Source organism: Bradyrhizobium sp. ORS 111 (assembly GCF_045571485.1).
Classification (GTDB): domain Bacteria; phylum Pseudomonadota; class Alphaproteobacteria; order Rhizobiales; family Xanthobacteraceae; genus Bradyrhizobium.
In genome coordinates, this window is record NZ_CP120701.1 from 1 (window position 1) to 57,490 (window position 57,490).

Consider the following 57,490-nt stretch of genomic DNA (forward strand, 5'->3'; position numbering starts at 1 on the left):
ATGACAAACACGGAACAGGAACGCTGGTCGCGGGTGAAGGGGCGGTTGCGGACGAGCGTCGGCGAGGACGTCTATACGAGCTGGTTCGCGCGAATGGACCTGGAAGGCGTCCAGGAAGAGAGCGTGCACCTGTCGGTTCCGACCCGGTTCCTGAAGAGCTGGATTCAGGCGCACTACGCCGATCGCGTGCTGACCTGCTGGCAGGCCGAGATGCCCGAAGTGCATCGCATCGACCTCACCGTGCGCTCTGCGATCCGCGCCGCGGCGCCGGTCAAGGAGACGGTGGCGCCGGTCGAAGTGCGCCGTGTCGAACGCTCCGACGGCCGCCCCTCGCCCGAACTGCGCTCGGTTGCGACCGCGCCGGTGTCCGCAAACCATGACGCGCTCGGCGGCTCGCCGCTCGATCCGCGCCTGACCTTCGCAAGCTTCGTCGTCGGCCGCTCGAACACGCTGGCACACGCCGCCGCGCGGCAGGTCGCGGAGGGCCGCCGCGGCGATCCCGTGATGTTCAACCCGCTCTACATCCACGCCGGCGTCGGCCTCGGCAAAACCCATCTCTTGCAGGCGGTGACATGGGCCGGCAACTCGGGCAGCGAGCGCAAGGTGCTGTATCTCACCGCCGAGAAATTCATGTACGGCTTCGTCGCCGCCCTGAAGACGCAGACGGCGCTGGCCTTCAAGGAGGCGCTGCGCGGCATCGACGTGCTGGTGATCGACGACCTGCAATTCCTGCAGGGCAAGTCGACCCAGGCCGAGTTCTGTCACACGTTGAACGCGCTGATCGATGCCGGCCGCCAGGTGGTGATCGCGGCCGACCGTCCGCCGTCGGATCTCGAAAGCCTTGACGACCGCGTGCGCTCTCGGCTCGCCGGCGGCCTGGTGGTCGAGATGGCTTCGCTTGGCGAGGAGCTGCGCCTCGGCATTCTGAAGTCGCGCGTCGCGGCGGCCCGCGTGCACCATGCCAGCTTTGACGTGCCGGACGAAGTGCTCGACTATCTGGCGCGCACCATCACCCATAACGGTCGCGACCTCGAAGGCGCGATCAACCGCCTGCTGGCGCACTCCAAGCTCAATAACCAGCCGGTGACGCTGGAGATGGCCGAGCGGGAGGTGCGCGACCTGATCCGCCCGCAGGAACCGAAGCGGATCAAGATCGAGGACATCCAGCGCGTGGTCGCCCGGCAATACAATGTCAGCCGCTCCGACCTCCTGTCGTCCCGCCGCACCGCCAATGTGGTGCGTCCGCGCCAGGTCGCGATGTATCTGGCGAAGACGCTGACCCTGCGCTCGCTTCCCGAGATCGGCCGGCGCTTCGGCGGCCGCGATCACACCACGGTGCTGCACGCCGTGCGCAAGATCGAGGCACTGGTGGCCAAGGATACGGCGCTCTCCGAAGAGGTCGAATCGCTGAAGCGCCAGTTGCAGGAATAGGCCTGCGTCCGGAGCCTCGCCCTCCCGTCTCGCAGCGGCAGGCGAGGCTTTTGTGGCCCAAAACGTGGGGAACGGCCGCCGTTTCCCTTGCGTCGGCCCGCCATCCGCGCCACCTTGCGGTCCCCCCGTGGGTTTGATCAAATCCGATATTGATCCGGCTTTTCGGGTTTCCAATGCCGCGGTGCTGCCGTAAACGGCCGCCCGGCTTTTCCATCTGAGGGATCTGGCGGGTATTGCAATGAAGGTCACCGTCGAGCGCGCGCAACTCCTGAAATCGCTGGGTCACGTTCATCGCGTGGTCGAGCGCCGCAACACCATCCCGATCCTCGGCAACGTGCTGATCCGCGCCGAGGGCGCCAAGTTGTCCCTAAAGGCGACCGACCTCGATCTCGAAGTGACGGAAACGCTGGCCGCCGAGACCGGAACCGCCGGCTCGACCACCGTGCCCGCGCACATGTTCTACGACATTGTCCGCAAGCTGCCCGACGGCTCGCAGATCGTGCTGGAGGCCGACGGCGACCGCTCGGTGCTGGCGGTGCGCGCCGGGCGCTCGCGCTTCACGTTGCAGACGCTGCCCGAAAGCGATTTCCCCGATCTCGCCGCCGGCGACATGACGCACTCGTTCTCGCTGCCGGCCTCCGACATCAAGCGCCTGATCGACCGCACCCAGTTTGCGATCTCGACCGAGGAGACCCGCTACTACCTCAACGGCATTTATCTGCACTCGGCCGGCAGCGCCAAGGCCGCGACCCTGCGCGGCGTCGCCACCGATGGCCACCGTCTGGCGCAGATCGACCTCGCGCTGCCCAACGGCGCGGCCGGCATGCCCGGCGTCATCGTGCCCCGCAAGACCGTGGGCGAAGTGCAGCGGCTGATCGAGGACGGCGAGGCCGAGATCTCAATCCAACTGTCGCAGGGCAAGATCCGCTTCTCGCTCGGCAATGTGGTGCTGACCTCGAAGCTGATCGACGGCACCTTCCCGGACTACGGCCGCGTCATTCCGCAGAACAACGACAAGGAACTCGTCGTCGACAAGAAGGATTTCGAGGCCGCCGTCGACCGCGTCTCGACCATCTCCAGCGAGCGCGGTCGCGCGGTGAAGCTCGCGCTCTCTGCCGGCAAGCTGGTGCTCTCGGTCACTAACCCGGACTCCGGCAGTGCGACCGAAGAGCTCGAGGTTGAATACGCCTCCGACGCACTCGATATCGGCTTCAACTCGCGCTATCTGCTCGACATCGCCGCCCAGATCGAGGGCGAGGTGGCGGTGCTGAAGCTCGCCGACCCCGGCTCGCCGACCCTGGTGCAGGACCGCGACAACAAGGGCGCGCTCTACGTGCTGATGCCGATGCGGGTGTGATTCATCTCTCGTCGAGCGCAACTGCGCCCTCTCCCCTTGTGGGAGAGGGTGGCGCCGAAGGCGCCGGGTGAGGGGTTCGTGCCGCAGCCTCCGAGCCATCGAAAGACTGACGAGCGCCTCCGCGCTTTCGCGAGGAAGATGCGCCGCGAGCCGACGGACGCAGAAGCGAAGATGTGGCGGTTGCTTCGCGACCGGCGCTTGTCCCATCTGAAATTTCGCCGACAAATCCCGTTCGGGAACCACATTCTGGACTTTGCCTGCTTCGATAAGCGCCTCGTCATCGAGATCGACGGAAGTCAGCACGCTGCATCTGAAGGCGATGCAGTCCGCTCGATAGCCCTCGCAGCCGAAGGTTTTCGCGTTCTTCGCTACTGGAACAATGACGTCTTGCAAACGCCCGGCGCCGTATTGGAGGACATTCTCGCAAAGCTTGCCGAGCTGTGAGATACCCCTCACCCGTCGCCTTACTTCGTGAGGCGCCACCCTCTCCCACAAGGGGAGAGGGGAAGGAAGACCGATCTTCGACACATGACCCCGTCTCGCATTCATCGCCTGTCGCTGACGCATTTCCGCAATTACCGGGCGGCGACGCTGGCTGCGCGGGGCGACATGGTGGTGCTGGTCGGGCCGAACGGCGCCGGCAAGACCAATTGCCTGGAAGCGATCTCGCTCCTGTCGCCGGGCCGCGGCCTGCGCCGCGCCACGCTGGAGGACATCGCCGACAACCAGGGCAACGGCTCCTGGGCGGTGTCGGCGGAGGTCGAGGGCGCGCTTGGGCTCGCCACGCTCGGCACCGGGATCGATGCACCTGGCGGCGACGGCAGCTCCACCAGCCGGCGCTGCCGGATCGATCGCGAGCCGGTGAGTTCCGCGACCGCTTTCGGCGATCATCTGCGCATCGTGTGGCTGACACCGGCGATGGACGGCCTGTTCATGGGCGCGGCGTCCGAACGCCGGCGCTTCTTCGATCGCCTGGTGCTCGCGATCGATTCCGAACATTCCAGCCGTGTCTCGGCGCTGGAGCGCTCGCTGCGCTCGCGCAACCGGCTGCTCGAGGTGCGCAACTACGACGACCATTGGTGTGATGCGATCGAACGCGAGACCGCCGAACTTGCGGTCGCGGTTGCCGCATCGCGCGGCCAGACCGCGGCGAAGCTCGCCGTGATGTTGCGCGAGCGCGGGGCGGCGTCGAGCTTTCCCTCGGCCGAGATCGCGCTCGACGGCTGGATGGAGAATGCGCTGCTGCAGGAGCCTGCGACCGCGGTGGAGGACCGCTACCGCGAGATGCTGCGTGCCAACCGCCCGCGCGACGCCGCCGCCGGACGCACGCTCGACGGCCCGCATCTGACCGATCTGCAGGTGGTCTACGCGCCAAAGAACATGCCGGCGCGCGACGCCTCGACCGGCGAGCAGAAGGCGCTCTTGATCGGGCTGGTACTGGCGCACGCGACGATGGTCGCGGAGATGACCGGCATCGTGCCGTTGCTGCTGCTCGACGAGGTCGTCGCGCATCTCGATCCCAACCGGCGCAAGGCGCTGTTCGACGAGCTCGCCAAGCTCGGCGCGCAGGTCTGGATGACCGGCGCCGATCCGTTGGCGTTCGTCGACATCGGCCCGACCGGCGAGATCTTCGACGTCGAATCCGGCCGCGCCACCCGCCGCGGCTGACGCCTCGAATCGCCCTTCGCGGAGCACCGAAATCCGCCTCCGAATCGGGCTTTTCAGAGCCTTCGGAATCGGCTCTGAACGGGCTTGAAAGAGCATCAAAAAATCCTATTTATTCAGTAACTTGCAGATGGAGACTTTGCGCTAGGCGCAATGCTTCTTTCATGGCACAAATAGCGTAATCAGCGCCCCACATTGCGCCGCTGATTCGGGACATTCCTCGAAGGCCTCACATGACAGAACCTGCCCGGCAGACCCCTGCCGAATCTGAGCATCCCATTTCCGTCGAATACGGTGCGGAATCGATCCGGGTGCTGAAGGGGCTCGATGCCGTACGCAAGCGGCCCGGCATGTATATCGGCGACACCGATGACGGGTCCGGCCTGCATCACATGGTTTACGAGGTCGTCGACAACGCGATCGACGAGGCGCTGGCGGGCCATGCCAGCCGCGTCCTGGTCACCCTCAACGCCGACAATTCGGTGACCGTGTACGACGATGGCCGCGGCATCCCGGTCGACATCCACAAGGGCGAAGGCGTCTCGGCGGCCGAGGTCATCATGACCCAGCTCCATGCCGGCGGAAAGTTCGACCAAAATTCCTACAAGGTCTCCGGCGGTCTGCACGGCGTCGGTGTCTCCGTCGTCAACGCGCTGTCCAGCAAGCTCGCGCTGCGGATCTGGCGCGACGGCAAGGAACATTACATCGAGTTCGCCCACGGCGATGCCGTCGCACCGCTCCGCGTGGTCGGCGAAGCACCGGGCAAACGCGGCACCGAAGTCACATTCCTCGCCTCGGTCGAGACCTTCAAGAACATCGAATATGATTTCGCGACGCTCGAGCATCGCCTGCGCGAGCTCGCCTTCCTCAACTCCGGCGTCAACATCGTGCTCTCCGACATGCGCCACGCGGTCGAGAAGCGCGAGGAGATGCATTATTCGGGGGGCGTCGAGGAATTCGTCAAATACCTCGACCGCAACAAGAAGGCGATCGTGCCGGCGCCGATCATGGTGCGCTCGGAAGCCAACGGCATCGGTGTCGAGGCGGCGCTGTGGTGGAACGACAGCTACCACGAGAACGTGCTGTGCTTCACCAACAACATCCCGCAGCGTGACGGCGGCACCCATCTGGCCGGCTTCCGCGGCGCGCTGACGCGCCAGGTCAACGGCTATGCCGACGCCAATGCGAAGAAGGAAAAGATCGCGCTGACCGGCGACGATTGCCGCGAAGGCCTCACCGCGGTGCTGTCGGTGAAGGTGCCCGATCCGAAGTTCTCCTCGCAGACCAAGGACAAGCTGGTGTCCTCGGAGGTGCGACCGGTGGTCGAGAACGTCCTGAACGAGGCGCTCGCGGCCTGGTTCGAGGAGAATCCGAAGGAAGCCAAGGAAATCGTCGGCAAGGTGATCCAGGCCGCCGCCGCGCGCGAGGCCGCCCGCAAGGCGCGCGAATTGACGCGCAAGAGCCCGCTCAGTGTCTCCTCGCTGCCCGGCAAGCTCGCCGACTGCCAGGAAAAGGATCCGGCGAAATCCGAACTGTTCATCGTCGAGGGCGACTCGGCCGGCGGCAGCGCGAAGCAGGGCCGCAACCGCGAGTTCCAGGCGGTGCTGCCGCTGCGCGGCAAGATTCTCAATGTCGAGCGCGTCCGCCCCGACAAGATGCTGTCGAGCGAACAGATCGGCACGCTGATCACTGCGCTCGGCACCGGCATCAGCGACGATTTCTCGATCGACAAGCTGCGCTATCACAAGATTATCGTGATGACCGACGCCGACGTCGACGGCGCCCACATCCGCACGCTGCTGTTGACCTTCTTCTACCGGCAGATGCGCGACATCATCGACGGCGGCTATCTCTATATCGCGCAGCCGCCGCTCTATAAGGTCTCGCGCGGCAAGTCCGAGCAATACCTAAAGGACGAGCGTGCACTCGAGGACTATCTGATCTCGACCGGGCTCGACGAATGCGTGTTCAAGCCGGCCTCCGGTGACGACCGCTCTGGCCGCGACCTGTTGTCGCTGATTGAAGACGCTCGCGTCATCCGCTCGGTGCTGCGCAATCTGCATAGCCGATACAATCGCGCGGTGATCGAGCAAGCCGCAATCGCTGGCGTGCTGAACCCGAAGATCACCCGCGATATCGAGACCGCCAAATCGGCCGCCGACTACATCGCCAAGCGGCTGGACGCATTGGCTGAAGAAGTCGAGCGCGGCTGGATCGGTGACTTCATCGAAGGTCAGGGTTTCCAATTCGAGCGCACGATACGCGGCGTCAAGGAAGTGGCGATCATCGACGCCGCGTTCCTTGGCTCGGCGGATGCGCGAAAGCTCGACGAATATGCCAAGGAGCTGCAAGAGATTTATGTGCGTGCGGGCAAGCTCCGCCGCAAGGATACCGAGCAAGCCATCCACGGCCCGGTCGACCTGTTCGAGGCCGTGACCGACGCTGCGCGCAAGGGCGTGACGCTGCAACGCTATAAAGGTCTCGGCGAGATGAACCCGGACCAGCTCTGGGAAACCACGCTCGACGTCGAGGCGCGTTCGCTGCTGCAGGTGAAGGTCAAGGAGGTCGACGAGGCCGACGATATCTTCACCAAACTGATGGGCGACGTGGTAGAACCGCGCCGCGAGTTCATCCAGGACAATTCGCTCAGCGCCAACATCGACATCTGAGGGAGCCTGTTTCCGCGTGCCGCCAATTCAATACATTGTAGAGGGCGGCCGCCGGCTCTCCGGCACCATCGAGCCGTCCGGCAACAAGAACTCCGCGCTGCCGATCATCGCCGCGGCGCTGCTCACCGAGCACCCGGTCACGCTGACCAACGTTCCGCGGATCCGCGACACCGAAACGCTGGTCGAGCTGTGCCGGTCGGTTGGCGCCGCGGCCGAATGGACCGACCGCAATACGCTCCATATTCACGCCAAGGAGATCCGCGCCGCCGACCTCGATCCGGAGCTGTGCGCGAGCATCCGCGCCTCGATCCTGCTTGCAGGTCCCTTGCTCGCCCGCTGCGGCGAAGTGGCATTGCCGCCGCCGGGCGGCGACGTGATCGGCCGGCGACGTCTCGACACACATTTCCTCGCCTTCGAGCAGCTCGGCGCCTCCGTCACCGCGACGCACCGGCTCGAGTTCCGCGCCTCGCGCCTGAAGGGCGCCGATGTGTTCCTCGACGAACCCAGCGTCACTGCCACGGAGAACGCGCTGGTGGCCGCCGTGGCCGCCCGCGGCACCACCTATCTGCGCAACGCGGCCTCCGAGCCGCATGTGCAGGACCTCGCGCACTTCCTGGTCGCGCTTGGCGCCAAGATCGAGGGCATCGGCACCAACACCATCATCGTGCACGGGCCGGCGACGCTCGGCAGCGCCACCTACGCGATCCAGCCCGACCATATCGAGGTCGGATCGCTGATCGGGCTCGCCGCGGTGACGCGATCGCCGCTGCGGATCGCGCGCGCCGGCGTCGAGCATCTGCGCTCGATCCGGATGGGCTTCGAGCGGCTCGGCATCGTCTGCGGCGTCGAGGGCGACGATCTCATCGTGCCGTCCGGCCAGACCATGAAGATCCACGACGATTTCGGCGGTCATGTGCCGAAGCTCGAGGACCAGCCCTGGCCGGCGTTCCCGGCGGACCTGATGTCGATCGCGATCGTCACCGCGACCCAGTGCGACGGTGTCATCCTGATGCACGAGAAGATGTTCGAATCCCGAATGTTCTTCGTCGACATGCTGATCGCGATGGGTGGACGGATCGTGCTGTGCGACCCGCATCGCGCAATTGTCGCGGGTCCGAGCCGGCTGCGCGGCGCCCCGATCACTTCGCCCGACATCCGCGCTGGCATGGCGATGCTGCTCGCCGCGATCTGCGCCGAGGGGACATCGACCATCAACAACGCCGTCCAGATCGAGCGCGGCTATGAGCGGATCGAGGAGCGGCTGAACGCGCTCGGCGCCCGGATCAAGCGGATTCCCGCGCGATCGTGACCTGCTGCGGCAGCCTGGCCATCCTTTTGGCCCGCTTGCCGTGCTATGCGTTCCGCCATGACCTGCATCGACAAGATCGAACCGGTCGCGCCGCACGCGGCCGTCGCCGTCTCCAGGGCGGCACTTGCCGTCCCGCGCAACCCGCTTGCGGCCGAGTTCTCGGAAACGCTCAAGCTGGCGGTGCCGCTTGCGCTGACGCAGCTCGGCCAGATCGCGATGATGTCGACCGATCTCGCCTTCATCGGACGTCTGGGCAGCGAGGCCGTGGCGGCCGCCGCGCTGGCGCACACCGTGTTCTTTGTCAGCTTTACCTTCGGCATGGGGCTGGTCTCGGCGGTGTCCCCGCTGGCGGCGCAGGCGTTCGGGGCGCGTGATCCGCATGTGATGCGGCGCGCGCTGCGCGTCGGCATGTGGGCGGCGCTGTTCATGGCGCTGCCTCTGATGTTTCTGCCCTTCCACGGCGAGAGCATCCTGCTCGCGCTCGGCCAGGCGCCGGCGGCCGCGCATCTGGCCCAACAATATCTGTTCGGGCTCGCCTGGGGCATCCTGCCGGCGCTGTGGTTCATCGCGCTGCGCGGCTTCATGAGCGCGGTGAACCGGCCCGAGCCGGTGCTGTGGATCACACTGGCCGCGATCCCGGCCAACGCGCTGCTGGTCTACCTGTTGCTCTACGGCAAATGGGGCATGCCCGAATTCGGCCTGTTCGGCGCCGGGCTGGCCACGACCACCGTCAACCTCGGCATGTTCCTCGCCGGCGTGTGGTTCGCCGTGCGCCGCCGGCCGTTCCGGAAATACCATGTGTTCAGCCGCGTCTGGCGGATCGACTGGCCGCTGATGGGCAAGCTGGTGGCGATCGGCACCCCGATCTCGCTGTCGTTCCTGCTGGAATACGGCATGTTCGGCGCCGCCGGCCTCCTGATGGGGCTGATCAGCACCACGGCGCTTGCGGCACACCAGATCGCGCTGCAGATCGCCGCGATCCTGTTCATGGTCCCGTTCGGCGTCGGCATGGCGGCAACGGTGCGGGTCGGCCATGCGGTCGGCCGTCGCGATCCGGACGGATTGCGCCGCGCCGGCTATGTCGCGGTCGCGCTCAGCGGGACCTTCATGAGCGTCATGACGCTCGCGGTGATCCTGGCGCGCTTCGAAATCGCGACGATCTTTCTCGGCGAGGCCACCGACGCCACCGCCCAGCTCACCGCGATGCTGCTTCTGATCGGCGCGACCTTCTTCATCGCCGACGGCGTCCAGACCACCACCGCCGGTGCGCTGCGCGGCATGAACGATACCCAGGTGCCGCTCCTGTTCGCCACCGTCAGCTACTGGCTGGTCGGGTTCGCGTCGGCCTATGCCCTCGCCTTCTGGACCAAGCTCGGCGCTGCCGGCGTCTGGATCGGGCTCTCGCTCGGGACCGCTGTCTATGCGACCCTCCTGATCTTGCGTTTCCGCCTGCTGGCACGCAGACTGCTCAAATGAAAGTCGCCGAGGTCACGCCGAACGTGGACTCCGCCGCGCTGCTCGCGGGCGCGCAATTCATCGACGCGTTCCGGATCGCGACCACGCATCCTGATCTGGATGCGCGGCGCGCGGCCGAGGCGATGGTGACGCGGCACCCACGCTGGATCGAGCTGCTGATTGCTCTGCGCAACATCCTGGTCGCACCGCTTGGCCTGAAGACGTCGGGTGCGGCAGATGGCGTGGCACGGGACATGATCGGAATATTCCCGGTCGTGAGCGAGACGCCGGACCGGCTGGTCGCCGGGTTCAACGACAAGCACCTCGATTTCCGGCTCGTCGTCGACGTCGCAGCGGCAGGGGCTGCACGCAGCGTCACGGCAACCACGCTGGTGCTCACCCACAATTGGCTCGGGCGCACCTATCTCGCGGTGATCATGCCGTTCCACCGCCTGATCGTGCCGGCGATGTTGCGCAAGATCGGAACCTAACTCGAGACATCCCTCGGCCTCTGCTTCTCGTTCGGTTGGTGTCGACCTCCCGGCCTGGCGCCTGGAGGGCAAGGGCCTCACTTGCCGCGAGCCATGACACGCCGTCATTGCGCGATTCTCTCCTGGGTGTCCTCGCTTACGCACCAATTGCCATGGCAGCGCTTGAGGTCGGTCAGATTCTGTCGCATCTGCTCCAGCGAGAAGCCGAGCGCGAAAAACCGCTCCACGACGTCGACCGGCAGGCCGCGGATCATGCCATCCCGGCGCAGCGCGGCGACTGCGGCGCTGTAGGCCTGTAGCGCAGCCTCGACCGCCGCCATGTCGGCCGAGCCGCGGCCGGCGCGCAAGGAGGTCGCGACCGCTTTCATGTAGCTGACGATCGCGTCGCTCACATCCGCCAAGGGCCGCGCCAGCCGCGCCTGGATTTCCGCCGGTAGCGGCACAACGCTGGCGCGCCCGATCATCACGACGTCGTGCCGCAGCCGCTGCATCGTCCGTAGCAGCGGCCCGGTCTCCGGGCCCGACGACAGATGCATCGTGCGCTCGCGCTCGGCCTCCAGGCCGGTCGCCTGCAGATTGGTCACCGCAACGCCGATTCCGTCCTGGATCCGGTGCAATGCGTCATTGTCGAGACCGCGCGTCAAGCCTGCGAGCAGTTCGGCGAACGCCGCCGCGAGCAGCTCCAGCAGCTTCGATGCATTGACCCGGATCTGGCTCACCGCGCGCGACGGCAGCACCAGGAACGACACCGCAAGCCCGGTCAGCGCTCCGACCGTGACCTCGACGACGCGGTCGATCGCGGAGTCCAGCGGGTTAGATTGGTGCATGGTGGGAAGCAACAGCACGATCACGGCCGTTACCGTCGCCGAGTTCAGGCTCGGATTGAGAGAGGCGATGAAGGCGAGCGGCACGATCGCGAGCACCAGCAGCGCCAGCAGGCTGCCCTCGCCGCTATGGGGAATCAGCACCGCGATCGCGCCGCCATAGATGGCGCCGCCGATGGTGCCGAGCATGTAGTCGCGCGTCGCCTTCAGCGAGCGGCCGACACTCATCTGGGTGACGATCAGCGAGGTCAGCACCGCCCACAACGGCAGCAGGAGATGCAATGCAGCCGCGATCGCATAGGCCGCCACCCCGGCGGCCGCGATCCGCACCGCCAGCGCCAATTGCGTCTTGCGGGCCCAAAGCCGGTCGAACATGCGTTTTGCGAAGGTCCTCATGCACGGCGATCCGGAATCAATCCCAACGTTCGTGTTAAGTGACTTCGAGCATGGCTGCTGCCCTGGGGCTGCGAGGCGGCTTGAAAGGCCTGTTGGCCCCGCCTACCCTTGCGCCGCAAGATTGAGGAAACACGATGGCCCACGAAACCGCAACGCTCGCCGCCTATGTCGCCGACCTGAAATATTCCGACATCCCCGCGGAGGTGCTGGAGCGCGCCAAGGTGCTGACGCTGGATTTCCTGGGCAGCACCATCCGTGCCCGCCGCGATGCGGAATCGACGCCGTCGCTGATGAAGATGCTGGAAGCGCTGGCGCTCGACGGCAAGGGCGAGGCCACCGTGTTCGGCGACTCCAAGACCTGGACCCCGGCGGTCGCAGCGTTGCTCAACGGTGCGCTCGGCCATTCGCTCGACTTCGATGACACCCATGCCGATTCCTCGCTGCATCCGAGCGCGCCGGTGGTCCCGGCGGCATTCGCGGTCGGCGAGATGGTCGGCGCCTCCGGCCGCGACGTGCTGACCGCGATCGTCGCGGGCTATGAGGTGTGCTGCCGGCTCGGCAACGCACTCGACCCGACCTCGCATTATGCCAAGGGGTTTCACCCGACCGCGACCGCCGGCACCTATGGCGCTGCGGCGGCGGCCGCCAAGCTGTTTGGCCTGTCGAAGGAGCAGATCGTCTCGGCGTTCGGCGTGTCCGGCAGCCAGGCCGCGGGCTCGCTCCAGTTCCTGGTCAACGGTGCCTGGAACAAGCGCTACCAGGTCGGCGCCGCCGCGATGAACGGCGTGATCGCCGCGACGCTGGCGCGCAACGACTTCATCGGCTCGACCGACTCGGTCGAGGGCAAGCACGGCCTTTTGGTCGGCTACAGCGACAACGCCCATCCGGACAAGGCGGTCGCCGGCCTCGGCCGTACCTACGAGACCATGAAGATCGGCGTGAAGCCCTATCCGAGCTGCCGCTACACCCATGCCGCGATCGACGCGCTGATCGCGATGCGGCGCGAGCACAATCTGACGCCGGACCAGGTCAGGAAGGTCGAGATCGGCCTGCACCGCAACGGCATCACCCTGACCGGTGACGCCGCCACCAAGCGGCACCCGACCTCGATCGTCGGCGGCCAGTTCTCGATGTTCTTCACCGGGGCCATTGCGCTCGACCAGGGCAGCTTCGGCTGGGACGACTACGACCGGCTCGGCGACAAGGCGATCGACGCGCTCGCCGACAAGTTCGCCGTGGTGCAGGACGACCGCCTCGAGATCGGCCGCACCCACCCGTTCGGCGCCCGCGTCTCGATCACCACCGACGACGGCATCCATGAGCGCCTCTACGCCGATCCGTCCGGCGAGCCGACCTCGTTCCCCGACGCGCAGGCGATGCAGCAGAAGTTTTTGACGCTGGCCCGCCCGGTGCTCGACAAGCGCGCCGAGCAGCTCGCCGACGCGATCCTGACGCTGGAGCGGTTCGACCGCGTCGAGACGGCGACGCAGTTGGGAAGGCAGTAAGCGCAGCGACAGCCTCTCCGGTGTCGTCACCCGCGAAGGCGGGTGACCCAGTATTCCAGACCACGTTCGTGCTCGAACCGAGAGGGCGCGGCGTACTGGGTCGCCCGGTCAAGCCGGGCGATGACAAATGTGGTGAGGACACAGCTTCGCATTCCCGCGACACGACTTGTCCGAGTCTTGCATTTCGTTCCGCCCTCAACCCAACACTCGTGACGATCGCGAAGCGCCCCTCAACGCTACCCGCGGCGCCAGTGTTCGCGTGTCGTCACCCAGATATCGACGATCTCGTCTTCGAGCTCGCCCGGCCCCGCGTTCACGGCTCCAAGCCGCCGCGCCACGGCCTGCGAGGCCACGTTGACCGGATCGATGCAATGGATGATGCGGTCGATCGTGAAACTGGCGAACACCCAGTCGATCGCGGCGCGCGCCGCCTCCACGGCATAGCCCTGGCCGCGATACTCCCTGGCGATGCCCCAGCCGACCTCGAAGCCGGGCCAGCCCGGTGGATAGTAAGGGCCGACGCGGCCGATGTAGCGGGCGGAGGACTTTTCCTCGACCGCGAACATGCCGAAGCCGTGCAGCGCCCAGTGCCCGGCAATCACGGCCGCGTTGCGCCAGCCATTGGTTTCCGTCGTCACCGGCTTGTGGTTCGGTGTGATGAAGCGCGCCGTTTCGGGATCGGACAACATCCGCGTGTTCGCCGCGATGTCGGACGCGCGCCACGGCCGCAGGATCAGGCGCGCGGTCTCGATCACGGGACCATCGACCTGCAACAGCTTCACACCGGGCTTGAACAGGGAAACCATCGCTCACCCCAGTTTCCAACATTGCTCTCGCCGATATCGCACGTGACAAGCAAATAGACCATCGTGACCGCGCCGCGATCGGCGCGACGCGGCGATCAAATCCTGTTACGATCGCCGCACCAGAGAAGGAGTTTTTCCATGAGCTGGCTTCCCGACCTCGACCCTGTGCTCGGCGATCCCAAGACCTGCGACGCGCTGGATCTCGTCATCGTGCCGCGCACCCGCGATCTCGGCGACGGCTTTGCCGTGCGCCGCGCGTTGCCGCACGGCAAGCGACAGATGGTCGGGCCCTTCATCTTCTTCGATCATTTCGGGCCGGTGCAGTACCTCGCCGGCAAGGGCATGGACGTGCGGCCGCATCCGCATATCGGGCTCGCCACCGTCACCTACCTGTTCGACGGCAGCATCATGCATCGCGACAGCGAGGGCAATGTTCAGGAGATCCAACCCGGTGCGATGAACCTGATGACCGCCGGCCGCGGCATCGCGCATTCCGAGCGCACGCCGGACGTGCAGCGCCGCGACGGCCAGAAGATGCTGGGGCTGCAGAGCTGGATCGCGCTGCCAGAGGCTAAGGAGGAGATCGCGCCCTCGTTCCAGCATTATGCCGCCGGCGATCTGCCGATGATCTCGGAGCGCGACTTCAACGCGCGCATCATCGCCGGCTCGGCCTTCGGCATCACTTCGCCGGTCAGCATGGTCTCGCCGTGGTTCTACACCGAGGTGACGGCGAAGGCCGGCACATCGGTGCCGCTCGATCCCGATCATGAGGAGCGCGCGATCTACCTCGTCGACGGCGAGGTCGAGATCGCGAACGAGCGCTACGAGGGGCCGCGACTGCTGATCTTCCGGCCCGGCGACCGCATCACCGTGAAGACGCGGCAGCCGACCCGCATGATGTTTTTGGGCGGCGATGCGCTCGAAGGCCCACGCCACATCTGGTGGAATTTCGTTTCCTCCTCGAAGGAGCGGATCGAGCAGGCCAAACAGGACTGGAAAACCGGCCGCTTCGCGCCGGTTCCGCAGGAACACGAGTTCATTCCGCTGCCGGAGTGAGTTATCTCCTGAGGTCATCCCCACGCCCGCGCGATGCGCGGGCGTGCTGCCTCCAAGAAGACCACGCCCAGAAAGTTCACGCCCATGACCGCGATGCTCTCCAGCGATTTGCCCCTGCCCCGGATCGGCCGCGGCAAGGTACGCGATATCTATGCCGTCGGCGACGACCGCGTGCTGCTGCTCACCACCGACCGCATCTCGGCGTTCGACGTGGTGATGGCGGAGACGATCCCGATGAAAGGCGCGGTGCTGACCCAGATCAGCGCCTGGTGGTTCCGGCAGCTCGAAGGCACCGTGCCGCATCACATGATCAGCGCCGACGCCGACGAGATCATCGGCGCGGTGCCCGCGCTGAAGAACCACCGCGCCGACATCCTCGGCCGCGCGATGCTGTGCAAGCGGACGACCGTGTTTCCGATCGAATGCGTGATCCGCGGCTACATCTCCGGCTCGGCCTGGAAGGAATACGCCGCGCACGGCACGCTCGCCGGCGAGAAGCTGCCCGCCGGCCTGGTCGAAAGCCAGAAGCTCGAGCCTGCGATCTTCAGCCCGGCGACGAAGGCCGAGGCCGGCCATGACGAGAACATCACCGTGGCGAAGGTGCGCGAGATCGTGGGGAGCGAGGTTGCGGCGACGCTGGAGAAGATGGCGCGCGACGTCTACGGCTACGGCGAAGCGACCAGCCGCGCCCGCGGCATCATCATCGCGGATACCAAATTCGAGTTCGGCCGCGACAAGGACGGCCGCGTCATCCTGATCGACGAGGTGATGACGCCGGACTCCTCGCGCTTCTGGGCGGTCGATGCCTACAAGCCGGGCCAGCCGCAGCCGAGCTTCGACAAACAGCCGCTGCGCGACTATCTCGACGCCGAGCGCAAGGCCGGCCGCTGGAACGGCGACGCCCCCGCGCCGCCGCTGCCTGCAAGCGTGGTCGACGCCACCAGCAAGCGCTATCTCGAAGCTTACAAGCGCGTGACGGGGAGCGAGCTGAAGGTTTAGGTGATTGCGGGGACGGTCCACAGGACCGAACCTCAGGTGCGCAATTGCGCACCTGAGTTAGATGCTGCGATGACGTCAGGCCGGCATGCTGCCGACTTGTGCTTCAGACGCCGGCCATCATCACGTATTTGATCTCGACATACTCTTCCATGCCGTGACGTGAGCCTTCGCGGCCGAGGCCGCTTTCCTTGACGCCGCCGAAGGGGGCGACTTCGGTGGTGATCAGGCCGGAGTTGACGCCGACCATGCCGGACTCCAGCGCCTCGGCGACACGCCAGACGCGGCCGATGTCGCGCGAATAGAAGTAGGAGGCGAGGCCGAACGGCGAGGCGTTGCACATCGCGATCACGTCGGCCTCGTCCTTGAAGCGGATCACCGGCGCGAGCGGCCCGAAGGTTTCCTCACGCGCCACCAGCGCGTCCGGCTTCACGCCCGACAGCACAGTCGGCTCGAAGAAGCTGCGGCCGAGCGCGGCGCGCTTGCCGCCGGTCACGATGGTGGCGCCGCCCTTCACCGCGTCCGCGATGTGCCGCTCGACCTTCTCGACCGCTTCCATGTTGATGAGCGGCCCCTGCACCACGCCGGCCTCCGTGCCGTCGCCGATCTTCATCTCGGCGACCTTCTTCGACAACTTCTGCACGAACTCGTCGTAGATCTTGTCCTGCGCGTAGAGCCGGTTGGCGCAGACGCAGGTCTGGCCCATGTTGCGGTACTTGGAAACGATCGCGCCCTCGACGGCGGCGTCGATATCGGCATCGTCGAACACCACGAAGGGCGCGTTGCCGCCGAGCTCGAGGCCGAGCTTCTTCACGCCGACCGACGCCTGCCGGTAGAGGATCTTGCCGACTTCGGTCGAGCCGGTGAAGCCGACGAAGCGCACCGCCGGATGCTCGCACAGCACCTTGCCGATCGGCGGCGCGTCACCGGTGATGATGTTGAATACGCCCTTCGGCACGCCGGCCTTCTCGGCCAGCGCGGCAAGCGCGAGCGCGGACAGCGGCGTCTCGTTGGCGGGCTTCAGCACCACCGTGCAGCCCGCGGCCAGCGCCGGCGACACCTTGCGCGTGATCATCGAGTTCGGGAAATTCCACGGTGTGATCGCGCCGCAAACACCGATCGGCTGCCGGATCGCCAGCAAGCGGGCGTCCGGACGCTGCGTCGGGATCGTCTCGCCATAGACGCGGCGCGCCTCCTCGGCGAAGAATTCGACATAGGCCGCGCCGATATCGACCTCACCAAGAGCTTCGGCCAGCGGCTTGCCCTGCTCGGAGGTCAGGATCAACGCGAGATCCTCGCGATTGGCGACGATCAGGTCGAACCACTTGCGCAAGATATTGGAGCGCTGCTTGGCGGTTAGCTTGGCCCAGGCCGGAAATGCGCGCTCGGCGGCCTCGACCGCCTTGGTCGCGTCGGCCGCGCTGAGCTGCGGAATCTTGATCAGTTCCGCGCCGGTGGCGGGATTGTTGACCGCAAACTCCGGCGCACCGACCCAGGCGCCATCGATATAGCAGCGGTCGCGCAGCAGCGATGGGTCCTTCAGCCGGTCGCGAAGGGATGCTGCGGATTGCGAAGCGCGTGCGGCAACGGGCGGGGTCATGGCGTTACTCCTCAAGGTCCTGGAGGGTCAATGTCCGGAGGGGATTCGCCGCTTATATAGGCCGAAATGCACCGCAATGCATTGTCCACGACGCGGCTCTGCTTACGCGCAAATGCGGTGCTGAGTTCGCGCTCATTTGCGGCTGTTGCTCGTCATTCCGGGATGGTCCGAAGGACCAGACCTCAGATGCGCGATTGCGCCCCGGGAATCTCGAGATTCCGGGTTCGCATCTCTGATGCGCCCCCGGAATGACAACTCGTGGGCAGCTCACGCCGCGCCGCTCATATAGGTCTCACGACGGCCGATCATGCGCTGGGCGGCAGCCTTGGCATCCGCCTTGGTCGAGGTTGCGCAGGTGCGATATTCGAGATCGGCCTGCGCCTTGGTATCGCGCCGACCAAACCAGGATTTCGAGCCGGTCTGCAACAGCGCCAACGCCTGCGCGACATTGTCGACCGCCTCGAACGAGTGCAGTGCACCGGTCGCTGCGTAGCGGACTTCATAAAGGCCGGGGCTGATCGGCGCCTCGATATTCTCGCCGCGGCCGGGCCGCGGATACCGCTTCCATTCACTCCACGTCGAAATCATTATCGCGTCCCCGCAAACTTGAAAATCACGACCATTTTTCCTCAAATCAACGATACGGCTCGCGCTGTTTGTACAGCGATGTGAATGCGTTAATGCAAAAAATCGGACAGGGAAATCTGCCTCGCGATCACGTTGCCGTGGGGCCCGCTCCGACCGGCCGCCAAGGTTGCGACAACACTCGCCGCAATATCTCCGCGCGTGCTGAACGTGGTTGCCCCCAGAGCCTGCGCAGGCGCTGCTCCTACCTGGCGACCATCACGCGATCGCGACGTCACGGCCGCGCGCCCGCCTTGCAGGGGTCCAAAAGCGGGAGGATGATCCCCGCACTCCAAAACAATAACCCACCGGAGGAACATCCCAATGCAAGGCAAGGCTCAGATCGATCAGCTTCTGCGTCAGAAGAGCGACGCAAAGGAGATACCCGGTGTTGTCGCGGTCGCGGCAACCGGCAGCGACGTGATCTATCAGGGCGCGTTCGGTAAACGCGACCTGTCCAAGGACGATGCCATGACCACGGACAGCGTGTTCTGGATCGCCTCGATGACCAAGGCCGTGACATCAGCGGGCGCGATGCAACTCGTCGAGCAAGGCAAGCTGTCGCTCGACGAGCCGATCGGCAAGCTGCTGCCCGACCTCGCCGCGCCGCAAGTGCTGGAAGGCTTCGACGCCAGCGGCGAGCCGAAGCTGCGGCCGGCGAAGGGGCCGATCACGCTGCGCAAGCTCATGACCCACACCGCCGGCTTCTGCTATGATCTGTGGAACGCCGACATGGGGAAATATCTGGAGAAGACCGGCACGCCCGGGATCATCTCCTGCCTGAATGCCGCGCTGAAGACGCCGCTCGCGAGCGATCCGGGCACGCGCTGGGAATACGGCATCAATATCGACTTCGTCGGCAAGGCCGTGGAAGCCGCATCCGGCAAGAAGCTCGATGCATACCTGCATGACAATATGTTCGCGCCGCTCGGGATGAGCGACACCGCCTTCAAGATTACGGACAATATGCGCAAGCGGCTGGTCGGCATGCACGCCCGCGGCGAGGACGGCACGCTGGCAGCGATGCCGTTCGAGCTCGAGCAGACTCCGGAATTCCACATGGGTGGCGGCGGGCTCTATTCGACCGCGGCTGACTACATCAAGTTCTGCCAGATGGTCCTCAACAAGGGCGAAGGCAATGGCAACCAACTGCTGAAGCCCGAGACCGTCGCGATGATGGCGCAGAACCAGATGGGCGATCTCACCGTCGGCAAGATGACGACGGCGGCGCCGCCGTACACCAACGATGTCGATCTTTATCCCGACATGGTGAAGAAGTGGGGCTTGAGCTTCCTCATCAACACCGCCAAGACGCCGGAAGGCCGCAGCGCCGGCAGCCTCGCCTGGGCGGGCCTCGCCAACACCTACTACTGGATCGACCCGGAGCGCGATGTCTGCGGCGTGATCTTGATGCAGCTCTTGCCGTTCGCGGACAAGCACTGCCTGGAAGCCTTCGCGGGCTTCGAGAGTGGCATCTATGCCGGGCTCGACGTCGACAGCGGGCAGAAGGCGGCTTGAGGCCGGCTTGAAGAGCTCCCGCAGCGGAGCCTCCTCCCTCTCCCCGTTCTTACGGGGAGAGGTGAAGCGGAACCCGCCGCCCGTTTTCGATCGAATGCTCAAACGCGAAGAGAAATCTTTCAATACCCGCCATAGGTCGGGCGTGTCCGGGCGACGCCAAGAGTCTAAGATCGCGCAAAACGCGACATGAACCGCGATCTGGAGGAGGACAGTCTTGGCACCAAGGGCGGACAGTTATGTTTGCGGCGTTTCCGATACGCCGCTGCTCGGCGAAACCATCGGCCGTAGCCTCGACCGCGCACGCGAGCGCTGGGGCAACCGCGAGGCGCTGATCTCGCCCAGCCACAATGTGCGCTGGACCTGGAACGAATTCGCCGAACGCGTCGAGGCGTTGGCCGCGGGCTTCCTCGCCCTCGGGCTGGAGCGCGGCGAGCGGATCGGCATCTGGTCGCTGAACCGGCCGGAATGGGCGCTGACGCAATTCGCGGCGGCGAAGGCGGGACTGATCCTGGTCACCATCAATCCGGCCTATCGCCTGACCGAGCTCGAATTCGCGCTTGGCAAGGTCGGATGTGCCGCCATCGTGACGGCGACCGCATTCAAGACCTCGGCCTATATGGAGATGCTGAACACGCTGCTGCCGGAGCTCGCGCGCTCCGAGCCCGGCCGCCTGCAATCGGCGCGGCTGCCGAAGTTGCGCGCGGTGATCCAGATCGGCGCCCCGGCCGCATCAGGCGCGATTCCGTTCGAGGAGGTGACCCGCATGGGCGGGCCGCGCCATCGCGAGCAGCTCGCGGCGTTGGGCGAGAGCCTGCAATTCGACGATCCCGTCAACATCCAGTTCACCAGCGGCACCACCGGCTCGCCCAAGGGCGTGACGCTGACTCACCACAACATCCTCAACAACGGTTACTTCGTCGGCCGCGCCATGCGCCTGACCGAGCAGGACCGCCTCTGCATCCCCGTGCCACTCTATCACTGCTTCGGCATGGTGATGGGCAGCCTTGCCGCCGTCACGCTCGGCACCACCATGGTCTATCCCGGCGAAGGATTCGATCCGCTGGCGACGCTGACGACCCTCGCGCAGGAGAAGTGCACCGCGGTGTACGGCGTGCCGACCATGTTCATCGCCGAGCTCGACCATCCCGAATTCTCGCGCTTCGATCTGTCGTCGCTGCGCACCGGCATCATGGCCGGCGCGCCCTGCCCGATCGAGGTGATGAAGCGCGTCAACACCGAGATGAACATGCGCGAGGTGACGATCGCCTACGGCATGACCGAGACCAGCCCGGTGAGCTTCCAGAGCGCGACCGACGATCCGCTGGAGCGCCGCGTCTCGACCGTCGGACGCATCCTCCCGCATGTCGAGGTCAAGATCGTCGATCTCGATGGCAAGGTGGTGCCGCGCGGCGAACGCGGCGAGCTGTGCACCCGCGGCTACAGCGTCATGCTCGGCTATTGGGACGATCAGGAGAAGACATCGGAGGTGCTCGACGCCAGCGGCTGGATGCACACCGGTGATCTCGCGGTGATCGACGACGAGGGCTATTGCAACATCGTCGGCCGCATCAAGGACATGGTGATCCGCGGCGGCGAGAACCTCTATCCGAGAGAGATCGAGGAATTTCTCTATCGCCATCCGAAGATCCAGGACGTGCAGATCTTCGGCGTCGCCGACGACCGCTATGGCGAGGAGCTGTGCGCCTGGGTTCGCGTGCGGGCCGGCGAGACGCTCACCGCGGACGAAGTGCGCGCCTTCTGCCAGGGCCAGATCGCCCACAACAAGATCCCGCGCTACGTCGAGTTCGTCGACGAATTCCCGATGACGGTGACCGGCAAGATCCAGAAGTTCGTGATGCGCGAGACGGTCGAGGCGCGGCTCGGGCTGAAGGCCGCGAAGACGGCGTGAGCCTTTCGTTCCCCTCCCCGCTTGCGGGCAGGGCTATCGCATATGCCGCCTTGGGCGGCTGCGCACATACTTGGCCTCGTGGTTCGAGACGCGCCGCAAGCGGCGCTCCTCACCATGAGGGTCTGCTATTGTGCCGCAACGCAAGACTTCATCCTGAGAAGCCCGCCAAAGGCGGGCGTCTCGAAGGATGGCCGCAGAGTGCTTTTCTCCCAAATCGATTGCCCTACCCGCGAGCGGAAGAGGCGAAGGACGATGGGCCCCTACACCCGCAAGCCCTTCTGCTGTGCCAGGTCCTTCAGCGACACCAGGGGACGCGCGCCGATGTGCTGGATCACTTCGGCGGCGGCGAGCGCACCGAGCCGGCCGGCATTTTCATAGCCGGCGTTGCGCACGAGACCGACCAGGAAGCCGGCGGCGAACAGGTCGCCGGCGCCGGTGGTGTCGACCAGCCGGTCGATCGGATAGGCCGGTGCTGCGGTGACGCCATCCTTCGACACCACGACGCAGCCCTTCTCGCTGCGAGTGACGACGCCGAGCTTGGTGTCCTTGCCGAACTGCTGCAACGCCGTGTCGAAGTCCGAGGTCTGGTACAGCGAGTGCAGCTCGGCCTCGTTGGAGAACACCAGGTCCACGGTGCCCTTGCGCATCAGCCCGAGGAACTCGTCGCGGTAGCGATCGACGCAGAACGAATCCGACAGCGTCAGCGCGACCTGGCGCCCCGCGCCATGCGCGATCGTCGCCGCCTTGACGAAGGCCTCCTTGGCGTTCTTCGGGTCCCAGAGATAACCCTCGAGATAGATGATGCTTGCGGCTTCGATCTGGGCCGGATCGATGTCGTCCGGCGTCAGGTCCTGCGCCGCACCGAGATAGGTATTCATGGTGCGCTCGCCATCCGGCGTTACCAGGATGTAGGAGCAGCCGGTGGCCGGCCCGGCCGTGGCCGGTTTGGTGTCGAAGGTCACGCCGACGGCGCGGATGTCGTGCACGTAGAGCTTGCCGATCTGGTCGTCTTTGACCTTTCCGACATAGGCCGCCCGCGCACCGAGATTGCCGACGCCGACGATGGTGTTGGCGGCGGAGCCGCCCGACATCTCGGTCGCCTGGCCCATGTCGCTGTAGATCGCGGTGGCGCGGGCTTCGTCGATGAGCTGCATCGAACCTTTGGTCATGCCATGACGAGCGAGGAATGCCTCGTCGGTCTGCACCAGCACGTCAAAGATCGCGTTGCCGATCCCGAGAACGTCATATTTTGCGTCAGCCATTGACCTGCCCTGTGTTAACGCCGCCCAGAAGGGCGCGGCCTATCACGTTACGCCCGACGGCAGCAAGCCACGCCATCGCACCGTCATCCTGAGGTGCGAGCCTTGCGGCGCAGTTGCGCCGCTGGGCGAGCCTCGAAGGATGAACGGCCCCGTTGGTGGCCGTCGACCCTTCGAGGCTCGCTCCGCTCGCACCTCAGGGTGACGGGTTTGGCAGCCTGCCGCTGGCAGCAGCACGTGCGGCTGCTATACAGGCGCGATGATCCGCTCCTTCCTCACGGTGTCCTCGGGAACGCTGGCCTCGCGGCTGCTCGGTTTCGTGCGCGATTCCGTGATCGCGGCGCTGCTCGGCGCCGGCCCGGTGGCGGACGCCTTCTTGGCCGCGTTTCAGCTTGTGAACGTGGTGCGGCGCCTGTTGTCGGAGGGCGGACTGAACGCCGCGCTGGTGCCGGCCTGGCTCAAGGTTCGCCATAACGACGGCGAAGCCGCGGCGGCGGCCTATGCCGGCCGCGTGCTCGGCACCGTGAGCGCCGCCGTGATCGCGGCCGCGCTCGCGCTCGGCGTGCTGATGCCGCTGGTGATCACGGTGATCGCGCCGGGCTTTGTCGGTCGCGGCGCGCTGCAATTCGCGGTCGACGACGCAAGGCTGATGCTGCCCTATCTCGCCTTCGCCGGTCCCGTCACGGTGATGATGGCGCTACTCAACGCGCAGGGCCGCTTCGCGCTGACGGCGTTCTCGCCGCTGCTGTTCAATATCGCGCTGATATCAGTGATGGCCGTGCTGCTGCTGCGGCAGCAGGATCCGGTTCAAGCCGCGCAGGTGATGGCGGCGACGATCGGCGTCGCCGGCTTCCTGCAACTCTCGATGCTGGTCCTGCGCGGCGGCCAGGCCGCCTCGCCGCTTCGCGTCTCCTTCGATCAACAGATGCGCGGCTTTCTCGGGCGCGCGGTGCCCGGCATGGTCGCGAGCAGCGCGCCGCAATGGCTTGTGGTGGCCGGCGCGGTGATCGCCTCGACGTCGCCGTCGGCAGTGTCGTGGCTGTATTTCGCCAACCGCCTGCTCGAACTGCCGCTCGGCATCGTCGGCGTCGCGATGGGCACGGTGCTGGTGCCGGAGATGACCCGGGCGGTCCGGAGCGGCGAGCACACCGCGATCGCGCACGCGGAATCGCGCGGCCTCGAGCTTGCGGTCGGGCTGGCCTTCCCGGCGACGCTCGGCCTGATGGTGCTGAGCGAGCCGATCGCGCGCCTCTTGTTCCAGCGCGGCGCCTTCACCGCCGATGACACTGCGGCGACAGCACAGGCCCTGATCTGGCTCGCGCTCGCCCTGCCGGCCCATGTGCTGGTGAAGGCCTTGTCGCCGGCGTTCTTTGCCCGCGAGGACACGCTGACGCCGCTCGTCGCGACACTGAAGGCGATCCTGGTCGCGGTCGCCTCGGCCTTCCTGTTCGGGCATTTCTTCGGCGCCAACGGGATTGCCGCCGGCATCGCTCTCGGCGCCTGGAGCAACGCGCTGGCGCTGATCCGGAACGGCGCGGCAAGCTTCGGCTTCTCGATCGATGCCGATGCGCGCCGCCGTCTGCCGCGCATCCTCGCCGCGGCGCTCGCGATGGGCGCCGTGCTGTGGCTTGCGAACGGCGCCCTGCCGGCCGCCGGTGCGCACGGTGTCGTACAGGCGGCGGCCCTCCTGCTGCTGATTGCCGCCGGCATGGCAAGTTACGGGCTGTTTTTGCGGCTTTTCGGCGTGACCGGTTGGCGCGAGGTGGCAAACGCCATCAGGCAAAAGCGACCCGCCTGACTTGCGCGCGCAGAGCTTAAATGGCAAACGACGCCGCTGGAGCCAAAACGCTTCTAAAAGCAGCCATTTCCGGGAATTGAGACCATGGCGTTCGTTGAACGGGTTTTCTCAGGCGTCCAGCCGACGGGCAATCTGCACCTCGGCAACTATCTCGGCGCGATCGTCAACTTCGTGAAGATGCAGCAGACGCATAACTGCATCTACTGCGTGGTCGACATGCACGCGATTACGCAAGGCGTCGACGTCTGGGGCGGCCCGGCCGAGCTCGCACGCAACACGCGCGAGGTGACCGCGGCCTTCATCGCCGCCGGGATCGACGCCAAGAAGCACATCGTGTTCAACCAGAGCCAGATCGCCGGTCATGCCGAGCTGACTTGGATCTTCAACTGCGTCGCACGGATCGGCTGGCTGAACCGCATGACCCAGTTCAAGGAGAAGGCCGGCAAGGACCGCGAGAACGCCTCCGTCGGCCTCTACGACTATCCGGTGCTGATGGCCGCCGACATTCTGCTGTATCGCGCGACCCACGTGCCGGTCGGCGAGGACCAGAAGCAGCATCTGGAGCTGTCCCGCGACATCGCGCAGAAGTTCAACAATGACTTCGGCGATTCAATCCGCGGTCACGGCTTTACCGACGGCCTGTTCTTCCCGCAGCCCGAGCCGCTGATCACCGGACCTGCGACGCGGGTGATGTCCCTGCGCGACGGCACCAAGAAGATGTCGAAGTCGGACGCATCGGACAATTCGCGCATCAACCTCACCGACGACGCCGACGCCATCGCCCAGAAGATCCGCAAGGCGAAGACCGACCCGGAACCGCTGCCGACCGAGGAGAAAGGCCTGGAGACGCGCCCCGAGGCCGACAACCTCGTCGGCATCTACGCGGCGCTGGCCGGCATCAGCAAGCAGGACGTGCTGAAGCAATTCGGCGGCGGGCAGTTCTCCAGCTTCAAGAACGCGCTGGTCGAGGTGTGCGTCACCAAGCTGGCGCCGATCGCGGCCGAGATGAAGAAGCTGGTTGCCGATCCAGGCCATGTCGACGCGGTGCTCGCCGACGGCGCCAACCGCGCCCGTGTCATCGCCGACGAGACCATGCGCATGACCAAGGATATCGTCGGCTTCATCCGCCAGCGCTGATACGACACGACGAACAGGAACCGCGGCGCCCTCTCCCAAACGGAGAGGGAGTGTGGCAGCATGTGCCTCGTTTGAGCATGATCTGTTCGGAAAACCGCTGCACACTTTTCCGGATCATGCTGTTGGCTCAGCACCGGGACATGCATGACCACCCAGCGACGCAGCTACGAGACGGGCCACCAGCCGAAATGCCTGGTGATCGTTGACGACACCGCGGAATGGGACCGCGCGGTCTACTATGCCAGCCGATGGGCGAAGCGGGTCGGCGGCGGCGTGGTGATGCTGCGGGTGATCGAGACCGAGGACCAGAACCAGCAATGGCTTGGCGTCGCCGACATCATGCGCGCCGAGGCCGAGGAAGCCGCCAATGAGGCGCTCGATCGCGCCGCCGGCCGCGCCAACGGAATTGCCGCAATCACCCCGGAGCGGGTGATTCGCGAGGGCGACCCGATCGAGCAGATCATCGACGTGATCGACAAGGACGTCGATATCGCGATGCTGGTGCTGGCCGCCAATCCGGGCCCGGAGGGGCCCGGACCGATCATCACCACCATGGCCAAGACCATGGGCGCCTTCCCCATCCCGGTCACGATCGTGCCCGGCGGCCTGTCCGATCCCGACATCGATGGCCTGTCCTAAAGCATGATGGGATTAGGTTGATCTGAAACAGCGCCGGAGGCCACCTCTCCCTTCGGGAGAGGTCGATTTGCGCCAGCAAATCGGGTGAGGGTTTACGGTCTATCAGAAGCGCAAGGCCCCTCACCCGGATTGCACCGGACGATGCGGCGCATCGCCGGGCGCAATCCGACTTCTCCCCGCCGGGGAGAGGTGGACCGAAGCCGCCCGCGAGTCGATTCGATGCAAATCATTCTGCTTTAGGCCGTTGACGCAGGGCTGGAACCGGCATCCGCGCCTTGATCGGCGGTTGCCGGGTCGCCATCTTAATCCTTGATTTGACGCGTTTTCTTTTGCGAACCGGTACCACTTCGCACGAAAACGCTATAATGGAACCCAACGCGCCGGCCTTGAACCGGCGACGCCGGAGACAGCAGATGTTCATTCAGACCGAAGCCACGCCCAATCCCGCCACCTTGAAGTTCATCCCGGGCCGCATCGTGCTCGAGAACGGCACCATGGAATTCTCCTCGCCGGAATCAGCCGCGCGCTCGCCGCTCGCCGAACGGCTGTTCGCCGTGGCAGGCGTCACCGGCGTGTTTTACGGCGCGGACTTCGTCACCGTGACCAAGGCGGACGGCGACTGGCAGCACCTCAAGCCCGCGATCCTCGGCGCGATCATGGAGCACTACATGTCGGGTGCGCCGCTGCTCGCCGACGGCACCGCCGGCGGCGACGATCTCAGCGATGAGCAAGACGAGTTCTTCAACGAGGAAGACGCCGAGACCGTCGCGCAGATCAAGGACCTGATCGAGACCCGCGTGCGTCCCGCCGTCGCCAATGACGGCGGCGACATCACCTTCCGCGGCTTCAAGGACGGCATCGTCTATCTCAACATGAAGGGCGCCTGCTCGGGCTGCCCGTCCTCGACCGCCACACTGCAGCACGGCATCCAGAACCTGCTCCGGCACTTCGTGCCCGACGTGCAGGAAGTCCGGCCGATGTGACAGGAGGCGAGTGGTGCATAGCGAATGGCGAATAGCGGTCCGCTCTGATCTTCCAATCGCTATTCGCTATCAGCCATTCGCCCCTTCATGATCATCCTCGCCATCGACACCGCGCTTGACGCCTGCTCCGCGGCTGTGCTCGACACCGCCGCCGGCAAGACCATCGCCATCGAATCGCAGGCAATGCAACGCGGCCACGCCGAGGCGCTGATGCCGCTGATTGCGCGCGTGATGAAGGACAGCGGCATCGCCTTCACGGCACTCGACCGCATCGCGGTCACCACCGGTCCCGGCAGCTTCACCGGCCTTCGCGTCGGCCTCTCGGCCGCGCGCGGCATTGCGCTCGCCGCGGAGAAACCGATCGTCGGACTGACGACGCTCGCCGCGTATGCCGCACCGGTGGTTGCCGACAACGGTGAGCATCCGATCCTGTCGGCGATCGATGCGCGGCACGACCACGTCTATTTCCAGGTGGTGGGCGGCGACGGCAGCCCGCTGATCAAGCCGAAGGTGGCGCCGATCGCGGAGGCGCTGGAAGCTGCCAGCCTCGGCGCGCTGCATCTGGTCGGCAACGCGGCAAAGATCCTCGCCGAACGCTGGCCTGCTGACGCAACGCCGCTGTTCAAAGTCGATGCGCAACCCGCACCCGACATCACGTGGGTTGCCTGGGTCGGCGCCGCGATCGATCCGGAGAGCGCGCCGCCGCGGCCGTTCTATCTGCGGGCGCCTGACGCGAAGCCGCCGCGCGATCAACTGCCACTCAGCCCGCAGCCATTAGCCACATGATCGCCTGGCTTTCGCGATGGTGGGGCGGCGCTGCGCCCATGGTCGAGCCCGCGAGATTGCGCGACGCGGCGCGGCTGGCGCAACTGCACGGCGCGTCGTTTCACCGCGGCTGGGGCGAAGCTGAGTTTGAGGCCATGCTCAGCGAGCGCAACACGCTTGTGCATCGCCTGCGGCAAGGACACCAGGTTATTGGCTTTGCCGTCTCGCGCATGGCGGCGGACGAAGCGGAGATCCTCTCGATCGCGATCGATCCCCGCCAGCGCGGACGCGGCCTGTCGCGCGACCTCTTGCTCACCCATCTCGGTCATCTTGCCGGCCGCGGCGTTCGCACCATCTTCCTCGAGGTGGAGGAAAACAATCAGCCGGCGCGACGGCTCTATGAAAAAGCCGGATTCGGCGTGATCGGCCGGCGCGAACGTTATTACAAGCAGCCCGGCGGGGAACATTTGAACGCGCTTCTGATGCGGCGCGACTTGTCGTAACATCCGCGCGATGGCAGAACATCGGCTGCCATGCGACCCAAGGCCTCAAAACCCATGACCACGGTGAAACCCCTGCCTGCGCAAAAGAACAACACCGGCATCGAGGCGCGCTGCGCCGCGACCGGCATGCGCATGACCGAACAACGCCGCGTGATCGCTCGCGTGCTGGCCGAAGCCATGGATCATCCCGATGTCGAGGAATTGTATCGGCGCTGCGTGGCGGTGGACGACAAGATCTCCATTTCGACAGTGTATCGCACGGTCAAGCTGTTCGAGGACGCCGGCATCATCGAGCGGCACGATTTCCGCGAGGGCCGCGCCCGCTACGAGCAGATGCCGGAGAGCCACCACGATCACCTGATCAATCTGCGCGATGGCAAGGTGATCGAGTTCACCTCCGAAGAGATCGAGAAACTGCAGGCCGAGATCGCACGCAAGCTCGGCTACAAGCTGGTCGATCATCGCCTCGAGCTCTATTGCGTTCCGCTCGATGAAGACAACAAGTCGTAGTCGGGTGAGCTTCGATCTCATCATTTTCGATTGCGACGGCGTGCTGGTTGACAGCGAGGTGATCTCGTGTCGCGCGCATGCGGAAACGCTGACGCGTCACGGTTATCCGATCACGCCCGACGGTGTGCTGAAGCGCTTCCTCGGCGTGTCCGATCGCGAAGCGCGGCAGATCGTGGAGACCGAGATCGGCCGCAGGCTGCCCGATAGCTTCGAGGCGGAGGTCAAGCAGGCGACGCTGAGCTTCTATGCCGATGACCTCAACGCGATCGCCCATGTCGGCGAGGCGATATCGGCGCTCGCGATGCCGAAATGCGTGGCCTCCAGCGGCACGCCGGAAAAGATTCGCCACGGCCTGAGCTGCGCCGGGCTCTACGACCAGCTCGCGCCGCATATTTTCTCCGCCACCCAGGTCAAGCGCGGTAAGCCCGCGCCCGACATCTTCCTGTTCGCGGCCGAGCGGATGGGAGCGCGGCCCGAGCGCTGCGTCGTGATCGAGGACAGCGTGCACGGCGTCACCGGCGCCCGCGCCGCCGGCATGACGGTGCTCGGCTTCCACGGCGGCAGCCATTGCACGGCGGAACACGAGGACGCGTTGCGCAAGGCCGGAACAGCCGCGACATTCGCCGATATGCGCGAACTGCCTGGCTTGATTGCTCGGCTGGCGGCTGAGGCTCGATCGCTGGCCTGACTCTGCCACGTCATTCCGGGGCCCGACCGCAGGGAGCGAACCCGGAATCTCGAGATTCTCAGGCGCAACCGCGCGCCATCGTTCGATGCTGACGGATCGCCCCGGAATGACCGGATCGGACGGGGGCTGGGACCGCTGGATTTTCGCCCCTTTAAGCTATATTTGACCCCTGCGCCCTGATGGCGCCGTTCTCCAATCCACACTCAAGGTTCCATGTCGACGCCGCGCAAGCTGCACATCAAGTCCTATGGCTGCCAGATGAATGTCTACGATGCGCAACGCATGGTGGACACGCTGGCCGGTGAAGGCTTCGTCGAGACCGCGAGCGCAGATGATGCGGATCTCGTGATCCTCAACACCTGCCATATCCGCGAGAAGGCATCGGAGAAGGTTTATTCCGAGCTCGGACGGCTGCGGGTCGCCAAGGAAGAGGCCGCACGCGACGGCCGCGACATGAAGATCGCAGTCGCCGGCTGCGTTGCGCAGGCCGAGGGCGAGGAGATCATCCATCGCGCGCCGACCGTCGACATCGTCGTCGGGCCGCAGAGCTATCATCACCTGCCGCAACTGCTGAAGCGCGCCAAGGCCGGCGGCCGCGCGCTGGAAACGGAATTCCCGGTCGAGGACAAGTTCGGCTTCCTGCCGCAGCCGAAGCCGGACGCGATTCGCACGCGCGGCATTTCCGCCTTCGTCACCGTGCAGGAGGGCTGCGACAAGTTCTGCACCTTCTGCGTGGTGCCCTATACGCGCGGCGCCGAGGTCTCGCGTCCGGTTGCCAGGATCGTCGACGACGTCACGCAGCTCACCGAGAACGGCGTCCGCGAGATCACGCTGATCGGGCAGAACGTCAACGCCTATCATGGCGACGGTCCCGATGGCCGCGTCTGGCCGCTCGGCAAGCTGTTGCAGCGGCTCGCCGAGACCCCCGGCGTGGCGCGGCTGCGCTACTCGACCAGCCATCCGCGCGACGTCGACGACTCGCTGATCGCGGCGCATCGCGATCTGCCCGAGCTGATGCCGTTCGTGCACCTGCCGGTGCAGTCCGGCGCGGACCGGATCCTCGCCGCCATGAACCGAAAACATACCGCCGATGATTACAGGCGCGTCATCGACCGGTTCCGTGCGGCGCGGCAAGATATTGCTTTTTCATCAGATTTTATCGTCGGCTTCCCTGGAGAGACCGAGGAAGAATTTTCCGCCACCCTCGCGCTTGTCATGCAAATCGGGTACGCTGCGGCGTATTCATTCAAGTATTCGCCACGGCCGGGCACGCCGGCGGCGGAGATGCGGGAGACGGTGTCAGCAGCGGCGATGGACGAGCGCTTGGGGCGGCTTCAGGAATTGATCGACAGCCAGCAATCGGCCTTCAATCGGGCTGCGATCGGCACAACGGTCGATGTGCTGTTTGAGCGCGCGGCTCCGCGCAAGGAAGGCCAGATCGTCGGCCGCACCGCCTACCTGCAGCCCGCCCATGTGATGGCTTCGCCTGACATCATCGGCAAGGTCCTTCCCGTGCGGATCGACAGCCTCGAGCGCTACAGCCTGATCGGCGAGCTCGCAGCGCCGGCCGCCCCAGCCCCGGTTTCGCAGACGACCATTGGAGCCTGAAATCCTTGCCCAAAAGCGCATCGGATTCGCCTTCGCTCGCTCCCAGCCGCAAACCTGATCGCGACATGCAAATTCCACCTGAGACCCAGGTCGTCATCGATTTCGACGATAACCGCGCCGCTTCCGCGCTGGTCGGCCCCTACGGCCAGAACCTCGCGCTGGTCGAGCGCCGGCTCGGCGTTGTCGTCGACTCCCGCGGCAACCACGTTACCATCGCCGGCTCGCGCGACGGCTGCGATGCGGCTCGGCGCGTGCTCGAGGCGCTGTACGCGCAGGCCCTCGAGGGGCACGACCTCGATCAGGGCGAGGTCGAGGGCGCGATCCGCGCGGTGATCGCACAAGGCTCCCTGTTCGAGTTCGACAACAAGACGGCGAAGCCGACATTCGAGACGATCAACCTGCGCAAGCGGCCGGTGCGTGCGCGCACCGCCGCGCAGGATTCCTACATCCGCGCGCTGAAGCGGCACGAGCTGGTGTTCGGCATCGGCCCGGCCGGCACCGGCAAGACCTGGCTCGCCGTCGCCCATGCTGCGCAACTGTTCGAACGCAAGGAGGTCGACCGCATCATTCTGACGCGGCCCGCAGTCGAGGCCGGCGAACGGCTCGGCTTCCTGCCCGGCGATCTCAAGGAGAAGGTCGATCCTTATCTTCGCCCGATCTATGACGCGCTGTACGATTTGATGGACGCGCGCGTGGTCGAGCGTGCGCTGCAGGGCGGCGAGATCGAGATCGCGCCGCTCGCCTTCATGCGCGGCCGCACGCTGACCAACGCCGCCATCATCCTCGACGAAGCGCAGAACACCACATCGATGCAGATGAAGATGTTCCTGACGCGGCTCGGCGAGAACAGCCGGATGATCGTCACCGGCGATCCCTCGCAGATCGACCTGCCGCAAGGACAGACCTCGGGGCTTGCCGAGGCAGTGAAGCTGCTCGACGGCGTCGAGGGCATCGCACAGGTGCATTTCACCGCCGGAGACGTCATTCGCCACGAGCTGGTGGCGCGCATCGTGGCCGCCTATGAGGGATTGCCGCCGCGGCCGGCAAGCGCCAGATCTTGAGACCAACAGCTTCGGCCGGCCGCACGCGCGATACAGGGTCCGGCCATAACGCAGATTTTGGAACTACCGTGTCCTCCTTTCCCGCAACCGAGGTTCTCGTCACAGCCGAATGCTGGCGGACCGAGCCCAATGCCGAAGCGGTGATCCATCGGGCAATCGAGGCGGCCGCGCAAATCGCCGACGCCGATGTCGGGGACGCCGAGCTCGCGATCATGCTGACCGACGACGCCGGCATCCGCACCCTGAACAACAATTGGCGCAGCATCGACAAGCCGACCAACGTGCTGTCGTTTCCCGCGCTGCAGCCGACCGGCGACGGCGGGCCGGACGATACACCGCGGATGCTGGGCGACATCGCGATCGCCTACGAGACGACGCGGCGGGAAGCCGACGAGGAGCAGAAGCCGTTCGACCACCATTTGAGCCATCTTGCGGTGCACGGCTTCCTGCACCTGATCGGCTACGACCACGAGAACGACAGAGATGCCGAGGACATGGAAAGTCTCGAGCGCGAGATTCTCGGCTTCCTCGGCATTCCCGACCCCTACGCGGATCGGATGGACTGACATGGCGGATTCCGAACCGACCCATGACAATCCGCGTCACGTGAGCAACTTGCCGGCCGTGGTGCACGCCGGCGAGGCGCAGCGCCCCGCCGCCGAAGGCTGGCTGGTGCGCGCGATCCGTACGCTGTTCGGCTGGAAGGCCGGCTCAGTGCGTGACGACCTGCAGGTCGTGCTCGACGCCTCGACGCCCGACGATGTCGGCTTCTCGGCCATCGAGCGCACCATGCTGCGCAACATCCTGTCGCTCAACGAGCGGCGGATCGCCGACATCATGGTGCACCGCGCCGACATCGTCGCGGTCAAGCGCGACATTCCGCTCGGCGAGCTGATGAGCCTGTTCGAGAGTGCGGCGCATTCGCGGCTCGTGGTCTACAACGAGACCCTCGACGACCCCGAAGGCATGGTACATATCCGCGACCTGCTCGCCTTCATGACCGCCAGGGCGCGCTTGACCGACGCGACCAAGACCCGGCGCAAGAAGCCGTTTCCCGCCGGGCTCGACCTGCGCGCGGTCGATCTCGCGATGCCGCTGTCGGAAGCCCACATCATCCGCAAGCTGCTCTACATCCCGCCGTCGATGCGGGCGATCGACCTGCTGGCGCAGATGCAGGCCTCGCGCATTCACCTCGCACTTGTCGTCGACGAATATGGCGGCACCGACGGACTGGTGTCGATCGAGGATATCGTCGAGGAGATCGTCGGCGAGATCGACGACGAGCACGATTCCGACGAGCCACCGTCGATCGTGCGCCAGGCCGACAACTCCTTCATCGCCGACGCGCGCGCCAGCCTCGACGATGTGCGCTCGGTGATCGGCGAGGATTTCGTCATCGGCGAAGCCGGTGAGGAGGTCGAGACGCTGGGCGGATACCTGGTCTCGTTCGTCGGCCGCCTGCCGGTGCGCGGCGAGGTGATTTCGGGACCGGGCAATTTCGAGGTCGAGGTGCTCGACGCCGACCCGCGGCGGGTGAAACGCCTGCGGATCTCGACGCGCAAGGAGCGGCCGACGCCGCGCAAGGAACGCGAGCGGCGCCGCGAGCAATCCTCGGAGTCCGGAGCCCCGCAGGCCAACGACAACAGCCCGCCGTCCGGCGATGGAGCCGGTCAGCAGTGACGCCATCAGATAAACTCCGCGCGGCCGGGCTTGCGATCATCCTGACCTGGGGATGGAAGCGTGCGGCGATCGCGCTCGGCGCCGGCGCCCTGTCGGCGCTGGCGATGGCCCCGTTCAACGCCTGGCCGGTACTGTTCCTGACATTTTCGATCGCGGTCTGGCTGATCGATGGCGCTGCGGCCGGGCGCTGGCGCGGCGTGCCCGCGGCGGCGCTGTCCGGCTACTGGTTCGGTCTCGGCTATTTCGTGCCGGGACTATACTGGATCGGTTACGCCTTCTTCGTCGATGCCCAGACCTTCGCCTGGCTGACGCCGTTCGCGGTGCTTGGCTTGCCGGCCTATCTGGCGCTGTTCACTGCCTTGGGCTTCGCGCTCGCCCGATTGATCTGGCCACGTGACGCCTCGCGCGTGCTCGCGCTCGCGGCCAGCCTGACGATCTCAGAATGGCTGCGTGGCCACCTCCTGACCGGCTTTCCGTGGAACGCATTCGGCTACGCGCTCAGCGAACCACTCGCATTGGCACAAACTGCATCATTGATCGGACTGTGGGGCATGACGTTCCTCGCGGTCGCGATCTTCGCAAGCCCGGCCGTGCTGATCGACGGTTCTTCGCGCGGCCGCAAGCCGTGGCGCGCGCCGGCCGCGGCGGTGCTGGTTCTGGCGGCGATGCTGGCGTTCGGCGCGGTGCGGCTGTCCCAACATCCGACCGCGATGGTCGCGGGCGCCAAGCTGCGTATCATGCAGCCCGACCTGCAGCAGGATGCCAAGTTCAACTACTCCGCCAAAGCGGCGGTAATGCAGAAGTATCTCGCATTGTCCGATCGGGCGTCGGGACCGCAATCCACCGGCGTGCGCGATGCCAACATCCTGATCTGGCCGGAATCCGCGTTTCCCTTCTTCCTCACCCGGGAAGCCGACGCGATGGCTGAGATCGCCGATCTGCTGCCGAAGGGAACCGTGCTGATCACCGGCTCGGTGCGCGCGCCCGACCTGCCAGCGGGTGTCCGCATCACCCGCGCCTACAACTCCATCTACGTCATCGATCATGACGGCAGCGTGCTGTCGGTCTACGACAAGCTGCATCTGGTGCCGTTCGGCGAATATCTGCCGTTCCAGTCATGGATGGAGAAGCTGGGCTTCCAGCAGCTCACCAAGGTGGTGGGCGGCTTCATCCCGGGCACGATTCGCCGGCTGCTCGACGTGCCGCATGCCCCGCCTGCGCTGCCCCTGATCTGCTACGAGGCGATCTTCCCCGGCAGCATCATCGACCGCGACGAGCGACCGGGCTGGATCATCAACGTCACCAATGACGGCTGGTTCGGACTCTCGACCGGTCCCTACCAGCATCTGCAGCAGGCACGGCTGCGCTCGATCGAGGAGGGGCTGCCCCTGGTGCGTGCCGCAAATACAGGCATTTCCGCCGTGATCGATCCGGTGGGCCGGATTGTCGCACAGCTCGGACTCGGGCTCGAAGGGGTCCTCGATGCCGGCCTGCCGGCGGCGATCGCGCCGACGATCTATGCGCGGATCGGGAATATCCCGGCCGCTGCCATCGTGATCGTTGCCCTCGCAATCGTGCTGCGGCGGCGTTTCCTTAGGCGAAAGCCCTGACGATTACATATTGGCGGTTGTCGCCGAACCCGAAAAAACGTCGAAATTCGCGTCGACGCCAATCCACCAGTTGACAGATTGACCGTACGCTTCGCATTGTACGGGCCCGAGCGAAATCCCACGTCCAGTCAGCCCCTTTGCGCAAATTGTCCGCATTTCGTCCCGATCCTCCTTGCAGGATTTGACGGCACCTGCGCCTGAGGCATATTCGCTTCCAACTTGCCTCATCCACGGGCGCGCAATTCCCTAGGAGAGTTGGAGATGTCTACCAAAGCGCCCAACCCTGTTGACAAATATGTCGGCAGCCGCGTCCGCATGCGACGCATCATGCTGGGCATGAGCCAGGAAAAGCTGGGCGAGGCGCTGGGCCTGACGTTCCAGCAGGTGCAGAAATACGAGAAGGGCACCAACCGCGTTGGCGCCAGCCGGCTGCAGCAGATCTCTGAAATTCTCCAGGTCCCGGTATCCTTCCTGTTCGATGGCGGCCCGAGCGGCGTCAAGACGTCCGACGGCTTCGGCGAGGGCGCCTCGCCCGCTTACGTGTCGGATTTCCTCGCGACCGCGGAAGGGCTGGCGCTGACCCGCGCCTTCACCCGCATTGCTGACGCCAAGCTCCGCCGCAGCATCGTCGAGCTGGTCGAGCAGATCGCCGCGCGCGAGGCGTCCGACCAGGCCTGATCCGATCGTATCCGTTTGAGGGATCGACAAATCTGGAATATGTCCTTCCGGCACGTGCGTCCGCGCGCGTCGACAGGTGAACTCACAGGCCGACAACATCCATGTCCAGCAATCCATTTGAAGCAGGAGCGATCCTCGACGGCATCCGCCGCTGGGTCGAGATCGAGTCGCCGACCGAACGGCCCGATCAGGTCAACAAGCTCGCCGACCTCGTCGCGTCGGGCTATCGCGATCTGCCGGCCACCGTGGAACGTATCGCCGGGCGCGACGGCCACGGCGATCACCTGGTCGCACGCTCGTCCTGGGGCCAGGAAGCGCCAGGCATCCTGGTGCTGAGCCATCTCGACACCGTGCACCCGATGGGTTTCATCGAACGTCTGCCGTTCAGGATCGACGGCGACAGCGCGTTCGGCCCCGGCATCTACGACATGAAGGGCGGCGCTTATCTCGCCTATCACGCCTTCCGGCAAATCTGCGCCGATGACGCACGCGCGCCGCTCGGCATCACCCAGCTTTACGTGTCCGACGAAGAAGTCGGCAGCCCAACCTCGCGGGCGCTGATCGAGGCCGAGGGCCGCAAGGCCAAATACGTGCTGGTCACCGAGCCGGCGCGCGACGGCGGCAAGATCGTCACCGGGCGCAAGGGCGTCGCCCGGTTCGACGTGTTCATCAAGGGTGCGCCGGCGCATGCCGGCACGCGCCCCGAGGACGGCCGCAGTGCGATCCGCGAGCTCGGCAACGTGATCCTGACGCTGGAGGCGATGAACGATCTCAAGCGCGGCGTCACCGTCAATGTCGGCGTGGTCCGCGGCGGCACCAAGCCGAACGTGATCGCCGAAGAGGCCTATGCCGAAGTCGACCTGCGCGTGCCGACCATGGCCGACGCCGACGAGCTGGTGTCGAAGATCCTCGGGATCACATCGCGCACCGAGGGCGTTACCGTGACGGTGACGGGCGAGCTCAATCGTCCGCCCTATGAGAAGAGCAATTCCGGCACCGCGCTCTACGAGCACGCCAGGACGGTCGCCGCCGAGCTCGGCTTCGATCTGCTCGATGTCTTCACCGGCGGCGGCTCCGACGGCAATTTCACCGCGCCGCACACCGCGACCCTCGACGGCCTCGGCGTCGACGGCAAGGGTGCGCATACCCATTACGAGCAGCTCTATATCTCCTCGCTCGAGCCGCGCGCACGGCTCCTGCATCGCCTCTATCAGACGCTGCGATGATCGCTACACCACGCGATGCCGGCGACCATGACGCGCCCCCGGACGACGGCGCGGCCGCCCATTCGCGCGGATCGTTCTTCGGGCGCCGCAAGGGCCACAAGCTGCGCGCGCACCAGGCCGACCTGATCGACCATCTGCTGCCGCATCTGGCACTCGACATCGGCACGCCCGCGCCGGGAAGCCTGACCGAACTGTTCGACGACGGCACCGAAAGCGTCAGGCTCGAGATCGGCTTCGGCGGCGGAGAGCATCTGGTCGCAGAAGCGCAGGCCTTTCCCAGGACGGGCTTCATCGGCTGCGAGCCCTACGTCAACGGCATGGCGAAGATCCTGACCCAGATCGAGGCACACAATATCGGCAACATCAGGCTGTTCGCCGGCGACGCCGCCGAGCTGTTGGCCTGGGCGCCGCCGCGCTCGCTTGCGCGCATCGACCTGATTCATCCCGATCCGTGGCCGAAGCGGCGGCACTGGAAACGACGCTTCGTGCAGGATGCGACAGTCGCCGCGATGGCGCGAATCCTGGAGCCGGGCGGCGAATTCCGCTTCGTCAGCGATATCGACGACTACTGCGCCTGGACGCTGGCGCATCTGATGCGCTCGCCGGACTTCGCCTGGCTCGCCGAGCGCGCAACGGACTGGCAGCAGCCATGGCCCGACTACACGATGACGCGCTACGGCGCCAAAGCCGAGCGCGAAGGGCGGAAGGCAGCGTACTTGCGGTTTCGAAGACTCTGAGATCTCGTCAAGCCCGGGCTTGACCCGGGCATGACGCAGGCTACTGGTTGGCGATCCGCGCCTTCTTGACGTCGGTCGCTTCCCACACCATGCGTTTTCCCCGCTCACGGCCCAGCAGCTCGATCGGGTCGCGATTGTCGATGTGGCCGAACTGTCCCTTGTAGACGCCGTAGCCGCACAGTTCCTGCAGCCGGCGCGGAAAGCGCACGGCGATGTCGCGGGGAATGCCGAGCTGCAGATTCTCCTGCTGCCGCATCCAGCCCCAGCAATAGGCGCAGGAGAAGGCAAAGCGCCTGGCGTCGCTGGTGTTGGCGCCACCGCCGTGCCACAGCGCGCTGTCGAACAGCATCACGCTGCCGGCCGGCATGGTCGCGGTGACAGCCTCGTAGTCCTTGCCGTATTCCGGCGACGAATCGTACTTGTGGCTGCCGGGGATGATACGCGTCGCGCCATTGTCCTCGCGGAAATCCGACAGCGCCCAGATCGCATTAATCGTGATCGGAATATGCGGCCGCGGCAGCGGAATCAATTGCGTGTCTTCGTGGATCGGCTGCGCCTCCTGGCCGGGACCGAGCACCAGCGAGCAGAACGACGAGAGCAGGCACTCCTTGTCCAGCACACGCTCGACGACCGGCAGCACGTTCTCATGCAGCGGCACCTCCCAGAACAGATCGTCATAGGTCAGGAGGTTGTTGATCCGCAGCGTCTTGAAGCCTTCGAACGAGGTCTTCGCCAAGCCGAGATCATGCTCGCGCTCGATCCGCAGCACCGCCGCCTTCAACTTCTCGACCAGCTCGGGCGAGGCGGCACGCTCGATCACGGTGTATCCGTCGTCGCGAATCCGTTCGGCGTGCGATTGAATGTCGGCGTCCGTCAGCATGGCAATCTCCCCGTTGGCGCTGTGTCGCGCCTTGCGAGGAGCATAGCTGTCCTAGTCCGCGATGGGGAGTGCTTGCGCAGCGTAGCCAATGCCGCACAAGCGCAGGCGAGACTTTCCCCGCAGCGGAATTCTCTCATGACGATATCGGAGCGGAGGCCGGCGGCTTATCGCGATTTCCAGAAGTCGACGACACGCTGCGCAGTTGATGGCATCAGGCGAGCGAAATTCACCCGCGCGCCCTCGATGTCGGCCGATGACGGCACCCGGTTCGGCCCGAGCCGCATCATGATCAGCGCCCGCACCGTTGGCCATTCGAGGCCGATGGTCTTGCTGGCGATCAGGATCGGATCGTAGCGATCGCCCGAGATCAGGCGATCGAGCGTCAGGATCCTCACGCCGGTCATTGCGGCCAGCGCCGCAACCGACTCCTCGTATTTGAAGGACTTTGCGAAATCGAGCAGCGCCGTCTCGTTCAGCTTGCCGGCTTGATGCAATGCGAGGATCGCGCGCTGCGCCGGCGCGAAATCGCGACGTCCTTCGACAGCAGCAATCACGCCTTCGATCTCGCTCATCGCAAGCTTGATCTCGGCCTGCCGCTCGGGCTTGACGACGTCGAGCAGACGCCGGCGGATCACGTCGATCGAGCCGGCCAGCAGGCTCTTGAGATGCTCGGGCGGAAGATCGTCGCGCCGGCCGATCTTGAGCGTCAGCACACCGTCCTGTCCGGCACGGCGGATCATCGTGGCGAAGCCATCATCCGAGAATGCAGCACCGGCATTGCCGGCCGCGCACCTGATCACGTCGCGGTCGCCACGGCGCACGATGACATCGGTCAACTCGGTCGAGAGCTTTGGCCGCTCGGCCATCGCGAGCAGATGGCCCTGGCCCCTGGCGTTGGCAATCTCGACCAGCATAGGCTCGTCAAGGACGGGCGAGCGGCGCAGCAGCGGGCCCGCGATCGCGATATTGTCCTCATGGGCGAGCTGACCGACGAGATGCCGCGGCGCGTTGCCAAGCACGGCGAGCCGTTCGGCGAGATCGATCCGCGCGTCCACCTCGGCGTGTGGAACCAGGCTGGTCAGCACGCCGTCGAAAAGATCGATATGGTCGGGGCGGAAATTCGCGGCCCCCTGCAGAAACAGCTCGCCGACCTGCCGTGCGGCTTCAGCGCGGCGCTTGGGGTCACCACGGCGAACGATATCGTCGAGTTCCGGGATCAGCGCCGGGGCTGTCGTCATAGGCCTATCCAAACCAGCGTCTTCTGCCGGTTTGCCGGCAATCTAGGTCCCGTTCGTAAACGGAGGGTTAGATCGAAGGTCTCCGAGGGAAGCCGCAAAATCACCGCCCCGGAGGTCCGGAGGCCTTGCCGGGCCGGGGCAAAAGCGCTATATCGGCAGCAACTTAGGTATCTCATACGATCGCGTAGGAGAGTGGGCCCCCCGGGACCCGCTCTTTTTTATTACCTGACGGGACCCGGCCGGGCCGAGCCCGGTTTGGGTAGCGTTACCGGCCGCTAAAGGCCGCAGAGACAACACGACAGACCTCAGACCGCCTTTGACACTGGAGCCTTTGACACTGGATATGACTGATCCGATCGCAACGTCCGTGGACGCCGAACTGCTCAACGAGCCACGGCTCGTCGTCGAGCCCGGCGTGGCCGCGCGCGTTGCCGCAGTCGCCGTGCCGGTCCTGCAGGGCATGGGCTATCGGCTGGTGCGGATCAAGGTCTCGGGCGAGGCCGGTTGCACCGTGCAGATCATGGCGGAACGCCCCGACGGCTCGATGCAGCTCGAGGACTGCGAGGCGATCTCGCGCGCACTGTCGCCGGTGCTCGATGTCGCGGACCCGATCGAACGCGCCTACCGGCTCGAGATCTCGTCGCCAGGAATCGACCGTCCGCTGGTGCGCCGCTCCGATTTCGAGCGCTATCATGGGCATCTCGTGAAGGTCGAGATGGCGGTGGCGCATCAAGGCCGCAAGCGGTTCCGCGGCACGCTCGCGGGCGTCGAGGGCGATGCGGTGCGTGTCAAGCGCGACGATCCGCGCCCGGACGAGGATGCCGAGGTTCTCCTGGTGATGGAGGACATCTCGGATGCGCGGCTGGTGCTGACCGACGAGTTGATCGCCGAATCGATGCGCCGCGGCAAGGCCGCCGAGCGCGAACTGCGCCGTGAGCTTGGCCTCGCACCGCCGCAACCGGAGCACGCCAAGAAGAGCGATCCGGCGCGAAGCCACAAACCGAAGCCGAAGCCCGGCAAGAAGCCGGCTCCGACCCACACCAAACAACACCGCCTGGCCGCGGAACGTGCGCGCCGAGGCGAGATCGATCCATCCGAAGGAGACTAAGCCATGGCAGTCAGCGCCAACAAACTCGAACTGCTGCAGATCGCAGACGCAGTTGCGCGCGAAAAGTCGATCGACCGCTCCATCGTGATCGCGGCGATGGAGGATGCCATCGCCAAGGCGGCGCGCGCCCGATACGGCAGCGAGACCGACATCCATGCCGAGATCGACGCCAAGAAAGGCGAGTTGCGGCTGACGCGCCACATGCTCGTGGTCGACGTCGTCGAGAACGCCTCGAACCAGATTTCGCTCGCCGACGCGCAGCGCGCCAATCCCGGCGCCCAGGTCGGCGACACCATCGCCGACACGCTGCCGCCGCTGGAATATGGCCGCATCGCCGCGCAATCCGCCAAGCAGGTGATCGTGCAGAAGGTGCGCGAGGCCGAGCGCGACCGACAGTATCAGGAATTCAAGGATCGCATCGGCGACATCGTCAACGGCGTCGTCAAGCGCGTCGAGTATGGCAGCGTGATCGTCGACCTCGGCCGCGGCGAAGCCATCGTGCGCCGCGACGAGATGCTGCCGCGCGAGGTGTTCCGCAACGGCGATCGCGTCCGCGCCTATATCTTCGACGTCCGCCGCGAGACCCGCGGCCCGCAGATCTTCCTGTCCCGCACCCATCCGCAGTTCATGGCGAAGCTGTTCGCGCAGGAAGTGCCGGAGATCTACGACGGCATCGTCGAGATCAAGGCGGTCGCCCGCGATCCGGGCTCGCGCGCCAAGATCGGCGTGATCTCGCGCGATTCCTCGGTCGATCCGGTCGGCGCCTGCGTCGGCATGCGCGGCTCGCGCGTGCAGGCCGTGGTCAACGAATTGCAGGGCGAGAAGATCGACATCATTCCGTGGTCGCCCGACATCGCGACCTTCGTGGTCAACGCGCTGGCGCCGGCCGAAGTCGCCAAGGTCGTGATCGACGAGGACCGCGAGCGCATCGAGGTCGTGGTGCCCGACACCAACAACCAGCTCTCGCTGGCGATCGGCCGCCGCGGCCAGAACGTGCGCCTCGCCTCGCAGCTCACCGGCTGGGACATCGACATCCTGACCGAGCAGGAAGAATCGGAGCGCCGTCAGGCCGACTTCGAGAATTCGACCCGCGTGTTCATGGAAGCGCTCAATGTCGACGAGGTGGTCGGCCAGTTGCTCGCCTCCGAAGGCTTCACCTCGGTCGAGGAACTCGCGCTGGTCGACGTCAAGGAACTCGCGGGCATCGAAGGTTTCGACGAGGAGACCGCCAACGAGTTGCAGACCCGCGCCCGCGAATATCTGGAGCGGCTCGAGGCCGAGCTGGAAGCCAGGCGCAAGGAACTTGGCGTCGAGGACGCCATGAAGGATGTGCCCGGCATGACCTCGAAGATGCTGGTGAAGCTCGGCGAAAACGATGTGAAGACGGTCGAGGACCTCGCCGGCTGCGCCACCGACGACCTGGTCGGCTGGACCGAGCGCAAGGACGGCGGCGAGCCGACCAAGCACGCCGGGTTCCTCGACGGCATCGAGATTTCGCGCGACGACGCCGAGGCGATGATCATGCAGGCTCGCCTCAAGGCCGGCTGGATCACCGAGGCCGACCTCGCCAAGCCGGCCGAGGAAACCGAGGCTGCCGAAGAGCCGGCGGCATAAGGAGATGGCCTACGGATGCTCGCTCAGGCTGACCACGATCTCGACGATGGGCCGCGGACGCAGAAGTCCGCGACCACGCGGATGTGCGCGGTCAGCCGCGAGGTGCGTCCGATCGACGAGTTGATCCGGTTCGTCGTCGCGCCCACCGGCGAGGTGATCCCGGATCTCAAGCGTAAGCTTCCGGGCCGGGGATTGTGGGTTTCCGCATCGCGGCGAAGTGTTGCGGAAGCCGTCCGCCGTCACCAATTTAGCAAGGGATTCAAGCGCGATGTCCGGGTCGCGCCGACCCTTTCCGCCGACACCGAGGCACTGCTGGTGCGCAGCGTTATCGACGCCTTGGCGATGGCCGCCAAGGCCGGCCAGGTTGTATCCGGCTTCGGCAAGGTCGAGGACGCGCTCAACCGGGGCGAAACCGCAGCCCTGATCCACGCTTCCGACGGCGCTGCCGACGGAATTCGCAAATTGGACGCGATCCTCCGGCAAAGGGGCGAAAAACGTGGTGAATCGCCGGTAATCGCCACCGTCAATGTTTTGACGTCGGCAGAATTGGATTTGGCACTTGGGCGCGCAAATGTGATACATGCTGCGCTGCTCGCGGGCCCGGCGAGCAAGACGTTCCTGTCGCGCTGCCAGATGCTGGTCCGATACCGGATGGCCGACGACGACAAGACCGCCGAAGCGGCCAGAAATTCCAGAGCATGATCCGGGAAGGCGGATACCGCCTTTCCAACGGGATCATGCTCAACAATAGACGACGCCTTGAAGGACTTGTGCGGGAAACGCACAGCGAAACGAGATTAGGACTGCTGAATGGTTGATACCAAAACCCCTGGCGACAAGACTTTGAGTGTCCCGAGCAAGACCTTGACGCTGAAGCCGCGCGTCGAGACGGGCACCGTGCGCCAGAGCTTCAGCCATGGCCGGACCAAGCAGGTCGTGGTCGAGAAGCGTGGCAAGCGCCGCATCGGCGGCGATGGCCCGGCCGAGACCCATGCGCCGGAACCCGTGGTCGCAAAGCCCGCGGCGCCAGTCGCCAAGCCGCCGCTCGGCCGCCCGTCAGGTCCGCCTCCCGGACAGGCGCAGCGCAACACCCGCTCCGGCGTGGTGCTGCCGACGCTGACCGAGGATGAGCGCTCTGCGCGTGCCAACGCGCTCGCCGACGCCCGGCAGCGTGACATCGAGGAGCGCCGGCAGGCCGAAGAGGAGGCCAAGCGCCGCGCCGCCCGCGAGGCTATCGAGAAGGCCGAGCGCGAGGCCGCCGAAGCCCGCCGCAAGGCGGAAGAGGAGCGCCATCGCCAGGAAGAAGAGGCCAAGCGCAAGGCCGAGGTCGAGGCCAAGCGCCGCTTCGGCGAGGGCGAGGCCAAACCGGGCGCTGCCCCCGCTGCCGCGCCGGCCAAACCTGCTCCCTCCACAGCCGCGCGGCCGGCGACGTCTGCCCCGACGCGACCCGCGACATCGGCGCCGGGCCGTACGACAACGTCGATCCCCGGACGCACTCCGGCCCCCGCGCCGCGAGCTCCGGTTGCGGCCGAGGCGGACGAGGACGAAGGTCCGCGTCTGGTGCGCCGCCCCGGCGGCGCCGTGCGCCCGGCGGCAGCGCCGAGGACCACCCATAAGCCCGGTCCGCAGAAGGAACGCGGCCGCCTGACCGTGACCACGGCGCTCAATGCCGACGACGTGCGCGAGCGTTCGATCGCCTCGTTCCGCCGCCGCACCCAGCGTCTGAAGGGCCATGCGTCGAATGAGCCGAAGGAAAAGCTGATCCGCGAGGTCACGATTCCGGAAGCGATCACGATTCAGGAACTCGCCAACCGCATGTCGGAGCGAGCGGTCGACGTCATCCGCATGCTGATGAAGCAGGGCGCGATGCACAAGATCACCGACGTGATCGATGCCGACACCGCGCAGTTGATCGCGGAAGAGCTCGGCCACACCGTCAAGCGCGTCGCCGCCTCCGACGTGGAGGAAGGCCTGTTCGACGTCGTCGACGATTCGACCGACACCGAGCCGCGCTCGCCCGTGGTCACGGTGATGGGCCACGTCGATCACGGCAAGACCTCGCTGCTCGACGCGCTGCGCCACGCCAACGTGGTGTCGGGCGAAGCCGGCGGTATCACCCAGCATATCGGCGCCTATCAGGTGCTCTCGCCCGAGAGCGGCACCAAGATCACCTTCATCGACACGCCCGGCCACGCCGCGTTCACCGCGATGCGCGCCCGCGGCGCCAAGGTCACCGACATCGTCGTGCTGGTGGTCGCGGCCGATGACGGCGTGATGCCGCAGACGGTGGAAGCGATCAATCACGCCAAGGCGGCGAAGGTGCCGATCATCGTGGCGATCAACAAGATCGACAAGCCCGATGCGCGGCCCGAGCGCGTGCGCACCGAGCTGCTGCAGCACGAGGTGCAGGTCGAATCGCTCGGCGGCGACGTGGTCGACGTCGAGGTGTCGGCGAAGAACAAGACCAACCTCGACAAGCTGCTGGAGATGATCGCGCTGCAGGCGGAAATTCTCGACCTGAAGACCAATTCGCATCGCCCGGCGGAAGGCACCGTGATCGAAGCCAAGCTCGATCGTGGCCGCGGTCCGGTCGCGACCGTGCTGGTGCAACGCGGCACGCTGAATGTCGGCGACATCATCGTGGCCGGCGCCGAGATGGGCCGCGTCCGCGCGCTGATCTCCGACCAGGGTGAAAATCTCCAGGACGCCGGCCCGTCCGTGCCGGTCGAGGTGCTCGGCTTCAACGGTCCGCCGGAAGCCGGCGACCGTCTTGCCGTGGTCGAGAACGAAGCCCGCGCCCGCCAGGTCACGAGCTACCGTGCGCACCAGAAGCGCGAGAACGCCGCGGCGTCGATCTCCGGCATGCGCGGCTCGCTCGAGCAGATGATGTCGCAGCTCAAGACCGCGGGCCGCAAGGAATTCCCGCTGATCGTGAAGGCCGACGTGCAGGGCTCGCTGGAAGCGATCCTTGGCTCGCTGGAGAAGCTCGGCACCGAGGAGGTCGCAGCTCGTATCCTCCATGCAGGCGTCGGTGGCATCTCGGAGTCCGACGTCACGCTGGCCGAAGGCTTCAACGCCGCGATCATCGGCTTCTCGGTCCGCGCCAACAAGGAAGCGGCGGCAGCCGCCAAGCGCAACGGCATCGAGATCCGCTACTACAACATCATCTACGATCTCGTGGATGACATCAAAAAGGCGATGTCCGGCCTGCTCGCGCCCACGCTGCGCGAAACCATGCTGGGCAACGCGCAGATCCTGGAAGTGTTCAACATTTCCAAGGTCGGCAAGGTCGCGGGTTGCCGCGTCACCGACGGGACCGTGGAGCGCGGCGCCAATGTTCGCCTGATCCGCGACAACGTGGTGGTGCACGAAGGCAAGCTCTCGACGCTGAAGCGCTTCAAGGATGAAGTGAAGGAAGTGGTCGCCGGCCAGGAGTGCGGCATGGCGTTCGAGAACTACGGCGACATGCGTGTCGGCGACGTGATCGAGTGTTACCGCATCGAGACGATCCAGCGCTCTCTGTAAGTCCAAGTCTTACGAAGCGCAGATCTTACTAAGCGTTGGGTCCATTTAACTGAAAATGCGTCGGCATGGCCGGACCAGGTCCGGCCAGCCCCGCATTGTCTGAAATTGAAAAGCTAGACATTGATGCCCGGGGCCAAGACCCGCGGGCGTGACGGTTTTGGAAGAAGGTCATGTCCCGTCAAAAGAAGAGCTCCGCGCCCGGGGGATCACAACGACAGCTCCGCGTCGGCGAAACCGTTCGCCACGCGGTTGCCGATATTCTGTCCCACGGTGACGTCCACGATCCGGATCTCGCAGGCCACATCATCACCGTTCCCGAGGTGCGTATGTCGCCGGACCTGAAGCTCGCCACGATCTATGTGATGCCGCTTGGCGGACGCGACACCGATGCCGTGATCGCAGCGCTCGAGCGCAACAAGAAATTCCTCCGCGGCGAGATCGCGCATCGCGTTAACCTGAAATTTGCACCTGACATCCGCTTCCGCGTCGACGAGCGATTCGACGAGGCGGAACGTATCGAGAAATTACTGCGAACACCTGCGGTGCAAAGAGACCTTGCGCCCGATTCGGACGACGAGTGATGACTGTGACGACGACCAACAGCGCGATCGACGCGAAAGATGCCGACGCGCCCAACGCCAGCAGAGATATTTTTTCCGAACAGCGCAGTGACGGTCCGCGTCGGGTGAACAACGATCCGCGCCAGCACCAGAAGCAGGGCAGGCAGAATCATCAGCCGCGCCGCGACAAGCGCGACGTGCACGGCTGGGTCGTGCTCGACAAGCCGGTTGGCATGACCTCGACGCACGCGGTCGCCGTGCTCAAGCGCCTGTTCCAGGCAAAGCGCGCCGGCCATGCCGGCACGCTCGATCCGCTCGCCTCGGGCGGATTGCCGATCGCGCTCGGTGAGGCCACCAAGACCGTGCCGTTCGTGATGGACGGCCGCAAGCGCTATCGCTTCACGGTGTGCTGGGGCGAGGAGCGCGACACCGACGACACCGAGGGACGCGTCGTCAGGACCAGCGAGAGCCGGCCGACAGCCGATTCAGTCCGGGAGCTGCTGCCCCGCTTCACCGGGACGATCGAGCAGATCCCGCCGCAATATTCGGCCATCAAGGTGCAGGGCGAGCGCGCCTATGACCTGGCACGTGACGGCGAAACCGTGGAACTGAAGCCCCGCCCGGTCGAGATTCATGAATTAATCCTTGTGGAACATGGAGATAACGGCCAGTCCGTGTTCGAGGCCGAGTGCGGCAAGGGAACCTATGTCCGGGCGCTGGCCCGCGATATGGGCCGGATTCTCGGCTGTTTCGGCCATATCTGCGCGCTGCGGCGAACCATTGTCGGTCCATTTACCGAGCAGGACATGATTCCGCTGGAACAGTTGGAGGCTTTATGCAATAGAGCCGCGTCTGGCGAGGGCAGCCTCGCCGACGCGCTTTTGCCCGTTGAGACCGCGCTGGACGACATCCCGGCACTGGCCGTCACACGGGCTGATGCGGCAAGGCTTCACAGAGGCCAGGCCGTTTTGTTGCGCGGACGGGATGCGCCCAATAATAGCGGCACAGTCTATGTCACGGTGGCAGGCCGTCTTCTGGCGCTTGCCGAACTTGGCAATGGCGAACTCATCCCCAAGCGCGTGTTCAACCTGAGCGGACTGACTGCCAGTCCGGCTCGCAACCATGGAAGCAATTGACGATGTCGATTACCGCGCAACGCAAAGCGGAAGTCATCAAGACGAATGCCACCAAAGCCGGCGACACCGGCTCGCCCGAGGTCCAGGTCGCGATCCTGTCGGAACGCATCAACAACCTCACCGAGCACTTCAAGACCCACGTGAAGGACAACCATTCACGCCGTGGCCTCCTGAAGCTCGTGTCGACGCGTCGCTCCCTGCTCGACTACATCAAGCGCAAGGACGAGGCGCGTTACAAGGCGCTGCTCGAAAAGCACAACATCCGTCGTTGATATCGAGAAGCACGCGCGCGCGGTTCGCGCGCGTTTTCGTATGATCTTCCGGGAAGACGGACTTTCGAATTGTCGAAAGACGATCATGCGCAACAGCATGGCCTTCACGCCATGCGCACTAGCGTCCAGCAGCAATCCGGCCGCTGGACCGGGCAAGATGCCCAGATGATCGAAAGGATGGACGCCATCCGGAATCCAAGGACCATGGCAGGATCGCCGGACGCTGGTCGCAGCAGCGCATCAGTGTCTCGCCGTCTTGCGCATGGTCTTTGTGTTTTGGGGCGCCGTGCTTTCGCGAAACCATGAAAGAAGACCGAAATGTTCAAAACGCATTCCGTCGAGATCGACTGGGGTGGACGTCCCCTCAAGCTTGAAACCGGCAAGATCGCCCGCCAGGCCGACGGCGCCGTGATGGCCACCTATGGCGAGACCGTGGTGCTCGCCACCGTCGTTGCGGCCAAGGCGCCGCGCGAAGGCGTCGACTTCCTGCCGCTCACCGTCGATTACCAGGAGAAGGCCTACGCCGCGGGCCGCATTCCCGGCGGCTACTTCAAGCGCGAAGGCCGTCCGACCGAGAAGGAGACGCTGGTCTCCCGCCTGATCGACCGGCCGATCCGTCCGCTGTTCGTCGACGGCTGGCGCAACGAGACCCAGGTGATCGTGACGACCCTGTCGCACGACATGGAGAACGATCCCGACATTCTGTCGATGGTCGCGGCCTCCGCCGCACTGACGCTGTCCGGCGTGCCGTTCAAGGGCCCGATCGGCGCGGCGCGCGTCGGCTTCGCCAATGACGAATATGTCCTCAACCCCACGCTGGACGAGATGACCGAGAGCCAGCTCGACCTCGTCGTCGCCGGCACCGCCGACGCCGTGCTGATGGTCGAGTCGGAAGCCAAGGAGCTCAACGAAGACGTGATGCTCGGCGCGGTCATGTTCGGCCACCGCCACTTCCAGCCGGTCATCAACGCGATCATCGAGCTTGCCGAGAAGGCCGCCAAGGAGCCGCGCGAAGTCACGCCGATCGACAATTCGGAGATCGAGAAGGAGATGCTCGGCATCGCCGAGCAGGAGCTCCGCCAGGCTTATGCGATCGCAGTGAAGCAAGACCGCTATGCCGCGGTCGGCGCCGTCAAGGAGAAGGTGATGGCGCACTTCTTCCCCGAAGGGCAGGAGCCGAAATACGACAAGCTGCGCGTCGCCGATGTGTTCAAGGAGCTGGAAGCCAAGATCGTCCGCTGGAACATCCTTGATACCGGCAAGCGGATCGACGGCCGCGACGTCAAGACCGTGCGCAACATCGTCGCCGAAGTCGGCGTGCTGCCGCGCGCTCACGGCTCGGCGCTGTTCACCCGCGGCGAGACCCAGGCGATGGTCGTGACCACACTCGGCACCGGCGAGGACGAACAGTACATCGACGCGCTGTCGGGAACGTACAAGGAGACGTTCCTGCTGCACTATAACTTCCCGCCCTATTCGGTCGGCGAAACCGGCCGCCTCGGCGGCACCAAGCGCCGCGAGATCGGCCACGGCAAGCTCGCTTGGCGCGCGATCCACCCGGTGCTGCCGCCGCATCACGAGTTCCCGTATACGATCCGCGTGGTCTCCGAGATCACCGAATCGAACGGCTCCTCGTCGATGGCCTCGGTCTGCGGCGCTTCGCTGTCGCTGATGGACGCCGGCGTGCCGCTGAAGCGGCCGACGGCGGGCATCGCCATGGGTCTGATCCTGGAAGGCACGCGCTTTGCGGTGCTGTCGGACATCCTCGGTGACGAGGATCATCTCGGCGACATGGACTTCAAGGTCGCCGGCACCGACCAGGGCATCACCTCGCTGCAGATGGACATCAAGATCGAGGGCATTACCGAGGAGATCATGCGCGTCGCGCTTGGCCAGGCCAAGGAAGGGCGCGTCCACATCCTCGGCGAGATGGCCAAGGCCCTGACCGCGGCCCGCGCCGAGCTCGGCGAATACGCGCCGCGCATCGAGACCTTCAAGATCGCCACCGACAAGATCCGCGAAGTGATCGGCACCGGCGGCAAGGTGATCCGCGAGATCGTCGAGAAGACCGGCGCCAAGGTCAACATCGAGGACGACGGCACGGTGAAGGTCGCCTCCAACGACGGCGAGGCGATGAAGGCCGCGATCAAGTGGATCAAGTCGATCGCGTCCGATCCGGAAGTCGGCCAGATCTACGACGGCACCGTGGTCAAGGTGATGGAGTTCGGCGCCTTCGTGAACTTCTTCGGCGCCAAGGACGGTCTCGTCCACATCAGCCAGCTTGCCGCCAACCGCGTGCAGAAGACCTCCGACGTCGTCAAGGAAGGCGACAAGGTCAAGGTCAAGCTGCTCGGCTTCGACGATCGCGGCAAGACCCGCTTGTCGATGAAGGCGGTCGACCAGCAGACCGGCGAGGATCTGGAAGCCAAGCAGAAGGCCGAGGCGCCCACCCCGCGCGAGGCCGCCGGCGAGTAAGTTCCGGCACAGTCCATCGTTGCAAAAGGGCGTTTGTCACAGCCGCCCTTTTTGTTTGAGCTATCGCGATGCAAATCAGCCGGACTTGGGCCGTGTGCGCGGTTTGGCCGCGACATTGTGACCGGCATCATCGGAACCCATCCCTGTCTCGTGTCTAATCCGATGATGCTTTCCCAGCCCGGAGAAACACGATGTCATTGATGTCCCGACGCCACCTGATCATCGCAGCAACCGGTATCGCCGCGGCTGCCGCCTCATCGCGCACGGCGTTCGCGCAGGCGACGGCACAGGCTCCAAGCGGACCGTTCAAGGTCGAGCCGCTGTCTTATCCGACCAACGCGCTGGAGCCGCACATCGACGCCAAGACGATGGAGATCCATCACGACAAGCACCACCAGGCCTATGTCACCAGCCTGAACACGTTCGCCAAGGATCATCCGGCGATCGCGGAGGAGCCGGTCACTCACGTGCTCGCCAACCTCGGCGATGTGCCGGAGCAGATCCGCACTGGCGTACGCAACAACATGGGCGGCCACGCTAACCACACGATGTTCTGGCAGATCATGGGACCGAACGGCGGCAAGCCGGACGGCGAGTTGCTCGCCGCGATCGATCGCGATCTCGGCGGCATGCAGAAGTTCCAGACCGACTTCAATGCCGCCGGCGGACGCGTGTTCGGCTCGGGCTGGGTGTTCGTCACCGTGACCAGGGACGGCAAGCTGGCGATCGAGACGCGCCCGAACCAGGACAACCCGATCATGGACGGCAAGCGCGCCCTGCTCGGCAACGACGTCTGGGAGCATGCCTATTATCTGACCTATCAGAACCGCCGACCGGATTACCTGAAGGCGTGGTGGAATACGGTGAACTGGAAAGCCGTAGCCGCGCGCTACGCAGCGGCGAAGGCAGGGGCGCTCGGCGTGTGAGCCGCCAGAAGGAATCGTCGGATGCGACCTGCTCGACTAAGCTAAGGCCTCGCGGGAGACCGCGAGGCCTTTCACACGCTGAGAGATCAATGATGACGCTGCCGACAATCCGCACTGCCCGCTCGGACGAATATGACGAGGTTGCGCGCGTTTGGATGGAGAGCTGGGTCTCGACCCAACTCTCGCAGTCGAGCGACGGCCTGCTCAGCGATCTGCGCGCGCGCCTGCGTCGCGAGATCGATGGCGGCTGGAGCCTTTTCGTCGCCGACGATCGCGGCACGATCGCCGGCATGCTGGCGCTGCATCCGCCGACCTGCCTTCTCGACCAACTGATGGTCGCGCCGGCCTATCAGGGCCGGAGCCTGGGACGCGAGCTGCTCGCCTTCACGCGCCAGCAATTGCCCGATGAGATCTGGTTGAAGTGCGTTCGCGAGAACGAAAAGGCCTGGCGCTGGTATGAGCGCGAGGGTTTTGCGTTCGAAAAGGAAGAGCTCAATCCGCTGACCGGCTTCATGATGAAGCACTATCGGTGGAGCAGGGCAAAGGGCGCCTAAGCCGACCCCGGTTGCCAAGTCGCGGCAGGCGCGCGATGAACGGGCGCTGTTCGTCCCTCGACGATGAAAAGGTCCAGCACATGATCAAGCTCTACTGGTCGCCGCGCTCGCGCTCGTTCACCACGATCTGGCTGATGGAGGAATCCGGCCTGCCTTACGAACGGGTGCTGACCGATATCAGCACCGGCGCACAGAAGGCGCCCGACTATTTGAAGATCAACCCGATGGGCAAGGTGCCGGCGCTGACCGACGGCGACGCCCAGCTCGGCGAGGCGGCTGCGATCTGCGCCTACATCGCCGACCGCTATCCCGAGACCAGGCTGGCGCCGGCCACGACCGATCCGAACCGCGCCCGCTATCTGCAGTGGTTGTTTTTCTCGTCGAGCTGCATCGAGCCCGCGCTGATCCAGCTCTTCACCAAGCTCGAGGTGCCTGCGAGCACCGCGGCGTGGGGCAGCGCCGCGCAGGTGCTCGACGTGCTCGATGCCGAGCTACAGAAGGGGCCGTGGATGCTCGGCGACCAGTTCTCCGCTGCCGACATCACGATCGGCTCGGGACTGAACTACGCCGTGCGCGTGTTCAAGATGGTGCCGCCGCGGCCGTCATTCGACGCCTATATCGACCGCTGCGTGGCGCGCCCCGCATTCCAGCGCGCAGAGAAGATCGCTGCGGGGTGACGCATGTGGCCCGGATGGAGCGAAGCGAAATCCGGGGCTACGTCCTAACCTCCCCTTGAAAAGGGGAGGTCGCTTTGCTCGCCAGAGCAAAGCGGGTGGGGATCAGCTCTCTCCGCATAGAGCATCGCCCGCGGCTGACCCCCATCCCGACCTTCCCCCTTTCAGGGGGAAGGAGAGAAGTCTTTTGCCGCTCGCCCGTTTTTCCGAACGGCCTAACCCGGGACGACGCGAGGGTCGACGTCCTGCGAATAGTCGACGCCGTCGATGCCAAATCCGAACAGGCGCAGGAACTGGGTCTTGTATTCGGCAAGATCCGCCAGTTCGCCGAGCGTTTCGGTCGTGAGCAGCGGCCAGCGCCGCGACACTTCCGTCTGAACTTCGGGCGAGAGCTCCCAGTCGTCGACCCTGATGCGCTGCGCGTCATCGAGTTCGGCGTCCTTGCCGAGGCGGGTCCGGAACAGGCGATCGATCTGTTCGATGCATCCCTCGTGGAGCCCGAGCTGCTTCATGACCTTGAACAGCACCGTCCCGTAGAGCGGCACCACCGGAATCGCCGAGCTCGCCTGGGTGACCACGGCCTTCAGCGCCACGACGCGTGCGGCGTCCTGGCCGAGCCGGTTCCGGATCTCTTCCGCCTTGCGGTCGAGATCGACCTTGGCGCGCCCGAGCGTGCCGTTCCAATAGATCGGCCAGGTCAGCTCGCTGCCAATATAGGTGTAGTTGAGCGTCCGGAAGCCCGGCGCCAAAACGCCGGCGTCCGCGAGCTGGTCGATCCAGCGCTTCCAGTCATCACCGCCCATCACCGCGACCGTAGCCGTCGTTTGATCTTCGTTCGCAGGCTCGAGCGTGGTCTCGAAAACCTCGCCGGTTTCCGTGTCGAGAGTCTTGATCTCGACAGGGGCACCCAGCGGCTTGATGACCGAGCGATAGGTCTTGCCCGTGTCCGGATCGGTCCTGACCGGAGCCGCCATGCTGTAGACCAGCATGTCGAGCTGTCCGAATTTCTCGCGCACACGCTCGATGAAGTTCTTCTTCATCTCGTCCGAGAAGGCATCGCCCTCCAGCGTGAGAGGAGACCGTCCGATCTTCTGGGCTTCGATTTCGAAGGCGCGGTTGTTGTACCAGCCGGCACTGCCCGTCCTGGTCGCCGTCGGCTCGCGCTCCAGCGACACGCCGATGGTCTCTGCTCCTCCGGCGAAAGTCGCAACGATGCGGCTCGCGAGGCCGTAACCCGTCGAACATCCCAGCACGGCGACGCGCTTGGGGCACTCGGCAATCGGGCCACGCCGGAGAACATAAGCGATCTGGTCGCGGACATTGATCGCGCAGCCGACGGGATGTGCCGTGGTGCAGATGAAGCCTCGCACGCGCGGTTCGATAATCATGTCCACCCTATTTCGGATCGTTGCAATGTCGCCATTCGCTGCCTGCCGGCCTCCGTCTGCAAGAGAGGAGAGGTAAGACTCAAATCACGCATCCAGCCGCTTGAACACCAGCGTGGCGTTGGTGCCGCCAAACCCGAACGAGTTCGACAGCACGGTGCCGAGCTTGGCATTGTCGATGCGCTTGCGCACGATCGGCATGTCGGCGAACACCGGATCGAGTTCGGTGATGTGTGCGCTTTCGCAGATGAAGCCGTTGTTCAGCATCAGCAGCGAATAGATCGCCTCCTGCACGCCGGTGGCGCCCAGCGAATGGCCGGTCAGCGCCTTGGTCGCCGAGATCGGCGGACACTTCTCCCCGGTGCCGAACACCTTGCGGATCGCCTCGATCTCCGGCGGATCGCCGGCCGGCGTCGAGGTCGCATGCGGATTGATGTAGTCGATCGGCGTGTTCACGGTCGACAGCGCCATGCGCATGCAGCGCTCGGCGCCCTCGCCTGACGGCGCCACCATATCGTAGCCGTCGGACGTCGCGCCGTAGCCGACCACCTCGGCATAGATCTTCGCACCGCGCGCCTTGGCATGCTCGAGCTCTTCGAGCACCACCACGCCCGCGCCGCCCGCGATCACGAAGCCGTCGCGGCTGATGTCGTAAGGACGCGAGGCAGTGGCCGGCGTGTCGTTGTACTTCGAGGACATCGCGCCCATGGCGTCGAACAGCACCGACAGCGTCCAGTCGAGTTCTTCGCAGCCGCCGGCGAAGATGATGTCCTGCTTGCCGATCTGGATCGTCTCATAGCCGTTGCCGATGCAATGGTTCGACGTCGCGCAGGCCGAGGAGATCGAGTAGTTCACGCCCTTGATCTTGAACCAGGTCGCGAGCGTCGCCGACGCCGTCGACGACATGCCCTTCGGCACCGCGAACGGACCGACGCGTTTCGGCCCCTTTGTGCGCGCGATGTCGGCGGCCTCCACCAGCGTCCGCGTCGACGGCCCGCCGGATCCCATGATGATGCCGGTGCGCACGTTGGAGACTTCGCTGTCCTCGAGCCCGGAGTCGCGGATCGCCTGTTCCATGGCGACGTGATTCCAGGCCGCACCTTCGGCAAGAAACCGCATCGCGCGGCGATCGATCACCTCGGCAGGATTAAGGGTCGGCGCGCCCTGCACCTGCGAACGGAAGCCCAGCTCAGCGTGCTTTTCGGCGCGCGTGATGCCCGATTTCGCCTCGTAGAGACTCGCAAGCACTTCCTGGGTGTTGTTACCGATGGATGAGACAATGCCCATCCCCGTGATGACAACCCGCCTCATGTTCGCCTCGCCCTGCCTTTATGTTGTCGCATGATGATCCTGCTCAAGACGGTGCCGTGCCCTGCTTGAACAACCCGACCTTCAAATCCTTGGCGCGATAGATAATCTCGTCGTCCATGGAAAGCCACCCGTCGGCGATTCCGAGCACGAGCTTCGACCGCATCACACGCTTGATGTCGACGTTGTACACAACCTTGCGCGCATGCGGCAGCACCTGACCGGAGAACTTCAGCTCACCGAGACCGAGCGCGCGGCCGCGACCTTCACCGCCGATCCAGCCGAGATAAAAGCCGACCATTTGCCACATGGCATCGAGGCCGAGACAGCCCGGCATCACCGGATCGTTCTTGAAATGGCAACCGAAGAACCAGAGGTCGGACTTCACCTCGAGTTCGGCGCGCACCAGCCCTTTGCCGAACTCGCCGCCGGTTTCGGAAATCTCGCTGATGCGATCGAACATCAGCATCGGCGGCAACGGCAACTGGGCATTGCCCGGGCCGAACAGCTCTCCGCGGCCGCAAGCCAGCAAATCCTCGTATTCGTAACCGCTGCGCCGATCCAGCATCCTCTTCAGCCTCTCAAATGTCCCGATGAAGCGCTTTTTGCTTGAGCCGGACCGATCTTCCCGCGGGGTTTGAATATCCCGCCTATTGGCGCTACGTGGGTACGCTATCGGCCTTGGGTCTCTGCCGAAAGCGCATATGTGGTCCGCGCGCTGTCTAACATAGCGTCACCGGAGCGGCAAAGCCGCATTCCGGGGATAAATCGCCGTTTCTCCATGGGGTTCCGGGTTTACCTTGGATCCGTTCTAGTTGCGAAAAACTTGCATCTGATGGTCATCCTTTTTATATTTCCTAGGAATATCGCCCGGGTTAGGTGCATAGAGTGGACATGAACGAGGAATTATCGGTTTCGAACGATGACGCCGTGCACCCGGCTGCACGGAGCGGCGGGCATCATCCGGCCCTGACCGGCTGTCCGTGGCACGACGTCAACGAGATGCTGCAGGCTGCGGGCCTTCGGCCGACCCGCCAGCGCATGGCGCTGGGTTGGCTGCTGTTCGGCAAGGGCGCCCGGCATCTGACGGCTGAAATGCTGTATGAGGAAGCTACGCTGGCCAAGGTTCCGGTGTCGCTGGCGACCGTCTACAACACCCTCAACCAGCTCACCGATGCCGGGCTGCTGCGTCAGGTCAGCGTCGACGGCACCAAGACCTATTTCGACACCAACGTGTCGGCGCACCACCACTTCTATCTCGAGCACAATCACGAGCTGGTCGATATTCCCGACCCGAACCTCGTGCTGACCAAGATGCCTGAGGTGCCCGAGGGATATGAGA

At 65.3% G+C, this 57,490-nt stretch carries 51 protein-coding genes (1 of these 51 cut by a window edge); 41 read left to right on the forward strand and 10 right to left on the reverse strand.

Annotated features, from left to right (window positions below):
• The 8 genes from dnaA (at position 1) to P6U30_RS00040 (ending at position 10,377) form a co-directional block, all read left to right on the forward strand.
• Positions 1–1,431, forward strand: coding sequence for a chromosomal replication initiator protein DnaA (dnaA, locus tag P6U30_RS00005; RefSeq protein ID WP_407167564.1), 1,431 nt, complete (start codon positions 1–3; stop codon positions 1,429–1,431).
• Positions 1,432–1,669: 238 nt separating this feature from the next.
• A complete protein-coding gene (gene dnaN / locus P6U30_RS00010) occupies positions 1,670–2,788 on the forward strand; it encodes a DNA polymerase III subunit beta (protein ID WP_407167565.1) in 1,119 nt (372 codons plus the stop codon).
• A 78-nt stretch (positions 2,789–2,866) separates the two neighbouring features.
• Positions 2,867–3,232: an endonuclease domain-containing protein gene (locus P6U30_RS00015; RefSeq protein ID WP_407170640.1), complete on the forward strand. Its 366-nt coding sequence runs from the start codon at positions 2,867–2,869 to the stop codon at positions 3,230–3,232.
• Between the two features lie 84 nt (positions 3,233–3,316).
• Complete coding sequence (recF, locus tag P6U30_RS00020; RefSeq protein ID WP_407167566.1) at positions 3,317–4,456, forward strand: DNA replication/repair protein RecF; 1,140 nt, start codon at positions 3,317–3,319, stop codon at positions 4,454–4,456.
• A gap of 230 nt (positions 4,457–4,686) precedes the next feature.
• Positions 4,687–7,122, forward strand: a complete 2,436-nt coding sequence (gyrB, locus tag P6U30_RS00025) for a DNA topoisomerase (ATP-hydrolyzing) subunit B (protein ID WP_407149407.1) — start codon at positions 4,687–4,689, stop codon at positions 7,120–7,122.
• A 16-nt stretch (positions 7,123–7,138) separates the two neighbouring features.
• On the forward strand, positions 7,139–8,431 hold the full coding sequence (gene murA, locus P6U30_RS00030; RefSeq protein ID WP_407149408.1) for a UDP-N-acetylglucosamine 1-carboxyvinyltransferase: 1,293 nt from the start codon (positions 7,139–7,141) through the stop codon (positions 8,429–8,431).
• A gap of 57 nt (positions 8,432–8,488) precedes the next feature.
• Complete coding sequence (locus P6U30_RS00035; RefSeq protein ID WP_407167567.1) at positions 8,489–9,907, forward strand: MATE family efflux transporter; 1,419 nt, start codon at positions 8,489–8,491, stop codon at positions 9,905–9,907.
• Positions 9,904–10,377 carry a DUF2867 domain-containing protein gene (locus tag P6U30_RS00040; protein ID WP_407167568.1) on the forward strand — a complete coding sequence of 158 codons (474 nt, stop codon included), beginning with the start codon at positions 9,904–9,906 and terminating at the stop codon, positions 10,375–10,377. Before P6U30_RS00035 ends, P6U30_RS00040 begins: the two co-directional genes overlap by 4 nt.
• A gap of 104 nt (positions 10,378–10,481) precedes the next feature.
• On the opposite strand, the gene P6U30_RS00045 is transcribed toward P6U30_RS00040, so the two are convergent.
• Positions 10,482–11,597 (reverse strand): FUSC family protein, encoded by a 1,116-nt coding sequence (locus tag P6U30_RS00045; protein ID WP_407167570.1) that lies wholly within the window; start codon positions 11,595–11,597, stop codon positions 10,482–10,484.
• A gap of 134 nt (positions 11,598–11,731) precedes the next feature.
• On the opposite strand from P6U30_RS00045, the gene P6U30_RS00050 reads away from it, so the two are divergent.
• Complete coding sequence (locus P6U30_RS00050; protein WP_407167571.1) at positions 11,732–13,102, forward strand: MmgE/PrpD family protein; 1,371 nt, start codon at positions 11,732–11,734, stop codon at positions 13,100–13,102.
• Positions 13,103–13,338: 236 nt separating this feature from the next.
• On the opposite strand, the gene P6U30_RS00055 is transcribed toward P6U30_RS00050, so the two are convergent.
• The gene (locus tag P6U30_RS00055; RefSeq protein ID WP_407167572.1) at positions 13,339–13,908 is read right to left on the reverse strand and encodes a GNAT family N-acetyltransferase; all 570 of its coding nucleotides are present in this window, start codon (positions 13,906–13,908) and stop codon (positions 13,339–13,341) included.
• A gap of 138 nt (positions 13,909–14,046) precedes the next feature.
• On the opposite strand from P6U30_RS00055, the gene P6U30_RS00060 reads away from it, so the two are divergent.
• Together P6U30_RS00060 and P6U30_RS00065 are read left to right on the forward strand one after the other, a co-directional pair.
• The gene (locus P6U30_RS00060) at positions 14,047–14,964 is read left to right on the forward strand and encodes a pirin family protein (protein ID WP_407167573.1); all 918 of its coding nucleotides are present in this window, start codon (positions 14,047–14,049) and stop codon (positions 14,962–14,964) included.
• Between the two features lie 84 nt (positions 14,965–15,048).
• Complete coding sequence (locus tag P6U30_RS00065) at positions 15,049–15,963, forward strand: phosphoribosylaminoimidazolesuccinocarboxamide synthase (protein WP_407167574.1); 915 nt, start codon at positions 15,049–15,051, stop codon at positions 15,961–15,963.
• 103 nt (positions 15,964–16,066) lie between these two features.
• On the opposite strand, the gene P6U30_RS00070 is transcribed toward P6U30_RS00065, so the two are convergent.
• Together P6U30_RS00070 and P6U30_RS00075 are read right to left on the reverse strand one after the other, a co-directional pair.
• Entirely contained in the window at positions 16,067–17,560 is a 1,494-nt protein-coding gene (locus P6U30_RS00070; protein ID WP_407167575.1) for an NAD-dependent succinate-semialdehyde dehydrogenase, read from the reverse strand.
• 267 nt (positions 17,561–17,827) lie between these two features.
• Entirely contained in the window at positions 17,828–18,148 is a 321-nt protein-coding gene (locus P6U30_RS00075; protein ID WP_407167576.1) for a hypothetical protein, read from the reverse strand.
• A 360-nt stretch (positions 18,149–18,508) separates the two neighbouring features.
• Between P6U30_RS00075 and P6U30_RS00080 the strand changes: the two genes are divergently transcribed.
• Together P6U30_RS00080 and P6U30_RS00085 are read left to right on the forward strand one after the other, a co-directional pair.
• Positions 18,509–19,702: a serine hydrolase domain-containing protein gene (locus P6U30_RS00080; RefSeq protein ID WP_407167577.1), complete on the forward strand. Its 1,194-nt coding sequence runs from the start codon at positions 18,509–18,511 to the stop codon at positions 19,700–19,702.
• A gap of 214 nt (positions 19,703–19,916) precedes the next feature.
• Positions 19,917–21,611, forward strand: a complete 1,695-nt coding sequence (locus tag P6U30_RS00085; protein ID WP_407167578.1) for an AMP-binding protein — start codon at positions 19,917–19,919, stop codon at positions 21,609–21,611.
• Positions 21,612–21,871: 260 nt separating this feature from the next.
• Here the strand turns inward: P6U30_RS00085 and P6U30_RS00090 are convergent, their stop codons facing one another.
• A complete protein-coding gene (locus tag P6U30_RS00090; protein WP_407167579.1) occupies positions 21,872–22,873 on the reverse strand; it encodes an adenosine kinase in 1,002 nt (333 codons plus the stop codon).
• Positions 22,874–23,129: 256 nt separating this feature from the next.
• Here P6U30_RS00090 and murJ point away from each other — a divergent pair, with 256 nt between their 5' ends.
• The 16 genes from murJ to trmB all read left to right on the forward strand — a co-directional run bounded on the left by murJ (position 23,130) and on the right by trmB (position 38,493).
• On the forward strand, positions 23,130–24,668 hold the full coding sequence (gene murJ, locus P6U30_RS00095) for a murein biosynthesis integral membrane protein MurJ (RefSeq protein WP_407167580.1): 1,539 nt from the start codon (positions 23,130–23,132) through the stop codon (positions 24,666–24,668).
• An 84-nt stretch (positions 24,669–24,752) separates the two neighbouring features.
• Positions 24,753–25,805 (forward strand): tryptophan--tRNA ligase, encoded by a 1,053-nt coding sequence (trpS, locus tag P6U30_RS00100; RefSeq protein ID WP_407167581.1) that lies wholly within the window; start codon positions 24,753–24,755, stop codon positions 25,803–25,805.
• Between the two features lie 144 nt (positions 25,806–25,949).
• Positions 25,950–26,444: a universal stress protein gene (locus tag P6U30_RS00105; protein ID WP_407149425.1), complete on the forward strand. Its 495-nt coding sequence runs from the start codon at positions 25,950–25,952 to the stop codon at positions 26,442–26,444.
• Between the two features lie 413 nt (positions 26,445–26,857).
• A complete protein-coding gene (locus tag P6U30_RS00110) occupies positions 26,858–27,427 on the forward strand; it encodes a NifU family protein (protein WP_407149426.1) in 570 nt (189 codons plus the stop codon).
• Positions 27,428–27,514: 87 nt separating this feature from the next.
• The gene (gene tsaB, locus P6U30_RS00115) at positions 27,515–28,213 is read left to right on the forward strand and encodes a tRNA (adenosine(37)-N6)-threonylcarbamoyltransferase complex dimerization subunit type 1 TsaB (protein ID WP_407167582.1); all 699 of its coding nucleotides are present in this window, start codon (positions 27,515–27,517) and stop codon (positions 28,211–28,213) included.
• Positions 28,210–28,695 carry a ribosomal protein S18-alanine N-acetyltransferase gene (gene rimI, locus P6U30_RS00120; RefSeq protein WP_407167583.1) on the forward strand — a complete coding sequence of 162 codons (486 nt, stop codon included), beginning with the start codon at positions 28,210–28,212 and terminating at the stop codon, positions 28,693–28,695. Before tsaB ends, rimI begins: the two co-directional genes overlap by 4 nt.
• Positions 28,696–28,749: 54 nt before the next feature.
• The gene (locus P6U30_RS00125; RefSeq protein WP_407167584.1) at positions 28,750–29,205 is read left to right on the forward strand and encodes a Fur family transcriptional regulator; all 456 of its coding nucleotides are present in this window, start codon (positions 28,750–28,752) and stop codon (positions 29,203–29,205) included.
• Between the two features lie 4 nt (positions 29,206–29,209).
• Positions 29,210–29,893: an HAD family hydrolase gene (locus P6U30_RS00130; RefSeq protein WP_407167585.1), complete on the forward strand. Its 684-nt coding sequence runs from the start codon at positions 29,210–29,212 to the stop codon at positions 29,891–29,893.
• A gap of 213 nt (positions 29,894–30,106) precedes the next feature.
• On the forward strand, positions 30,107–31,501 hold the full coding sequence (gene miaB / locus P6U30_RS00135; RefSeq protein ID WP_407167586.1) for a tRNA (N6-isopentenyl adenosine(37)-C2)-methylthiotransferase MiaB: 1,395 nt from the start codon (positions 30,107–30,109) through the stop codon (positions 31,499–31,501).
• Between the two features lie 5 nt (positions 31,502–31,506).
• Positions 31,507–32,562 carry a PhoH family protein gene (locus tag P6U30_RS00140; RefSeq protein WP_407167587.1) on the forward strand — a complete coding sequence of 352 codons (1,056 nt, stop codon included), beginning with the start codon at positions 31,507–31,509 and terminating at the stop codon, positions 32,560–32,562.
• 68 nt (positions 32,563–32,630) lie between these two features.
• The gene (gene ybeY / locus P6U30_RS00145; protein ID WP_407167588.1) at positions 32,631–33,128 is read left to right on the forward strand and encodes an rRNA maturation RNase YbeY; all 498 of its coding nucleotides are present in this window, start codon (positions 32,631–32,633) and stop codon (positions 33,126–33,128) included.
• Between the two features lies 1 nt (position 33,129).
• Entirely contained in the window at positions 33,130–34,242 is a 1,113-nt protein-coding gene (locus tag P6U30_RS00150) for a hemolysin family protein (RefSeq protein WP_407167589.1), read from the forward strand.
• The gene (lnt, locus tag P6U30_RS00155) at positions 34,239–35,852 is read left to right on the forward strand and encodes an apolipoprotein N-acyltransferase (protein ID WP_407167590.1); all 1,614 of its coding nucleotides are present in this window, start codon (positions 34,239–34,241) and stop codon (positions 35,850–35,852) included. Before P6U30_RS00150 ends, lnt begins: the two co-directional genes overlap by 4 nt.
• 261 nt (positions 35,853–36,113) lie before the next feature.
• Positions 36,114–36,530 carry a helix-turn-helix domain-containing protein gene (locus P6U30_RS00160; protein WP_280981954.1) on the forward strand — a complete coding sequence of 139 codons (417 nt, stop codon included), beginning with the start codon at positions 36,114–36,116 and terminating at the stop codon, positions 36,528–36,530.
• A 101-nt stretch (positions 36,531–36,631) separates the two neighbouring features.
• Positions 36,632–37,756 carry a M20 family metallopeptidase gene (locus P6U30_RS00165; RefSeq protein ID WP_407167591.1) on the forward strand — a complete coding sequence of 375 codons (1,125 nt, stop codon included), beginning with the start codon at positions 36,632–36,634 and terminating at the stop codon, positions 37,754–37,756.
• Positions 37,753–38,493 carry a tRNA (guanosine(46)-N7)-methyltransferase TrmB gene (gene trmB, locus P6U30_RS00170; protein WP_407167592.1) on the forward strand — a complete coding sequence of 247 codons (741 nt, stop codon included), beginning with the start codon at positions 37,753–37,755 and terminating at the stop codon, positions 38,491–38,493. The genes P6U30_RS00165 and trmB overlap by 4 nt, the downstream gene beginning before the upstream one ends.
• 40 nt (positions 38,494–38,533) lie before the next feature.
• Here the strand turns inward: trmB and P6U30_RS00175 are convergent, their stop codons facing one another.
• On the reverse strand, positions 38,534–39,373 hold the full coding sequence (locus P6U30_RS00175; RefSeq protein WP_407167593.1) for a phytanoyl-CoA dioxygenase family protein: 840 nt from the start codon (positions 39,371–39,373) through the stop codon (positions 38,534–38,536).
• A 164-nt stretch (positions 39,374–39,537) separates the two neighbouring features.
• A complete protein-coding gene (locus P6U30_RS00180) occupies positions 39,538–40,611 on the reverse strand; it encodes a DUF2336 domain-containing protein (RefSeq protein WP_407167594.1) in 1,074 nt (357 codons plus the stop codon).
• Positions 40,612–40,954: 343 nt separating this feature from the next.
• On the opposite strand from P6U30_RS00180, the gene rimP reads away from it, so the two are divergent.
• The 11 genes from rimP to P6U30_RS00235 all read left to right on the forward strand — a co-directional run bounded on the left by rimP (position 40,955) and on the right by P6U30_RS00235 (position 53,458).
• The gene (gene rimP / locus P6U30_RS00185; protein WP_407167595.1) at positions 40,955–41,719 is read left to right on the forward strand and encodes a ribosome maturation factor RimP; all 765 of its coding nucleotides are present in this window, start codon (positions 40,955–40,957) and stop codon (positions 41,717–41,719) included.
• Between the two features lie 3 nt (positions 41,720–41,722).
• Positions 41,723–43,333: a transcription termination factor NusA gene (gene nusA, locus P6U30_RS00190; protein WP_407167596.1), complete on the forward strand. Its 1,611-nt coding sequence runs from the start codon at positions 41,723–41,725 to the stop codon at positions 43,331–43,333.
• Positions 43,334–43,348: 15 nt separating this feature from the next.
• Positions 43,349–44,035 (forward strand): RNA-binding protein, encoded by a 687-nt coding sequence (locus P6U30_RS00195; RefSeq protein WP_407167598.1) that lies wholly within the window; start codon positions 43,349–43,351, stop codon positions 44,033–44,035.
• 108 nt (positions 44,036–44,143) lie between these two features.
• Complete coding sequence (infB, locus tag P6U30_RS00200) at positions 44,144–46,858, forward strand: translation initiation factor IF-2 (RefSeq protein ID WP_407167599.1); 2,715 nt, start codon at positions 44,144–44,146, stop codon at positions 46,856–46,858.
• A 170-nt stretch (positions 46,859–47,028) separates the two neighbouring features.
• Positions 47,029–47,439: a 30S ribosome-binding factor RbfA gene (gene rbfA, locus P6U30_RS00205; protein ID WP_407149445.1), complete on the forward strand. Its 411-nt coding sequence runs from the start codon at positions 47,029–47,031 to the stop codon at positions 47,437–47,439.
• Entirely contained in the window at positions 47,439–48,554 is a 1,116-nt protein-coding gene (gene truB / locus P6U30_RS00210; RefSeq protein WP_407167600.1) for a tRNA pseudouridine(55) synthase TruB, read from the forward strand. The genes rbfA and truB overlap by 1 nt, the downstream gene beginning before the upstream one ends.
• Before the next feature lie 2 nt (positions 48,555–48,556).
• Complete coding sequence (rpsO, locus tag P6U30_RS00215) at positions 48,557–48,826, forward strand: 30S ribosomal protein S15 (RefSeq protein ID WP_407149447.1); 270 nt, start codon at positions 48,557–48,559, stop codon at positions 48,824–48,826.
• 318 nt (positions 48,827–49,144) lie between these two features.
• On the forward strand, positions 49,145–51,301 hold the full coding sequence (gene pnp / locus P6U30_RS00220; protein ID WP_407167601.1) for a polyribonucleotide nucleotidyltransferase: 2,157 nt from the start codon (positions 49,145–49,147) through the stop codon (positions 51,299–51,301).
• 191 nt (positions 51,302–51,492) lie between these two features.
• Positions 51,493–52,227, forward strand: coding sequence for a superoxide dismutase (locus P6U30_RS00225; RefSeq protein ID WP_407167602.1), 735 nt, complete (start codon positions 51,493–51,495; stop codon positions 52,225–52,227).
• A gap of 92 nt (positions 52,228–52,319) precedes the next feature.
• Positions 52,320–52,781: a GNAT family N-acetyltransferase gene (locus P6U30_RS00230; RefSeq protein WP_407167603.1), complete on the forward strand. Its 462-nt coding sequence runs from the start codon at positions 52,320–52,322 to the stop codon at positions 52,779–52,781.
• 80 nt (positions 52,782–52,861) lie between these two features.
• Positions 52,862–53,458 carry a glutathione S-transferase family protein gene (locus P6U30_RS00235; protein WP_407170641.1) on the forward strand — a complete coding sequence of 199 codons (597 nt, stop codon included), beginning with the start codon at positions 52,862–52,864 and terminating at the stop codon, positions 53,456–53,458.
• 212 nt (positions 53,459–53,670) lie between these two features.
• Here P6U30_RS00235 and fabV read toward each other — a convergent pair whose 3' ends face one another.
• From fabV to fabA, 3 genes are all read right to left on the reverse strand, one after another.
• Positions 53,671–54,843, reverse strand: a complete 1,173-nt coding sequence (fabV, locus tag P6U30_RS00240) for an enoyl-ACP reductase FabV (protein WP_407167604.1) — start codon at positions 54,841–54,843, stop codon at positions 53,671–53,673.
• A gap of 84 nt (positions 54,844–54,927) precedes the next feature.
• A complete protein-coding gene (gene fabB / locus P6U30_RS00245) occupies positions 54,928–56,151 on the reverse strand; it encodes a beta-ketoacyl-ACP synthase I (RefSeq protein ID WP_407167605.1) in 1,224 nt (407 codons plus the stop codon).
• 43 nt (positions 56,152–56,194) lie between these two features.
• Positions 56,195–56,716: a bifunctional 3-hydroxydecanoyl-ACP dehydratase/trans-2-decenoyl-ACP isomerase gene (gene fabA / locus P6U30_RS00250; protein WP_407149454.1), complete on the reverse strand. Its 522-nt coding sequence runs from the start codon at positions 56,714–56,716 to the stop codon at positions 56,195–56,197.
• A 326-nt stretch (positions 56,717–57,042) separates the two neighbouring features.
• Here fabA and irrA point away from each other — a divergent pair, with 326 nt between their 5' ends.
• Positions 57,043–57,490, forward strand: the 5' portion of a protein-coding gene (gene irrA / locus P6U30_RS00255; protein ID WP_407149455.1) for an iron response transcriptional regulator IrrA. The gene runs 44 nt beyond the window's last position; 448 of the gene's 492 nt are visible here — the first part of the coding sequence; its start codon is at positions 57,043–57,045; its stop codon lies off the right edge, out of view.

Bases quoted from the DNA above. Each gene is read 5' to 3' on its own strand.
- dnaA (WP_407167564.1), top strand. From the start codon at position 1: ATGACAAACACGGAACAGGAACGCTGGTCGCGGGTGAAGGGGCGGTTG.
- dnaN (WP_407167565.1), top strand. From the start codon at position 1,670: ATGAAGGTCACCGTCGAGCGCGCGCAACTCCTGAAATCGCTGGGTCAC.
- recF (WP_407167566.1), top strand. From the start codon at position 3,317: ATGACCCCGTCTCGCATTCATCGCCTGTCGCTGACGCATTTCCGCAAT.
- gyrB (WP_407149407.1), top strand. From the start codon at position 4,687: ATGACAGAACCTGCCCGGCAGACCCCTGCCGAATCTGAGCATCCCATT.
- P6U30_RS00035 (WP_407167567.1), top strand. From the start codon at position 8,489: ATGACCTGCATCGACAAGATCGAACCGGTCGCGCCGCACGCGGCCGTC.
- P6U30_RS00040 (WP_407167568.1), top strand. From the start codon at position 9,904: ATGAAAGTCGCCGAGGTCACGCCGAACGTGGACTCCGCCGCGCTGCTC.
- P6U30_RS00045 (WP_407167570.1), bottom strand. From the start codon at position 11,597: ATGAGGACCTTCGCAAAACGCATGTTCGACCGGCTTTGGGCCCGCAAG.
- P6U30_RS00050 (WP_407167571.1), top strand. From the start codon at position 11,732: ATGGCCCACGAAACCGCAACGCTCGCCGCCTATGTCGCCGACCTGAAA.
- P6U30_RS00055 (WP_407167572.1), bottom strand. From the start codon at position 13,908: ATGGTTTCCCTGTTCAAGCCCGGTGTGAAGCTGTTGCAGGTCGATGGT.
- P6U30_RS00060 (WP_407167573.1), top strand. From the start codon at position 14,047: ATGAGCTGGCTTCCCGACCTCGACCCTGTGCTCGGCGATCCCAAGACC.
- P6U30_RS00065 (WP_407167574.1), top strand. From the start codon at position 15,049: ATGACCGCGATGCTCTCCAGCGATTTGCCCCTGCCCCGGATCGGCCGC.
- P6U30_RS00070 (WP_407167575.1), bottom strand. From the start codon at position 17,560: ATGACCCCGCCCGTTGCCGCACGCGCTTCGCAATCCGCAGCATCCCTT.
- P6U30_RS00075 (WP_407167576.1), bottom strand. From the start codon at position 18,148: ATGATTTCGACGTGGAGTGAATGGAAGCGGTATCCGCGGCCCGGCCGC.
- P6U30_RS00080 (WP_407167577.1), top strand. From the start codon at position 18,509: ATGCAAGGCAAGGCTCAGATCGATCAGCTTCTGCGTCAGAAGAGCGAC.
- P6U30_RS00090 (WP_407167579.1), bottom strand. From the start codon at position 22,873: ATGGCTGACGCAAAATATGACGTTCTCGGGATCGGCAACGCGATCTTT.
- murJ (WP_407167580.1), top strand. From the start codon at position 23,130: ATGATCCGCTCCTTCCTCACGGTGTCCTCGGGAACGCTGGCCTCGCGG.
- trpS (WP_407167581.1), top strand. From the start codon at position 24,753: ATGGCGTTCGTTGAACGGGTTTTCTCAGGCGTCCAGCCGACGGGCAAT.
- P6U30_RS00105 (WP_407149425.1), top strand. From the start codon at position 25,950: ATGACCACCCAGCGACGCAGCTACGAGACGGGCCACCAGCCGAAATGC.
- P6U30_RS00110 (WP_407149426.1), top strand. From the start codon at position 26,858: ATGTTCATTCAGACCGAAGCCACGCCCAATCCCGCCACCTTGAAGTTC.
- tsaB (WP_407167582.1), top strand. From the start codon at position 27,515: ATGATCATCCTCGCCATCGACACCGCGCTTGACGCCTGCTCCGCGGCT.
- rimI (WP_407167583.1), top strand. From the start codon at position 28,210: ATGATCGCCTGGCTTTCGCGATGGTGGGGCGGCGCTGCGCCCATGGTC.
- P6U30_RS00125 (WP_407167584.1), top strand. From the start codon at position 28,750: ATGACCACGGTGAAACCCCTGCCTGCGCAAAAGAACAACACCGGCATC.
- miaB (WP_407167586.1), top strand. From the start codon at position 30,107: ATGTCGACGCCGCGCAAGCTGCACATCAAGTCCTATGGCTGCCAGATG.
- P6U30_RS00150 (WP_407167589.1), top strand. From the start codon at position 33,130: ATGGCGGATTCCGAACCGACCCATGACAATCCGCGTCACGTGAGCAAC.
- P6U30_RS00160 (WP_280981954.1), top strand. From the start codon at position 36,114: ATGTCTACCAAAGCGCCCAACCCTGTTGACAAATATGTCGGCAGCCGC.
- P6U30_RS00165 (WP_407167591.1), top strand. From the start codon at position 36,632: ATGTCCAGCAATCCATTTGAAGCAGGAGCGATCCTCGACGGCATCCGC.
- trmB (WP_407167592.1), top strand. From the start codon at position 37,753: ATGATCGCTACACCACGCGATGCCGGCGACCATGACGCGCCCCCGGAC.
- P6U30_RS00175 (WP_407167593.1), bottom strand. From the start codon at position 39,373: ATGCTGACGGACGCCGACATTCAATCGCACGCCGAACGGATTCGCGAC.
- P6U30_RS00180 (WP_407167594.1), bottom strand. From the start codon at position 40,611: ATGACGACAGCCCCGGCGCTGATCCCGGAACTCGACGATATCGTTCGC.
- rimP (WP_407167595.1), top strand. From the start codon at position 40,955: ATGACTGATCCGATCGCAACGTCCGTGGACGCCGAACTGCTCAACGAG.
- nusA (WP_407167596.1), top strand. From the start codon at position 41,723: ATGGCAGTCAGCGCCAACAAACTCGAACTGCTGCAGATCGCAGACGCA.
- P6U30_RS00195 (WP_407167598.1), top strand. From the start codon at position 43,349: ATGCTCGCTCAGGCTGACCACGATCTCGACGATGGGCCGCGGACGCAG.
- infB (WP_407167599.1), top strand. From the start codon at position 44,144: ATGGTTGATACCAAAACCCCTGGCGACAAGACTTTGAGTGTCCCGAGC.
- rbfA (WP_407149445.1), top strand. From the start codon at position 47,029: ATGTCCCGTCAAAAGAAGAGCTCCGCGCCCGGGGGATCACAACGACAG.
- truB (WP_407167600.1), top strand. From the start codon at position 47,439: ATGACTGTGACGACGACCAACAGCGCGATCGACGCGAAAGATGCCGAC.
- rpsO (WP_407149447.1), top strand. From the start codon at position 48,557: ATGTCGATTACCGCGCAACGCAAAGCGGAAGTCATCAAGACGAATGCC.
- pnp (WP_407167601.1), top strand. From the start codon at position 49,145: ATGTTCAAAACGCATTCCGTCGAGATCGACTGGGGTGGACGTCCCCTC.
- P6U30_RS00225 (WP_407167602.1), top strand. From the start codon at position 51,493: ATGTCATTGATGTCCCGACGCCACCTGATCATCGCAGCAACCGGTATC.
- P6U30_RS00230 (WP_407167603.1), top strand. From the start codon at position 52,320: ATGACGCTGCCGACAATCCGCACTGCCCGCTCGGACGAATATGACGAG.
- P6U30_RS00235 (WP_407170641.1), top strand. From the start codon at position 52,862: ATGATCAAGCTCTACTGGTCGCCGCGCTCGCGCTCGTTCACCACGATC.
- fabV (WP_407167604.1), bottom strand. From the start codon at position 54,843: ATGATTATCGAACCGCGCGTGCGAGGCTTCATCTGCACCACGGCACAT.
- fabB (WP_407167605.1), bottom strand. From the start codon at position 56,151: ATGAGGCGGGTTGTCATCACGGGGATGGGCATTGTCTCATCCATCGGT.
- fabA (WP_407149454.1), bottom strand. From the start codon at position 56,716: ATGCTGGATCGGCGCAGCGGTTACGAATACGAGGATTTGCTGGCTTGC.